This window comes from Pseudomonas sp. HOU2, assembly GCF_040729435.1.
Classification (GTDB): Bacteria; Pseudomonadota; Gammaproteobacteria; order Pseudomonadales; family Pseudomonadaceae; genus Aquipseudomonas.
The window spans coordinates 1,207,963-1,265,633 of record NZ_CP160398.1; the positions used below are offsets into that span (position 1 = coordinate 1,207,963).

General features: G+C 60.0%; 49 protein-coding genes (2 of these 49 only partly in view). 18 read left to right on the forward strand and 31 right to left on the reverse strand.

Annotated elements, in window-relative coordinates:
- Window positions 1-91: the 3' end of a mannose-1-phosphate guanylyltransferase gene (locus ABV589_RS05360; RefSeq protein WP_367085176.1), read on the forward strand. The gene continues 314 nt to the left of window position 1, outside the view; only the last 91 of its 405 coding nucleotides appear in the window; the start codon falls outside the window, past its left edge; its stop codon occupies window positions 89-91.
- A gap of 85 nt (window positions 92-176) precedes the next feature.
- Here the strand turns inward: ABV589_RS05360 and ABV589_RS05365 are convergent, their stop codons facing one another.
- The 8 genes from ABV589_RS05365 to ABV589_RS05400 all read right to left on the reverse strand — a co-directional run bounded on the left by ABV589_RS05365 (window position 177) and on the right by ABV589_RS05400 (window position 9,859).
- On the reverse strand, window positions 177-1,316 hold the full coding sequence (locus ABV589_RS05365; RefSeq protein WP_367085177.1) for a GDSL-type esterase/lipase family protein: 1,140 nt from the start codon (window positions 1,314-1,316) through the stop codon (window positions 177-179).
- 210 nt (window positions 1,317-1,526) lie between these two features.
- On the reverse strand, window positions 1,527-2,570 hold the full coding sequence (locus ABV589_RS05370) for an acyltransferase (protein WP_367085178.1): 1,044 nt from the start codon (window positions 2,568-2,570) through the stop codon (window positions 1,527-1,529).
- A gap of 11 nt (window positions 2,571-2,581) precedes the next feature.
- Window positions 2,582-3,685: a hypothetical protein gene (locus ABV589_RS05375; RefSeq protein ID WP_222018832.1), complete on the reverse strand. Its 1,104-nt coding sequence runs from the start codon at window positions 3,683-3,685 to the stop codon at window positions 2,582-2,584.
- Window positions 3,676-4,905 (reverse strand): polysaccharide biosynthesis C-terminal domain-containing protein, encoded by a 1,230-nt coding sequence (locus ABV589_RS05380; protein WP_367085179.1) that lies wholly within the window; start codon window positions 4,903-4,905, stop codon window positions 3,676-3,678. The genes ABV589_RS05375 and ABV589_RS05380 overlap by 10 nt, the downstream gene beginning before the upstream one ends.
- Entirely contained in the window at window positions 4,902-6,014 is a 1,113-nt protein-coding gene (locus ABV589_RS05385) for a polysaccharide pyruvyl transferase family protein (RefSeq protein ID WP_367085180.1), read from the reverse strand. The genes ABV589_RS05380 and ABV589_RS05385 overlap by 4 nt, the downstream gene beginning before the upstream one ends.
- A gap of 14 nt (window positions 6,015-6,028) precedes the next feature.
- Complete coding sequence (locus tag ABV589_RS05390; protein ID WP_367085181.1) at window positions 6,029-7,111, reverse strand: glycosyltransferase; 1,083 nt, start codon at window positions 7,109-7,111, stop codon at window positions 6,029-6,031.
- Window positions 7,112-7,151: 40 nt separating this feature from the next.
- Complete coding sequence (locus tag ABV589_RS05395) at window positions 7,152-9,380, reverse strand: polysaccharide biosynthesis tyrosine autokinase (RefSeq protein WP_367085182.1); 2,229 nt, start codon at window positions 9,378-9,380, stop codon at window positions 7,152-7,154.
- A 38-nt stretch (window positions 9,381-9,418) separates the two neighbouring features.
- Window positions 9,419-9,859 (reverse strand): low molecular weight protein-tyrosine-phosphatase, encoded by a 441-nt coding sequence (locus ABV589_RS05400; RefSeq protein ID WP_007968224.1) that lies wholly within the window; start codon window positions 9,857-9,859, stop codon window positions 9,419-9,421.
- Between the two features lie 291 nt (window positions 9,860-10,150).
- Here ABV589_RS05400 and ABV589_RS05405 point away from each other — a divergent pair, with 291 nt between their 5' ends.
- Window positions 10,151-11,101, forward strand: a complete 951-nt coding sequence (locus tag ABV589_RS05405) for a glycosyl hydrolase family 5 (protein WP_367085183.1) — start codon at window positions 10,151-10,153, stop codon at window positions 11,099-11,101.
- A 207-nt stretch (window positions 11,102-11,308) separates the two neighbouring features.
- Window positions 11,309-12,235, forward strand: a complete 927-nt coding sequence (tal, locus tag ABV589_RS05410; protein ID WP_007968220.1) for a transaldolase — start codon at window positions 11,309-11,311, stop codon at window positions 12,233-12,235.
- 239 nt (window positions 12,236-12,474) lie between these two features.
- On the opposite strand, the gene rssC is transcribed toward tal, so the two are convergent.
- Both rssC and rssB read right to left on the reverse strand, forming a co-directional pair.
- Entirely contained in the window at window positions 12,475-12,957 is a 483-nt protein-coding gene (gene rssC / locus ABV589_RS05415) for an anti-sigma factor antagonist RssC (RefSeq protein ID WP_003226553.1), read from the reverse strand.
- Window positions 12,954-14,138 (reverse strand): two-component system response regulator RssB, encoded by a 1,185-nt coding sequence (gene rssB / locus ABV589_RS05420; protein ID WP_258675357.1) that lies wholly within the window; start codon window positions 14,136-14,138, stop codon window positions 12,954-12,956. Before rssB ends, rssC begins: the two co-directional genes overlap by 4 nt.
- 274 nt (window positions 14,139-14,412) lie before the next feature.
- Between rssB and ABV589_RS05425 the strand changes: the two genes are divergently transcribed.
- Window positions 14,413-14,712 carry a PilZ domain-containing protein gene (locus tag ABV589_RS05425; RefSeq protein WP_007968216.1) on the forward strand — a complete coding sequence of 100 codons (300 nt, stop codon included), beginning with the start codon at window positions 14,413-14,415 and terminating at the stop codon, window positions 14,710-14,712.
- Between the two features lie 52 nt (window positions 14,713-14,764).
- Here the strand turns inward: ABV589_RS05425 and ABV589_RS05430 are convergent, their stop codons facing one another.
- Entirely contained in the window at window positions 14,765-15,454 is a 690-nt protein-coding gene (locus ABV589_RS05430; protein ID WP_367085184.1) for a VacJ family lipoprotein, read from the reverse strand.
- Between the two features lie 197 nt (window positions 15,455-15,651).
- Here ABV589_RS05430 and ABV589_RS05435 point away from each other — a divergent pair, with 197 nt between their 5' ends.
- Window positions 15,652-16,272: an HAD family phosphatase gene (locus ABV589_RS05435; RefSeq protein ID WP_367085185.1), complete on the forward strand. Its 621-nt coding sequence runs from the start codon at window positions 15,652-15,654 to the stop codon at window positions 16,270-16,272.
- Between the two features lie 109 nt (window positions 16,273-16,381).
- Window positions 16,382-16,645 carry a DUF4404 family protein gene (locus ABV589_RS05440; protein ID WP_367085186.1) on the forward strand — a complete coding sequence of 88 codons (264 nt, stop codon included), beginning with the start codon at window positions 16,382-16,384 and terminating at the stop codon, window positions 16,643-16,645.
- Window positions 16,646-16,741: 96 nt separating this feature from the next.
- Here ABV589_RS05440 and queF read toward each other — a convergent pair whose 3' ends face one another.
- Together queF and ABV589_RS05450 are read right to left on the reverse strand one after the other, a co-directional pair.
- Window positions 16,742-17,572 carry an NADPH-dependent 7-cyano-7-deazaguanine reductase QueF gene (gene queF, locus ABV589_RS05445; protein WP_367085187.1) on the reverse strand — a complete coding sequence of 277 codons (831 nt, stop codon included), beginning with the start codon at window positions 17,570-17,572 and terminating at the stop codon, window positions 16,742-16,744.
- Between the two features lie 61 nt (window positions 17,573-17,633).
- Window positions 17,634-18,167 (reverse strand): cupredoxin family protein, encoded by a 534-nt coding sequence (locus ABV589_RS05450; RefSeq protein ID WP_367085188.1) that lies wholly within the window; start codon window positions 18,165-18,167, stop codon window positions 17,634-17,636.
- Window positions 18,168-18,322: 155 nt separating this feature from the next.
- Between ABV589_RS05450 and ABV589_RS05455 the strand changes: the two genes are divergently transcribed.
- Complete coding sequence (locus ABV589_RS05455; RefSeq protein ID WP_367085189.1) at window positions 18,323-19,003, forward strand: heavy metal response regulator transcription factor; 681 nt, start codon at window positions 18,323-18,325, stop codon at window positions 19,001-19,003.
- Window positions 19,003-20,352, forward strand: a complete 1,350-nt coding sequence (locus tag ABV589_RS05460) for a heavy metal sensor histidine kinase (protein ID WP_367085190.1) — start codon at window positions 19,003-19,005, stop codon at window positions 20,350-20,352. Before ABV589_RS05455 ends, ABV589_RS05460 begins: the two co-directional genes overlap by 1 nt.
- A 123-nt stretch (window positions 20,353-20,475) precedes the next feature.
- Here the strand turns inward: ABV589_RS05460 and ABV589_RS05465 are convergent, their stop codons facing one another.
- The 3 genes from ABV589_RS05465 to ABV589_RS05475 all read right to left on the reverse strand — a co-directional run bounded on the left by ABV589_RS05465 (window position 20,476) and on the right by ABV589_RS05475 (window position 23,834).
- Window positions 20,476-21,720 carry a lipoprotein-releasing ABC transporter permease subunit gene (locus ABV589_RS05465; RefSeq protein ID WP_041068958.1) on the reverse strand — a complete coding sequence of 415 codons (1,245 nt, stop codon included), beginning with the start codon at window positions 21,718-21,720 and terminating at the stop codon, window positions 20,476-20,478.
- A 169-nt stretch (window positions 21,721-21,889) separates the two neighbouring features.
- Complete coding sequence (lolD, locus tag ABV589_RS05470) at window positions 21,890-22,576, reverse strand: lipoprotein-releasing ABC transporter ATP-binding protein LolD (protein ID WP_171061910.1); 687 nt, start codon at window positions 22,574-22,576, stop codon at window positions 21,890-21,892.
- Between the two features lie 7 nt (window positions 22,577-22,583).
- Window positions 22,584-23,834 (reverse strand): lipoprotein-releasing ABC transporter permease subunit, encoded by a 1,251-nt coding sequence (locus ABV589_RS05475; RefSeq protein ID WP_095140043.1) that lies wholly within the window; start codon window positions 23,832-23,834, stop codon window positions 22,584-22,586.
- Between the two features lie 94 nt (window positions 23,835-23,928).
- Here ABV589_RS05475 and ABV589_RS05480 point away from each other — a divergent pair, with 94 nt between their 5' ends.
- Window positions 23,929-24,510: a PilZ domain-containing protein gene (locus ABV589_RS05480; RefSeq protein ID WP_007968195.1), complete on the forward strand. Its 582-nt coding sequence runs from the start codon at window positions 23,929-23,931 to the stop codon at window positions 24,508-24,510.
- Between the two features lie 14 nt (window positions 24,511-24,524).
- Window positions 24,525-25,247, forward strand: a complete 723-nt coding sequence (locus tag ABV589_RS05485) for a glycerophosphodiester phosphodiesterase family protein (protein WP_064588424.1) — start codon at window positions 24,525-24,527, stop codon at window positions 25,245-25,247.
- 42 nt (window positions 25,248-25,289) lie between these two features.
- Here the strand turns inward: ABV589_RS05485 and sthA are convergent, their stop codons facing one another.
- Together sthA and ABV589_RS05495 are read right to left on the reverse strand one after the other, a co-directional pair.
- Window positions 25,290-26,684, reverse strand: a complete 1,395-nt coding sequence (gene sthA / locus ABV589_RS05490) for a Si-specific NAD(P)(+) transhydrogenase (protein ID WP_003226580.1) — start codon at window positions 26,682-26,684, stop codon at window positions 25,290-25,292.
- Window positions 26,685-26,881: 197 nt separating this feature from the next.
- Window positions 26,882-27,898, reverse strand: coding sequence for an FAD:protein FMN transferase (locus ABV589_RS05495; protein ID WP_367085191.1), 1,017 nt, complete (start codon window positions 27,896-27,898; stop codon window positions 26,882-26,884).
- Window positions 27,899-28,242: 344 nt separating this feature from the next.
- Here ABV589_RS05495 and ABV589_RS05500 point away from each other — a divergent pair, with 344 nt between their 5' ends.
- Entirely contained in the window at window positions 28,243-29,544 is a 1,302-nt protein-coding gene (locus ABV589_RS05500) for an MFS transporter (protein ID WP_367085192.1), read from the forward strand.
- A gap of 182 nt (window positions 29,545-29,726) precedes the next feature.
- On the opposite strand, the gene ABV589_RS05505 is transcribed toward ABV589_RS05500, so the two are convergent.
- Window positions 29,727-31,190: a glyceraldehyde-3-phosphate dehydrogenase gene (locus ABV589_RS05505; RefSeq protein ID WP_367085193.1), complete on the reverse strand. Its 1,464-nt coding sequence runs from the start codon at window positions 31,188-31,190 to the stop codon at window positions 29,727-29,729.
- Window positions 31,191-31,544: 354 nt separating this feature from the next.
- On the opposite strand from ABV589_RS05505, the gene mfd reads away from it, so the two are divergent.
- Genes mfd through ABV589_RS05520 form a run of 3 tightly spaced genes read left to right on the forward strand, consistent with a single transcriptional unit; the run spans window position 31,545 to window position 38,273 of the window.
- Entirely contained in the window at window positions 31,545-34,994 is a 3,450-nt protein-coding gene (mfd, locus tag ABV589_RS05510; protein WP_367085194.1) for a transcription-repair coupling factor, read from the forward strand.
- A 10-nt stretch (window positions 34,995-35,004) separates the two neighbouring features.
- Window positions 35,005-35,571, forward strand: a complete 567-nt coding sequence (locus tag ABV589_RS05515; RefSeq protein WP_367085195.1) for a CsiV family protein — start codon at window positions 35,005-35,007, stop codon at window positions 35,569-35,571.
- An 11-nt stretch (window positions 35,572-35,582) separates the two neighbouring features.
- Window positions 35,583-38,273: a DEAD/DEAH box helicase gene (locus tag ABV589_RS05520; protein WP_367085196.1), complete on the forward strand. Its 2,691-nt coding sequence runs from the start codon at window positions 35,583-35,585 to the stop codon at window positions 38,271-38,273.
- Window positions 38,274-38,421: 148 nt separating this feature from the next.
- On the opposite strand, the gene ABV589_RS05525 is transcribed toward ABV589_RS05520, so the two are convergent.
- The 4 genes from ABV589_RS05525 to ABV589_RS05540 all read right to left on the reverse strand — a co-directional run bounded on the left by ABV589_RS05525 (window position 38,422) and on the right by ABV589_RS05540 (window position 44,350).
- The gene (locus ABV589_RS05525; RefSeq protein WP_367085197.1) at window positions 38,422-41,715 is read right to left on the reverse strand and encodes a DEAD/DEAH box helicase; all 3,294 of its coding nucleotides are present in this window, start codon (window positions 41,713-41,715) and stop codon (window positions 38,422-38,424) included.
- A gap of 9 nt (window positions 41,716-41,724) precedes the next feature.
- Window positions 41,725-42,462, reverse strand: a complete 738-nt coding sequence (locus ABV589_RS05530) for an S-methyl-5'-thioinosine phosphorylase (RefSeq protein ID WP_367085198.1) — start codon at window positions 42,460-42,462, stop codon at window positions 41,725-41,727.
- A gap of 11 nt (window positions 42,463-42,473) precedes the next feature.
- Window positions 42,474-43,484, reverse strand: a complete 1,011-nt coding sequence (gene nagZ, locus ABV589_RS05535; RefSeq protein ID WP_367085199.1) for a beta-N-acetylhexosaminidase — start codon at window positions 43,482-43,484, stop codon at window positions 42,474-42,476.
- Between the two features lie 158 nt (window positions 43,485-43,642).
- Window positions 43,643-44,350 (reverse strand): TetR/AcrR family transcriptional regulator, encoded by a 708-nt coding sequence (locus tag ABV589_RS05540; protein ID WP_007961819.1) that lies wholly within the window; start codon window positions 44,348-44,350, stop codon window positions 43,643-43,645.
- Window positions 44,351-44,579: 229 nt separating this feature from the next.
- On the opposite strand from ABV589_RS05540, the gene lexA reads away from it, so the two are divergent.
- Together lexA and sulA are read left to right on the forward strand one after the other, a co-directional pair.
- Entirely contained in the window at window positions 44,580-45,188 is a 609-nt protein-coding gene (gene lexA / locus ABV589_RS05545; RefSeq protein ID WP_003226590.1) for a transcriptional repressor LexA, read from the forward strand.
- A 10-nt stretch (window positions 45,189-45,198) separates the two neighbouring features.
- On the forward strand, window positions 45,199-45,672 hold the full coding sequence (sulA, locus tag ABV589_RS05550) for an SOS-induced cell division inhibitor SulA (RefSeq protein WP_003226591.1): 474 nt from the start codon (window positions 45,199-45,201) through the stop codon (window positions 45,670-45,672).
- 97 nt (window positions 45,673-45,769) lie between these two features.
- Here sulA and ABV589_RS05555 read toward each other — a convergent pair whose 3' ends face one another.
- The 7 genes from ABV589_RS05555 to ABV589_RS05585 all read right to left on the reverse strand — a co-directional run bounded on the left by ABV589_RS05555 (window position 45,770) and on the right by ABV589_RS05585 (window position 54,176).
- Window positions 45,770-46,003 (reverse strand): hypothetical protein, encoded by a 234-nt coding sequence (locus tag ABV589_RS05555; RefSeq protein ID WP_003226592.1) that lies wholly within the window; start codon window positions 46,001-46,003, stop codon window positions 45,770-45,772.
- A gap of 106 nt (window positions 46,004-46,109) precedes the next feature.
- On the reverse strand, window positions 46,110-46,634 hold the full coding sequence (locus ABV589_RS05560) for a DUF6586 family protein (RefSeq protein WP_367085200.1): 525 nt from the start codon (window positions 46,632-46,634) through the stop codon (window positions 46,110-46,112).
- 143 nt (window positions 46,635-46,777) lie between these two features.
- The gene (gene topA, locus ABV589_RS05565) at window positions 46,778-49,408 is read right to left on the reverse strand and encodes a type I DNA topoisomerase (RefSeq protein WP_367085201.1); all 2,631 of its coding nucleotides are present in this window, start codon (window positions 49,406-49,408) and stop codon (window positions 46,778-46,780) included.
- A 114-nt stretch (window positions 49,409-49,522) separates the two neighbouring features.
- Window positions 49,523-49,759, reverse strand: a complete 237-nt coding sequence (locus ABV589_RS05570) for a DUF1653 domain-containing protein (RefSeq protein WP_007961814.1) — start codon at window positions 49,757-49,759, stop codon at window positions 49,523-49,525.
- Between the two features lie 99 nt (window positions 49,760-49,858).
- Complete coding sequence (fadA, locus tag ABV589_RS05575) at window positions 49,859-51,034, reverse strand: acetyl-CoA C-acyltransferase FadA (protein WP_003226599.1); 1,176 nt, start codon at window positions 51,032-51,034, stop codon at window positions 49,859-49,861.
- Window positions 51,035-51,063: 29 nt separating this feature from the next.
- Window positions 51,064-53,211: a fatty acid oxidation complex subunit alpha FadB gene (fadB, locus tag ABV589_RS05580; RefSeq protein WP_367085202.1), complete on the reverse strand. Its 2,148-nt coding sequence runs from the start codon at window positions 53,209-53,211 to the stop codon at window positions 51,064-51,066.
- Between the two features lie 527 nt (window positions 53,212-53,738).
- The gene (locus ABV589_RS05585; RefSeq protein ID WP_027611444.1) at window positions 53,739-54,176 is read right to left on the reverse strand and encodes a hypothetical protein; all 438 of its coding nucleotides are present in this window, start codon (window positions 54,174-54,176) and stop codon (window positions 53,739-53,741) included.
- A gap of 103 nt (window positions 54,177-54,279) precedes the next feature.
- Here ABV589_RS05585 and ABV589_RS05590 point away from each other — a divergent pair, with 103 nt between their 5' ends.
- Window positions 54,280-54,717, forward strand: coding sequence for a universal stress protein (locus ABV589_RS05590; protein WP_007961810.1), 438 nt, complete (start codon window positions 54,280-54,282; stop codon window positions 54,715-54,717).
- A gap of 180 nt (window positions 54,718-54,897) precedes the next feature.
- On the opposite strand, the gene ABV589_RS05595 is transcribed toward ABV589_RS05590, so the two are convergent.
- The gene (locus ABV589_RS05595) at window positions 54,898-56,820 is read right to left on the reverse strand and encodes an ATP-binding cassette domain-containing protein (protein WP_166497692.1); all 1,923 of its coding nucleotides are present in this window, start codon (window positions 56,818-56,820) and stop codon (window positions 54,898-54,900) included.
- A 214-nt stretch (window positions 56,821-57,034) separates the two neighbouring features.
- Here ABV589_RS05595 and ABV589_RS05600 point away from each other — a divergent pair, with 214 nt between their 5' ends.
- Window positions 57,035-57,671, forward strand: partial view of a transglycosylase SLT domain-containing protein gene (locus ABV589_RS05600; RefSeq protein WP_367085203.1) — the beginning only. Its footprint extends 1,292 nt past the window's final position; the window shows 637 of its 1,929 coding nt (coding positions 1-637); it begins with the start codon at window positions 57,035-57,037; its stop codon lies beyond the right edge, outside the window.

Genomic DNA, 57,671 nt, shown 5'->3' on the forward strand with positions numbered 1-57,671 from the left:
GATCATCATCAATGTCGAGACCCGGTGTGCCACGCAACTGATGCCGCAGAAGACTGCCGAGCTCCTGAGCCAGATCGAACAATTCGAATAGCACACTGCCCCCTGTAGGAGCTGCCGAAGGCTGCGATCTTTTGATTTTAAGAGCAAGATCAAAAGATCGCAGCGTGCCGCAGCTCCTACAGGGGTTTTGTGGTGTCGCAACTGGTTGTGTTGATGCCACTGACGATCCAGCGATAGAAGTAATCGGCAATCACCTTCCCGCCCGTGGCCGGCTGCGGATGAATCTTGTCCGGACCGATCATCGCCGCCGCATAGCGTTTGACGTCAGGGCCGAACGCGCATTGCAGATTGGCAAAGCCCAGCTGCTGCTCATGCGCCCACGGCTGCAGCACCTGCGCATACGCCGACATCGGATAGGCGCTGGAACGCGTGGTGTCCTGACGCATGATCAGGTTGATGCTCGCCGCCGGTTGGATCTCGCGGATCATCGCCACCAGGCCCTGAACGTTGTGCAGGTACTGCTCGGGTTTGACCCCGAAGCCCTGATCGTTGCCGCCGAGCATGATCAGGTAAACGTCGGCGGGGATCTTCGACACGGCGGCTTTCCATTGCACCTGCCATTGCGGATCCTGGTGATAAAAGTCAGCGGAGGCCGCTCCGGAGGCCGCCAGTTTCGAAACCCGCACGCCGTTCTGGTCGTTACTCAGCCACAGGCCGAACAAGGTCGGCGCGCCCTTCACCACTTCCAGTTTGAACGACCATTCTGCCGCTGAAGAGAGACCTGAAAGCGGTACTTCCTGAACGCCCGAACCCTTGAGCGTCAATGGCTGCCAGTCTTCCGAGGGTGTCCACCGGTAGCGCAGCTCACTGGCTTCGCCGTTGCCCAGGTAGAGCAATTTCGCCTGGGTGACTTGGGTGTCGATGGCCGGTGTCGGGCTGGCATCGATTTGCAACCAGGCACCGGGCGTGCCGGTCACCGTGCGGCTGTCGGGGCTGGCCTGGCCGAGACCGGACACCTGCCAGCCACCGTCGAAGTATTTTTCGCTGCTGCGGGTGTATTTGAAATGCGTGCCCCCCAGCGCCGCGCCGTGGTTGAAACCGACGTAACCGGGACCGGCAAAACCAACTTCGCCGGCCACGCGCTGTACCAGTTTGTTCAGGTAGAAATCCTGCCCGGCGCTGTAGCTGTCGCCGATCACCGAGACCGACAAGACCTTCCCGGCCTTGCCTTCGCGCCACTGCGCAAAGCGCTCGCGGGCATCGCCCACCTCCACCACCGACGCTGCGACCGGCTGAGCGTCATTGACTGCCAACATGCATTATTTCCTTCAGTCTGGAATGGCCCCTTCGCGAGCAGAGGTTGAGGTCATCCGCTAAATCCTTGTACACCCAAATCCTGTGGGAACTGGCTTGCCAGCGATGCGGTGGGTCAGGCGAATAAGCTTCATCTGATCGGTCCCCATCGCTGGCAAGCCAGCTCCCACAGGGATGATGTGAGTTCCGGAGATCCTTGCTCGCGAAGCTTTTCAGCTTCTGGCCGGCACCACTGGCGTAACGCTCGCCACCGGTTTTTTCTTCGGCGCACGCTCCCCGAGAAACAGCACCGAAGTGACATTGAAGCGACTGAAAATCATCGACAGCACCACCGGCCCCAACAGACCGAACAGCAGTCCACTGAGCACCAGAATGCTTTCGTCTTTCACCCCCAGCCGCCCCATGACAAACCGCGAAGTCGCCGCGAACAACACATGGAACAGAAAGATCGCGTAAGAGTAGCCGCCCAGCCAGGTCAGCCACTTCGAACGCATGTCACTCGACAGCAGAGCAATGCAGGACACACAGCCCACGGTCAGACCGATCAGGCTGCGGCGGTCGACGATCAACTCACGATCAATCGCCGCCACGTACAGCAGCGTCAACGAAATCAACACAAACACCGGCGGCCCGATCACCTTGAACCGTTGCTTCAACGCCTCGACATTTTCCTGACCGATCATCCCCGCCACAAAAAACGGCAGCAGGTAAATCGCCCCATTGATGCCGAACGCATCGAGCTTGAACGGCGGCAACAGAAACACTGCCGCGGCGAAGGCGAACAGCAGATACAAACGCGTCATCGAGCGCAGCATCCCGCGCCATTCCAGCAGGCCGACGAACATGAAAATGATGAACACCGCCTGCAGGAACCAGAAGTGGTTGACCGGCACCCAGAACGACAGCAACGCATCGATCACGCCGACGTCCTTGTTCACCCCCGGCCCCACCGCCTGCAACACCGAGAACGGCACGCCGACGCAAAACAGCGGCACGATCAGCCGTCGCACCTTGCCGCTGAAGAATGCGGAAAAGTCATTGCCGCGAATTTTGTAGATCGAATAGATGTAGCCGGAAATGAAGGTGAACAGCGGCATGCGCACATACACCATCGAGTCGGCGATCACCCGGAACGGCGAGCCGATATCGATCTTCAAGCCCCCGCCCAACGGGCCGATGACGTGATAGAGCACCAGCAGCAGGCACGCCAGACCCCGCAGGGTTTCGATCTCCAGCGATTTTTTCTTGCTCGACATAAACACCTGCCTCAATTCAGAACTCGTGATTCAACCCGCACCGGTTTGTTCGCGCGCAACATCAAGCCGAGGCCGACAAACAACACCGGCACCACCATGGAAAAGTGCCGGGCGAAGGAACCGAAATCCGGCTCGAACAAGCCTTGCACCAACAGGAACGCCAGCGGAATCGCGATCAGCTCCTTGGGTTTGGTTTCGATCGGCGCGCCTTTGTAATCGGTGGAGGTGATGACTTTGAACAGCAGCAGCGCGGTCATGATCATCAACGCGACGAAGATCACCTGGCCTGGCCCGGACAACAGAATCAGCTCCACCGGGAACGACAACCGGAAGAAAATGATCATCGAGTCCAGCGCCTGAGAGACGAAGTCGCTGCCGCTGAGCCACGACACGATCAGCGATTTCGAACCCTCCTCCCCCGCCGTGCGCAACTCGTTGTTGCTGGCGCGAATCGATGACACCGGAAAGCCCAGCGCCAGCTGGATCGCCATGGCCACGGCCAGATAAAACAGGAACAGCATCAGGAAGAAGGTGAAGCGCGACACGTACTTCTTCATCACGCAAACGCCGACCCACGACAGCGAAAACAGGATCCAGTAAGGGCGGATCAGTACGCCGTAGATCACCGCCGAGAGAAAAAAACCGCCGCGATATTTGCGCGTCAGCGAGCTGAACAAAATGCTCAGCACCGCCACCGAGACGATGATTTCCTTGGTCAGGTTTTCCAGAAAAAACGAACGCACAATCCCCCACAGACACAGGGTGCCGAAGATCGCCAACGGCATGCGCCGGAACACCACCACCGGAATCGCCGTGAGGAAGAAGTTGCAGAACATCCCGTAGGCCCAGGCGTTGGTCAAGTTGATCCCGGTGGGCCGCAGCAGGAACGCCGAACACTCGTAGGAGGAGCGATCCGGCGAGAACGGGTTCCAGAAATTGCAGTTGTCGGCCCGCGCATAGGACGACCACAACGTCATCGCATCCGGCCCCGGATCACGCGGGATCAGCAGCGGCATCGCCACCGACAGAAACAACCCGGTGAACAGAATCAGGAACGACAGCGAGGAGTCGAGTCTGCGGCCGCGAAACTCGATACACGGCAACTTCAACCCCATGCCAGCGCCCCTTTTGCGCGGGACGCTCGGGTCAACACGGCAATCACGCCAAGCTGCACGATGATCGCGAAGACATTGCCCCACGCCGCGCCATAAATCGAATAGTGCTTGATCAGCACATAGCTGACCGGCACCGACACCAGCAGGCAGATCGCCGCGCTGGCGAATGACACTCGACTGTTTTTCGAGGCGATCAGACCGCCCCAGACGATGTCGCCGATGGCCCGCAGGGCAAAGGAAAAGATCAGCACGCCGAGGATCGCGTTGTCCGGACGCGGCACGCTGCTGGCGACGTAATCGAGCACCACGTTGAAGAACAGATAGATCAACACGGCCACCGCCGCTGACACCACCAACGAGCGCATCACCCACTTGTTGACGAACAAGTGCCGGACGGTGAATGCCTGCTGATCCGCCTGAAACCGCTTGGCCAGCACTGGAATGCCGACCACCGCCACCACCGCGTAGGACAGCGCCTGCAAGGTGTTTGCCGCCGACCATGCGTACACGTATTTACCGAGGCTGGCGTAGGGTTCGAGGTCGGCAATCAGAAAGCGCTCGGCGTACTGACTCAGCGCGATCAAGCCCGTGCCGAAGTAGAACGGCAGGCCGGCCTTCCACACGGTCGCGGTAGTCAGTGCTTCGCTGACCCGGCCCTTGTGCACGTTCACCACGATCAGATAACCGGCGACGATCACCAGCACGTTGGCGGCGACCCACAACCACAGCACACTGGCGATGCCGGACACCCAGTCGAGCATCATCCCGCCCACCGCCAGCAACGCCCACAGGCCGGTCTTGATGAAAAACAGCAGCGCTCCCGCCGTGGCTTTCTGTGCGGAAAACACGAACGAATTGATCTCGAACGACAGGTGTTCGGTGAGCAGCACCAGCGTCACGCAGAGGATCAGTGCGGTGCTCGCCTCGACCTGCTGGAACAGCGAGTAAATCCCCACCGTTGCCAGCGACAGCAGCAGCCCCACCGCCAGGTACAGCAGCAGGACTTTGTCGACCACCCGCCGCGAGCTGCCGCCGACGCTGATCAACCGATTGATCTCGGAACTGAAACCAACGCTGTAGAACTTCGAAGCGATCAGCGACGCCGCGACCACCACCCCATAAAACCCCAGCGCTTCGTAGCCCAGGTAATGGGTGATGGCCAACACCAGCAAGAACTTCGCGCCCAAGGCTCCGCCGCGCAGCAGCAGGCGAAAGATCATCGAACGACGCCTTTGATGATCTCGTCCATCATCACCGTCTTGGCTTCGATTTCGCGGCAGGTATCGGTCAGGCGCTTGCCGAAGTTCGACAGGGCATTCGGCGCGTAAACGGTGTCGATGATGGTGTCGACATTGATGTCGCCGCCGTTGATCACCCAGTCTTCCACGCCCATGTCCTGATAGGCGCCAAAGCCTTTGCGCTCATAGCTGATGTGGTACGCCGGAACACCGGACAGCAGCGATTCGATGGCGCCGTGCAAACGCACGGAGATCACCAGGTCCGGCTGATACTTGGTAATCGTCGCCTTCAGCGACAGCAGCTCTTCGTTGATGCCCAGCTCGCGATAGAACGCACCGTCATCGTTGCCGCGAACGGCGCTCTGCACCGCGCAGACCACTTTGCTTTTGTTCTTCAGGCGCTGCAGCAGCACCTTCAGGTTGGCGACGTAGGCGACCTTCTTTTCCTTGCTCCACTCCGGCGGCTTGCGCAGCACCACGCACACGGTGGCCGGCGACGCGGCGCAACGGGTGAACTTCGGTTGCTGAAGGATCTTGCTGGCCAACGACTGCACCGCCAGATCCGGCGCACGGTAGACGTTTTCGCAGGCATCGAACATCGCCGAGGAACGGTTATCGCGCACGAACACCGCGTCGGCGCTGGCGTAGTGCTCGACAATCTTGCCGCTCTCGCCATGGAACGGGCCGATGCTTTGTGGCAGGTACACCGACGGCACTTTGCTGAGGATCGCCGTTTCCAGTTGCTTGGCGTGGCCGAGTTTCAGCTTGATGTGTTCGAAGGCGCTTTTCGAGCGCATATAGCCGCCACCGACACCGACGATCAGATCGGTCTTGCGCAACAGATCCGCCAGCCCGGCATACGACTGGTTGAGGAACACCGCCTGCTTGACCCGCCCCAGGCCTTTGGCCGCCATCACCGGCGCGTCGAAACGCGGGTGCGGCAGGTAATCGAAAGACTGCGGATCGGACGCGACGACATTGATCGCGGTGTCTTCGCCAAAGTTGCGCTGCACCAACGCGATGGCCAGATCGACGAGCAGGCCGTCACCGGAGTTGGACGCACTGTAGCCATGCAAAATCGTTACGTTCATAAGCTGAGTTCTACTTAATAAGTGGGAGCGCAATACACGTCGTAGGTCTGGCGGATCATCAGCGCGGCACTGAAGCGCTCGCGCACGATATTCCGGCCTTCGCTGCCGAGGTCGAGCAACCGCGGCTTCTGGATTCGCGCCAGCACATCGGCCAGCGCCTGGTGATCACCGGTGGGAAAGACGTAGCCGGACACTTCATGGGTGACCAGTTCGGGCAGTGACGTGCAGTTGCTGGCGATCACCGGCAAACCCATGGCCATGCCTTCCAGCGGCACCATGGCAAAACCTTCCCAGCGGCTCGGAACGATCAGCGCGTCGGCCTGTTGATACAGTGCCTGCACTTCGGCCGGCGTGACCCACGGCAGGTACTCGACCGCGTCCATCTCGGGGCACTCGACCGTGTCCTCGTTGACCGCACTGCCGACCACCGTCAGTTTCAGATCGCTGCGTTGCACCTTGGCAAACGCCTTGAGCAACACGTCGAAGCCCTTCTGGTAGTCGAGGCGACCGACAAACAGCAGATGAATCGGCGCGGGGCTCTCGGCCTTCGGCGCTTCGTCTCGCTGGTGGATGCCGTTGTAGATCAGCTTCATGCGCGAGCGCTGAATGCCGAACCGTGCGGCCTTGTCCATCTCGTAACGGCTGACGCAGATGATCACGTCGGTGACCCGCTGCAGGACCCGCTCGATCCATGCGTAGATCTTCTGCTTGGTCGGCGAGCTTTCCATCAGGAACGAAAAGGCGTGCGGGCAGTAGACGATTTTCGGCTTGCGCCACGGTCGCAGAAGCACACAGACCACACGGCCGATCACTCCGGAAAAGGTGCTGTGCAGATGCACCACGTCGGGTTTTTCCTTGAGCATCACCCGGGTCAGTTGCCAGGCAAAACGCAACAGCGAAAGCACATCCCGCCCGCTGCGTTCGAACGTGCGAATCTGCTGTGCATCGATGCCGTGCAGCTCTTGTTTCTGGTCGAGCGGCACCAGATAGACCAGCTCGTAATTTGAATCCTGGCCTTCGGGCGACGCCGAGATGGTGCGGATAACGGTGGCGACCCCACCTTTTATCGTTTCAGCCACGTGCAGTATTTTCTTCACAACCCACCCACTTTCATGCCTGTTGGAACGTCCCTGAATCTCAGGATTTGTCCGACGCGTATTCGTAGTTGTAATAGCCGTAGCTGCCATTGCCGTAATAGCTGGCCGCGCGCTTCTCGACGCCGTTGAACACCGCGCCCTTGAGCTCGATGCCGTTCTGCGCGAAGCGGCGAATGGTCGCTTCGATTTCCTTGGCCGGGTTCACCGCGAAACGCGTGACGATCAGGCTGATCCCGGCTTCACGCCCGACAATCGCTGCGTCGGTCACCGCCAGCAGTGGCGGCGTATCGATGATCACCACGTCGTAGCGCTGACTCAGCTCGGCGAGCAAATCGCGGAAGTTGGCGTGCATCAGCAGCTCGGAAGGATTCGGTGGAACCTGACCACGGCTGATGAAGTGCAGGTTGTCGATTTCCACCGTGTTGATCGCCTGCTCGATGCTGCAGCGCTTGACCAGCAGATCCGACAGGCCATTGGCGATCGGCACATTCAGCGTCTTGTGCAGGTGGCCCTTGCGCATGTCGGCGTCGATCAGCAACACGCGCTGACCGCTCTGCGCCATGACCGCGGCGAGGTTGGACGAGACAAACGTCTTGCCAACCTGCGGGCTGGGGCCGGAGATCATGATGCGGTTGTTGGTCGAATCCAGCGCGGCGAAATGCAGGCAGGTGCGCAGGCTGCGGATCGACTCGATGGACAGGTCGGTCGGGTTGCGCAGGGCCAGCAGATAGGCCGGCGTCTCGGCGGTGATTTTTGCTCGGCCCTTTTTCGTGTCCTCGTCACGCTGCAACGCGCTGTAAGGAATCGACGCGTACACCGGCAGCCCGAGCTGTTCGATGGCTTCCGGGCCTTCCAGACCTTTGCTCAACGATTTGCGCAACAGCACCAGGGCCACGCCGACAAAGGCGCCGAGGAACGTCGCGATCAGCACGATCAGGGCTTTTTTCGGTTTGACCGGGCTGCTCAGGTCGACATCTGCCGGATCGATCAGGCGCACATTGCCCACCGCCCCGGCGCGGACGATGTCCAGTTCCTGGGACTTGTTCAGCAACTGCGTGTAGATCTGCGAAGCCACTTCCACATCGCGGGTCAGGTTGAGCAGCTCCTGCTGCGTGGCCGGCAGATCACCGACCTTGCCTTCCAGCGACTTCTGCTGCTGGGTCAACTCACCGATCTGCGACATCAAGGCGCGATACGCCGGATGCTGCTTGGTGAACTTGCGATCCATTTCCGCCTGCTGCATTTTCAGCTCGGAAATCCGCGTTTCCAGCGCCACGGACTGACCGAGCACCGACTGGGTTTCCAGGGAAATGTTCACGGTCTTGCCGTGGGTCTGATACGCGTTGAGCGCATCGCTGGCCTTGGCCAGATCACGCTTGACCTGCGGCAACTGACTTTGCAGGAACGCCAGGCTTTGCGCCGCTTCCGCCGAGGTGCGGCGCACGTTCTGGTCCACGTAGAGCGCGGCGATCTTGTTGAGGATCTTCACCGCCTCGGCCGCATCGGCGCTGGCCAGCGCCAGACGGATAATCCCCGACTCTTTACCTTGCTCGGAGATATCCAGCGCATCCTGGTAACCCTGAATGGTCACGATCCGTGGATTGCGCACCACTTCAAAGCGAGTACCCGGGTTGGCTTGCAGGCGCTCGATCAAACCCTCGACGCCGTCCTGGGCGAAGGCTTCGCCGGCGACGCCCTCGACCAACAGGTTGTCGTTGTCATCGAGCAACTGAAAGTGCTGTTGTTCGCCAGCCACCAGGGTGAGCTTCTTGCCCAACAACTCTTTGGACAGATTGAGTCGAGTGAACTCCAGACGCTCGCCGCCCCAGGCGTAGCTGTTGAAGCCAAAACGCGGCGGCGCCACGCTGAACTCGGTTTCGCCGCGATAACGCCGGGCGAGAAAACCGCCGACCACCGGGAAGGTGTTGGGCGTGACGTCGATGTCCAGACGCAGGTCGTCGACGGTTTTGCCGATCACCGCGCGGGACTTGATGATGCCGATTTCGGTCACCGACGGCGATTGTCCGCCGAGCATGCTGCTGAGGTCGGAAAAGCCGAGCATGTCGTTCTTTTTCGGTTCGACCTGCACCAGCGCGTTCGCCAGGTACACCGGCGTCGCCAATACCGCATAGGCAACGCCGGCGGCCATGAATGCACCGGTGAATGCACCGATCAACCATTTCTGGTCGATCAAACTGCCGAATATGCCGAGAAGATCAATACTGTCTTGATCGTTATCACGGTTGGCGATTACTGACGGTAACTGCATAAGTCTTTCTTACCATTCACTGATCTGAAGAATATTCATCAATGTCCGAGGCGCTGCGCCCACGAGCTAACAGCATCTTCAATCAATGCATGGGCATGAATAAAAGCGGCCTTACCTTGACGATACGGATCCTGTATTTCTCTTTCGCTCTGCCACTTGCCGAGAAGAAACACTTTGCCTCGGGCGTGCGAGGCAATCTTCAGCACCTGATTCACATGTTGTTTTTCCATGACCAGAATCAGGTCTGATTCATTGACGATATCGGCGGTCAATTGCCGGGCCCGGAAACCCTCGGCGCTGTGCCCGTGGTCTTCCAGCACCTGGCGCGCCGAGGCTTCCATGCCTTCGCCGACCCGCGCAGAGAGACCTGCGGAAGTCACCGAAATGGTTGAGGGGGTCAGCGCATTACGCAGCAGAAGTTCTGCTGTCGGACTTCGGCAAATATTGCCAACGCACACGACGAGGATCTTTTTGAACAAGGTTTACATTCCTGTGTAATATCATTCTGCCAACATCTAGAGCGGATCTTAATGAACCCACTAGATCATTCTGCACTCAGAAATAGATTCGCCCTGTTAGTACCAGCGTATTAAGTACCACAGGGTCAAAAGCCGCCAAAACACAATTACCGGACTAAAAATAACTGTGATTTTCAGGTCTTGTTTTCCTGACAAAAAATAACATTGGCGCACTTAGTGCCATTGTCAGTTTCGAAACAGTTATCTCGAGATATCTTTTCGCCGTTGTCACTTCTCACCCGGAGAACCGACATGAAATCAGCCCATCTCAAACACCTGAGCGCCCTGACCCTGTTACTGCTGGCGGCAACCGGCCAGAGTCAGGCCAATGAACTGTTCCCGGCATTGCCCGCCAATAAAACCATCGGGGTTCAGGTCAAGGTCCAGACCTTCTCCGCTGCCGACGCCGAGCGCGTCAAAGCCACCGGCTTCAGTTTCGTGCGCTTTGGCGTATGGACTGACAGCCTGCCCAGCGCGGCCTACCAGAAGCAGATCAGCGATGCCTTCGCCGTGGCCCGCGCGGCCGGTCTGCCGGTGCTGATGACCCTGCGCGCGACCAAGCCGTTACCGGCCAATGATCTGGCGAACGCGGGGGTCGCGTATGCCAACGCGCTGAACAGCCTGGCAGCGACCTATGGCTCACAACTGGTGGCGATCGAGCTATGGAATGAGCCGGACCTCGGCACCTACTGGCCGACCGGCAATTTCGATACGACCTTCGTGCCGTTCATGAGCGCAGCGTGCAAGACCTTGCAAGACAAACCCCAGACTGTCCCGGTAATCGGTTTTGGTTTTGCCCGGCCACCGACTGCCGGCTCGGCGTCCACCGTGGCACTCAACCGAATCGTCAGCGAATACCCCAAATGTCTCAACGCGGTTTCCTACCATCCCTACGGCATGAGCGGCACGCAGATCAGCAACGCCCAAGCGTTTATCCAACAGAACTTCCATCTGCCGGGGGTGATCAGCGAATGGGGTATCTCGGCGCTCGCCTCCAACGGCGGGATTGAGGGTCAGGCCAGCAAAATCAGCGCGTTCGTTGCCGATATCAAGACCCGCAACATCGCCCTGACCTCGATCTACGAATGGAAGAACAGCGACACCGGCAGCAATGACCGCGAGAAGAATTTCGGTTTGTTGACCTCCGATGGCCAGCCGAAACCGGCGGAAACCGCAGTCAAAACCCAGCTGAGCCAGCAATAACCTCCATCAATGTGCCCAAGGGGCGCTGGCCGTCAGTTGCTTTGAACCTGCGGCCGATTTTGGCATCGTATTCATCGATACCGCGCCCCACCGTTCAAACAGCCGTTCTCAGGTTGTTGCCCCCGGGGAACCCATTGCGCCTCGACGCCCTTGAGTGGCCGTCAGCGCTCGGGTAATGTCGTCAAACCCACAGGACAGAGCACACCCATGACTTCCAAGCTGGAACAACTCAAACAGATGACCACCGTAGTTGCCGACACTGGCGACTTCGAAGCGATCGCCCGGGTCAAGCCGGTCGACGCCACCACCAACCCTTCCCTGCTGCTCAAGGCCGCCGCCATCCCGGGCTATGCCGAGTTGCTGAACGCCTGCGTCAGCGACTGCAAGGGCGACGTGGGTCTGGCCAGCGACCGTTTCGGCGTCGCTGTCGGCCAGGAAATCCTCAAGGTGATTCCGGGCCGCATTTCCACCGAGGTGGATGCGCGCCTGTCGTTCGACCAGGACGCCGTGCTCAAGCGTGCGCATCGCCTGATCGAACTGTACGACAAGGCCGGCGTCGGCCGTGACCGCGTACTGATCAAGATCGCTTCGACCTGGGAAGGCATCCGCGCTGCCGAGATCCTCGAGAAGGAAGGCATCCAGACCAACCTGACCCTGCTGTTCTCCTTCGCTCAGGCTGCCGCATGCGCTGACGCCGGGGTGTTCCTGATTTCGCCGTTCGTGGGCCGCATCTACGACTGGTACAAGAAGGCCAACGGCAACGACTACACCGGCGCCGATGATCCGGGCGTGCAGTCGGTGACCCGCATCTACAACTACTACAAGGCCAATGACTACAAGACTGTGGTCATGGGCGCCAGCTTCCGTAATCTGAGCCAGATCGAGCAATTGGCCGGCTGCGATCGCCTGACCATCAGCCCGGACCTGATCGACAAGCTCGCGGCAGACACCGGCAAACTGGAGCGCAAACTCGCCCCGGGCCACGCCGGCGAAGCGCGCCTGAGCCTCAACGAAGCGCAATTCCGCTGGTTGTCCAACGAAGACGCGATGGCCACCGAGAAACTGGCCGAGGGCATCCGTCAGTTTGCCCGTGACCAGGAGAAGCTTGAGGCGCTGTTGCAGGCCAAGCTGTGATCTGAGCGGTTGAAATGCAAAAAAGGGCGAACCCGATTGGGTTCGCCCTTTTTTGTTGGTGGTGTCCAGCGCAAATGATGGCTTATGGCAGGCGGTGTCCTTGTGGCGAGGGAGCTTGCTCCCGCTGGGCTGCGAAGCGGCCCAATTGGCTATCCGGTTTTTTCAGAAACACCGTGCCGGCAGGTTTTATGGCTGCTGCGCAGCCAAGCGGGAGCAAGCTCCCTCGCCACAGAGGCCACTCAGTGCCGCTCGAGGGCGTTCACCAGGTCATGGAAGGCTTCACGATTGGAGTCGTTCAGGCCCATGAGGATCTTGTGCGCTTCGAGCACCTTGATCCGCACCACTTCCTCGGACTGATCCTGGTCCGGCAGGTCGTCCAGGCACTCGGGGCACGGCACCGGGTGGTTGACGATGTTGAACACCTGCTCGAAGCCCATCGATTGCAGCAGACGGGTGATGTCTTCGTGGGTGGTGACGACGGTCGGCAGCAGGCCGACCTTCTGCCGCGACAGGATCGACAATTTGGCCAGCAGGCCGAGGGTGGTGCTGTCGATGCTACGGGTTTCGGTCAAATCGATCACGATCGCGTTGAAATTCAACGCGGTGAAGATTTTCTCAATAGTCGCATCCAACGCCGAACACAGGGTCAGGCGAACTTCACCGACGAACTTCAGGACGAAGGTGCCGTCCTGTTCGGCGAACTGGATTCTACCGGTACTCATTGAAGATTCCTGCTCAACACCAACAGGGCGATATCATCCGGCATCTCCCCTAGCGTGGCCAATTCAAACACTTGCCGCAGACCATCCAGGCTGCCGCCCGCCGCCTTCACCCGTTGAGGCAAGGCAGCTTCTTTTTCCTTGAGCGTCGGTTCTGGCAACAGATCCAGAATGCCGTCGGACATCAGCGTCAGGCTGAACGTCGGAGGCAGCTCAAGCACGTGATCTTCGTAGGTGGCCTCATTGAACAGGCCCACCGGCAAACCGCGGCCTTCGAGGTAACGAACACTGTCAGGCGTGTACAACACAGGCAACGGCAGATGGCCGCCGATGCTATAGGTCAACAAACCGGTCTCCTCGTCGATGACTCCACCGACCATTGTGACGTGTTTGCCCAGCTTACAACTGATCAGCCCCCGGTTGATATGTCCAAGGACTTCCGAAGGCTTGAATTCCGGCAACGTGCCGTTGCGCTTGGACTCGAACAACAGGCGCGTGGTCATGAACTTCAGCAGCACGGTGACGAACGCCGAAGAGGCGCCATGGCCCGATACGTCGGCCAGGTAGAACGCCACCCGACGCTCGTCGACGCGGAAGTAGTCGACAAAATCACCCGACAGGTACAGCGACGGGATGATCTGGTGGGCAAACTGGAACTCGTCGATGCGCCACGGGCTTTCCGGCAGCATGTTCATCTGCACCTGGCGACCGGCGTTCTGGTCTTCCTGGAGCAGGTTCAGGCTGGCTTCGAGCTCGCGGTTGGCCTTCTCCAGCTTCTCGCGGTAGCGCTGGTTCTCCAGCAGCAGGTGCGCACGATCAAGCGCACGACGCACCGAGTGCTCGAGCACGGCCAGGTCTTCGAGAGGCTTGATCAGGTAGTCCGCCGCGCCCAGGCGCAGCGCCTCAACCGCGTCGTTCATCACGCCGGCACCCGAAACGACGATCATCGGCGTTTGCGGTGAGCGCTCGGTGACCTGACGGATAAGTTCGAGACCACCCATCTGCGGCATGCGCAGATCGCAGATGACCAAGTCGGGCTTGTCTTGCTCGAATACCTGAAGACCCTGTTGGCCGTTGCTGGCCTGCAGGACGCTGAAACCACTGTCTTCCAAATAGGCCGCGAGGCTCGCGCGCACTACTTCGTCATCATCGATTATCAGCAGCGTGGCACTGGTTTTTGGCATGTGGGCAAACGGCGCCAGAATTAGGTTGGCGTAGCAGGCGGGGCATCGGCCCGGCTCAGACTACTGGATTCGCTTTCTAGCCTCTCTGCTGCACCGCTTTCGAGCACTGAGCCGGAACGCGATTGCACCAGAGGTGCCCTTCTAAGGCGCAGACGGTACTCCCATCCGCGGGGCGTTTCAAGCATGCGCCGATGGTCGCTTGACGACTTTACTTGTCAAATCACCGAGAGTTATAAGAACAGCTCAAACCGTAACCCAATGGAAGGTCGAAGCCATGAGTCAAACCGGTCGGGACTACAGCGAAAAGCGTGATTTCATCCGCATGCGGGTCGATGCCGATGTGGTGTTGATTCATGAAGGCGATGAGATCGCCGGCGTGTGCATCGACCTCTCCAGCAGCGGCATGCAGGTCGAAGCGCCGCGCCAGTTCGCGGTTGGCGACCGCTTGAGCGTACGCATCGATTCCGAGCATGCTGCATTGAGCGGGCTGGAAGCGGAAACCGAAGTGGTCTGGGTCAAAGCCCAGGACGGCGCCAGCCAGAAACTCGGTCTGACCATTCTGAAGATGAAATAAGCGCACACAAAAAAGGCGGCCTCACGGGCCGCCTTCTTGTCATCGGTCGAGATTAAAAATCGTCTTCAACCTGACCATCCTTGACCTTGAACTCGCGGTTCTGCAGGTAGGCATTGCGGATGAAGGTGTACTTGTCACCGCTGATCAGCTTCTCGCTCGACAGCAGGCTGGCGCGAGTGTCGACGATGTTCAGGCCGAACACCGAGTTACGGACAGGCACGTCGTTGATGTAGCGGTACGGGGCGGTGTAACTGTCGACGTACTTGGACGGTGCATCACGCAGGGTGCTCGGGCCGAGCAACGGCAGCATCACGTACGGGCCGCTGCTGACGCCCCAGTAACCGAGGGTCTGACCGAAGTCTTCATCGCTGCGCTGCAGGCCCATTTTGGTGCCGACGTCGAAGAAGCCCAGCAGGCCGAAGGTGGTGTTGAAAATGATCCGTGCGGTATCGACACCGGCGGCTGCAGGTTTGGCCTGCAGAATGTTGTTCGCCAGGTTGGTGACGTCACCGACGTTGCGGAACATGTTGTGGATGCCGTCTTCAAGGAACTGCGGCGTCACGAATTCATAGCCCTGCGCCAGCGGCTTGAGCGCGTAGGTGTCGACGAAGTCGTTGAACTGGAAGATCGGGCGGTTGACGCTTTCCCAAGGGTCTTCTTCCGTTGCGGCGTTGGCGGCGAACGGAACCAGCAAGACGCTGGCGCATACACATAGCTGAGCGAGAGGATTGCTCCAGCGCATAGAAAACTCCTTGGATTTTTACTGGCGCGGGCAACATAGGCCCAAGCGTTAAGAGCGCTAGTATAAGCGCAAATGCCGTTTTGGGCAGTCCACCCGTAAAGAGTCATGCAGGACGCTTCCTACACGCTCATTCACACACCTGTCATCCAACTGTCACTGATGTCCCCTAGCCTCATGCCTATTTCAGGGACGTTGCCATGACCCACGCTGAAGCCTTGCCTGTCGCCGCGCCCGGCCTGACCGCCGTGCTGTTCGGACTCAGTGGCTGTCTGGTGGATTTCGGTGCCCGCGCCCATCAACACGCCGGCGTGCTGCCCGAGCATGCCGACGCCACCCCCGGCGCCCTCGACAGCTTGCTCAGCCTGCAGCGCCAGCAGATTCCCTGTGCGTGGATCGATGAGCTGCCCCCTGCCCTCGCGCAATCTCTGGCGGCCTCGTTGCCGGGGTGGATCCAACCGACGCAATATTCAGCAACAATCAATCCGTGGCCGGCGCCGAACGCCTGTTGGCAAGCACTGATGGGGCTGAATGTCAGTCGTCTGGACGGCTGCGTGCTGGTCAGCGGCGAGCCGCGTCTGCTGCAATCGGGCCTCAACGCCGGGTTGTGGACCATTGGCCTGGCGTCCTGCGGTTCGCTGTGCGGCCTGTCGCCGAGCGAGTGGCAAGCCTTGAGCCAACAGGAACGCGAACAGCGCCGCGGCAAGGCGACCCTGCAGTTGTTTAACCTGGGCGTACATTCGGTGATCGATCATCTGGGCGAACTCGACACCTGTCTGGCCGACATCAACCTGCGCCGCCTCAAGGGCGAAAAGCCCTGACCGGGATCATGCAGGTTGCAGCAGAGTGGATTAATCTAAAGGTCAGCCATAGACCTTTGGCGCGCGGCTGCGGTCAATGCCAGTGCCTCTAGATAAAAGGAACCCCACCATGCCCGCCCAAGAACTGCAAAAACAACTCGACACCCTGCGCGAGCAACTGGAGCAGAATCCGCCGCTGTCTGAAGCTGAGCGTGATGATCTGCATGCGCTGATGGCGCAGATCGAAACTGAAATCAAACTGGAGAGCGCCACTCAGGACGCCAGCATCGCCGATGGCGTGAACCTGGCGGTGGACCGCTTCGAACTTGAACACCCGGCCATTGCCGGCACCCTGCGCAATATCGTCAATGCGCTGGGCAGTATGGGGATCTGATTCCCCGGTAACCCCAAAAAGCAAAAGATCGCAGCCTGCGGCAGCTCCTACAGGGAATCTCATGTAGGAGCTGCCGCAGGCTGCGATCTTTTGATCTTACTGACGGACCAGGCGCTGGTTCGGCAGTTGTACCGCTTCAGTGCTGCGATACGGATTGATATCCAGCCCGCCGCGACGCACATACCGCGCAAACACCGTGAGCTTCTCCGGCTTCAGCAAACGCTGCAGGTCGAGGAAGATCCGCTCCACGCACTGCTCATGGAAGTCCGAGTGCTGGCGGAAACTGACGATGTATTCCAGCAGACTGGCGTGATCCAGCGCCGCGCCACGATACTCCACCACTACGCTGCCCCAGTCCGGCTGGCTGGTCACCGGGCAGTTGGATTTGAGCAGATGGCTGTGCACGCTCTCTTCAACAATCTTCGAATCATCGCAACGCAGCAGCTCCGGGCGCGGATGCTCATAGTTGCTGACGCTGATGTCCAGATCGTCGATGCACACGCCCGGCAACGCCACGACGCCTTCGGCTTCGACGTCCTTCAGGTTGCGTACACGTACGCCGACCGGTTTGCCGGCAGCGGCCGACAGGTCCTTGACCAGCGTCGCTTCCAGGCTGGCGATGTCGGCGAACGGCGTCTGGTTCAGCGAGTTCAGGTACAGCTTGAACGACTTCGATTCGATGATGTTCGGCGAATCCGCAGGAATGCTGAATTCACCGATCGCCACCACCGGCTTGCCCGACGGCAACAGCCACGACAGTTCGAAGCAATTCCAGAAATCCACACCTTTATACGGCAGGGTTTCGGCGGTCAGGCCCAGCTCGGCCCATTTCGCGGTGCGCGGAATCGGGAACAGCAGGGACGGCGTGTACGTGGCGATGTATTCGCTGGATTTGCCCAGCGGCGAATGTTCGGCTGCGGGATGCATGGCGGAAACCTGACTGAAGAATCAGCGGATTCTATCAGCCTTTGCTCCCGCCTTTGAGTGCTTACTGACTGACAGTCAGTTTGCCGACCATGCCCGCCTGGTAGTGACCGGGAATATTGCAGGCGAATTCCAGGCTGGTGGCCTTGCTGAAGGTCCAGGTCAACTCGGCGGTCTTGCCCGGCTCGACCAGCACGCTGTTGGGGTCGTCGTGCTTCATGCCGTGGCCCATGCTGCCGTGATCCATGCCCGCCATATCGTGGGACATTTCTTTCATGCCGGTCGGCGTTAGCATGCCGCTTTGCTGCATTTGCAACATTTCCTGCTGGTGTCTGGCATGCATCGCGGCGTCACCGAGGTTGAATTCGTGCAGCAACTGGCCTTTATTCACCAGCACAAAGCGAACGGTCTCACCGGCCCTGACCTGAATCGCTTTGGGGTCGAACGACATGTCGTTCAGTACAACTTCAATGCTGCGAGTAGCCTTGGCCGCAGGGGCCGGTTGGCCGAAATCATACGTGTGCGCGGGAGCGGCCCAGACAGGTGAACTCAGCGCCAGCAAGCAGGCGGCGACGGCCAGAGGGTTGCGCAAAAACATAGTCATACTCCAACAAGATAAGGTTCAGCCTGTGGGAAACTCTAGCCCGCCTGCGCTGGCAGCGACCTGACAGGCAGATTACAACTTTGTCAGCTTGGCGCACGCCGTCTGTTCCCACGGTATAACGCTTTCGTTTCTATATATCCGAGTCGCCCATGAAACTGCTGATCGTCGAAGACCAACCGAAAACCGGCCACTACCTGCGCCTGGGCCTGACCGAGGCCGGGTTCAACACGGAACTGGTGGCGGACGGCCACAGCGGCCAGCAACTGGCGTTGAGCGGTGATTATGCGCTGCTGATTCTCGACGTGATGCTGCCCGGGCGCAGTGGCTGGCAGATTCTGCACGCGGTGCGCAGCGCCGGCCTCGACACGCCGGTACTGTTTCTCACCGCCAAGGATGCCGTGGAAGACCGGGTGCACGGTCTCGAACTCGGCGCCGACGACTATCTGGTCAAACCCTTCGCCTTCTCCGAGTTGCTGGCCCGGGTGCGCAGCCTGCTGCGTCGTGGCAGCGCCCTGCCCCAGGAAACCAGCCTGCAACTGGCCGACCTGCGTCTGGACCTGATTCGCCGCCGGGTCGAACGCAGCGGTCAGCGCATCGACCTGACCGCCAAAGAATTCGCCCTGCTGGAAATGCTCCTGCGCCGCCAGGGTGAAGTGTTGCCCAAATCGCTGATTGCCTCGCAGGTCTGGGACATGAACTTCGACAGCGACACCAACGTGATCGAAGTGGCGATCCGGCGTCTGCGCCTGAAGATCGACGATGACTTCCCCAACAAACTGATCCACACCGTGCGCGGCATGGGTTACGTGCTTGAAGAGCGTCCGGCCTGATGCGTCGTATGTCCCTGAGTTCTCGCCTGGCACTGCTGTTTGCCGCCTGCACCGCCGTGGTCTCGCTGTTCGCCGGGGTGCTGTTCAACCGCGCCAGCGAGGCGCACTTCATTGAGCTCGATCAGCAATTGCTCGATGGCAAGCTGATCGGTTTGCGCCGGGCCTTGCAGGATGTGCAACCCGCTCAGCGTGAGGCGCGGCTGGCGGATGAGCTGAGCCGTCAGGCCGATCTGGCGCTGCGTATTACTGGCAGTGACGGCCAGCGCTGGTACGACAGCTCGATCAATTTGCCGCAGGACTTGCCGCAACAGCCGGGCCTGTCGACCATCAGCCATGACGGCGCCGACTACCGCGTGCTCAACGCCCCGCTCCACCTGGATCAACCCGACTCGCCACAACTGACGCTGCTGCTGGACATCACTCATCACCAGCACTTCCTGCAGCGCATGCAACATCTGATCTGGCTGACCATCGGGTTGTCGGCCCTCGCTACCGCACTGCTCGGCGCCTGGGCCGCACGCAGCGGTTTGCGTCCGTTGCGCCGTATGAGCGCAGTCGCCCGTGGGATTTCTGCGCATTCGCTCAACGCCCGACTGCCGCAAGCGCAAATGCCGCCGGAGCTTGCTGAAATGGCCCACAGCTTCAACGCCATGCTCGGACGCCTCGATGACTCGTTTCAACGGCTGTCGGCGTTTTCTGCCGACATCGCCCATGAACTGCGCACACCGCTGTCGAACCTGCTGACCCATACCCAGGTCACCCTCACCCGCCCACGCCCGATCGAGGATTACCGCGAAGCCCTGCACAGCAACCTCGAAGAACTGCAATGGATGGCACAACTGGTCAACGACATGCTTTATCTGGCCAAGGCTGACCATGGTTTGCTGATGCCCAAGCGCGAGTCGCTGGAGCTGGCGGACGAGAGCGATGTATTGCTGGAGTTTTTCGCGCCACTGGCCGAGGACGCCGGGGTGACGCTGAGCCGCGAAGGTCATGCGCGTACGGAGGGTGATCGCAGCATGCTGCGCCGGGCCTTGTCGAATCTGCTGGATAACGCGCTGCGCTTTACCCCGGCGTCAGGCAGCGTGCGCCTGTCCATCGTCGATCAGGCGCACGCGGTGCAGGTGTCGGTGGAGAACAGTGGCGAAGGCATTTCAGCAGAATTGTTGCCGCGGCTGTTTGACCGGTTTTATCGAGCGGATCCGGCGCGGCAGGAAGGCAGCAGTGAACATGCGGGGTTGGGGCTGGCGATTACCCAGTCGATCGTCCGGGCGCATGGCGGGCAGATTCATTGCGAATCGGCTGCGGGGTGGACGCGGTTTGTGATCGAGTTGCCCAAGAAGGATTGAGGCCGACAGTTCCGGCCCCTTCGCGAGCAAGCTCGCTCCCACAGTGTTTTGCGTCGTTCACATAATGGTGACTCAACTCAGTACCTGTGGGAGCGGGCTTGCCCGCGATGGCGATTTCAGAGCTTACGAATATCTCAACGCGTGAGCCGGCTCAATCTTCGCCGCCCGCAACGCCGGGTACACCGTCGCCAGGAAGCTCAGAATAAAGCCCGCCGAGCAGATCAACAGCACATCCCCGCCCTGCAATTCCGAAGGCAGGTTGCTGACGAAATAAACGTCAGAGCTGAAGATATGCTGCCCGGTAACGCGCTCAACCCAGCCGACCATTTCACTGACGTTCAGCGCCGCGATCACGCCGAGCACGCCGCCAATCAAGGTGCCGACAATCCCGATCACCGTACCCTGCACCATGAAGATCGCCATGATCTGCCGTGGCGTGGCGCCGATGGTGCGCAGGATCGCGATGTCCGCGCCCTTGTCGTTCACCACCATGATCAGCGTGGCGATGATGTTGAACGCCGCCACCGCGACAATCATCAGCAACAACAGACCGATCATGGTTTTTTCCATTTTCATCGCGCTGAACAGGCTGCCCTGGGTGTGAGTCCAGTCGTCAGCCTTGAACTCGGCACCGAGGCCTGCGGCGATGTCCGAGGAGACTTTCGGCGCGGCGTACAGATCCTTCACCGCCAGGCGCACGCTCTGCACCTGATTCGGCTGCCAGTGCTGCATGGTGGCAGCATCGGCCACGTGGATCAGGCCCATCGAGCCGTCCAGCTCGGCGCCGACCTTGAACACGCCGACCACGTTCAGGCGCTGCATGCGCGGGGTGATGCCACCCGGTGCGGTGCTGACTTCCGGCACGATCAGGGTGATCTTGTCGCCGACATTGAGGCGGAAGCGGCGCGCGGTGATTTCACCGATCACCACACCGAACTCGCCCGGTTTCAGGTCATCGAGACGTCCCTGCACGATGTGCTGGGCAACGATCGACACCTTGCCTTCCTGGGCCGGATCGACACCGCTGATCTGGATCGGCTGCATCAAGCCCTTGTAGGACAGCATGCCTTCCATCTCGGTGAACGGCACGGCGGCGGTCACTTCGGGATTTTTCAGCGCGGCGGCGGCCACCGGCTGCCAGTCATCGATCGGCTTGACGCCAACGATGGTCGCGTGCGGCACCATACCGAGGATGCGCGAGCTCATTTCGCGCTGGAAGCCGTTCATCACCGACAGCACCACGATCATCGCCAGCACGCCGAGGGCGAGCCCGATCATCGAAGTCATCGAGATGAACGAAACAAAGCGATTGCGGCGCTTGGCGCGGGTATAGCGCGTGCCGATAAAGATCGATAACGGTCTGAACATTCGCTGGGGCACCGTATAAAAAATCAAGCTTAAAAAAGCGGCCAATCGCTTGAGAGCGTAGCGAGCGAAGGAAAGACAAGGCAAAAACAGGCGAGGAAGCGGAGTCTACTGGCTGTAAATGAGCATTCCGAGCCTGTTTTTAACGCAGTATTTCCGAGCGCAGTAGCTCTCAAGCGATTGGAGTCAGGCAACCTTCTTGCAACTGCAGGACGCGGTCCATCTGGCGGGCCAGGTTCATGTCGTGAGTCACCACCAGGAACGCCGTGCGCATCGAAGTGCTGAGTTCCAGCATCAAGTCCTGAATGCCTTCGGCGGTGTGCGAATCAAGGTTACCGGTTGGCTCGTCGAGCATCACCAGGCCCGGATTGTTCACCAGCGCCCGGGCGATGGCCACACGTTGGCGTTCGCCGCCGGACAGCTCCGCCGGTTTGTGCTCCAGACGATGGCCCAGACCGACACGCTCCAGCAACGCGGTAGCGCGCTGACGTGCTTCCGGGATCGCAGTCTTGCCGATCAGCAGCGGCATGCAGACGTTTTCCAGCGCGGTGAATTCCGGCAGCAAGTGGTGGAACTGGTACACGAACCCGAGGGCACGGTTACGCAGCAGGCCACGCTTCTTCTCGCTCAGCGCCGACAGCTCTTCGCCGTCGAGCCAGACGCTGCCCTCGGTTGGCGTGTCGAGACCGCCCAGCAGGTTGAGCAAGGTACTTTTGCCCGAACCGGACTTGCCGACGATCGCCACTCGCTCGCCCGGGTGCAACTCCAGTTGCAGACCGGCCAGCACTTGCACCGACTCCGGGCCTTCCTCGTAGGATTTGCCCAGGTTGCGGCAGCTCAAGATTGCTTTATCACTCATGCCCGACTCACTCATAACGTAGCGCCTCCGCCGGCTGGGTGCGCGCAGCACGCCAGGCGGGATACAGGGTGGCGAGGAAACTCAGGACCAACGCAGCGGCGCAGACCATGACCACGTCCTGGCTCTGCACCTGCGATGGCAGGTAATCGATGAAATACACGTCGGCGTTGAGGAACTTGTGGCCGATCAGCCCTTCGAGGGCGGAAATCGCCGCACTGACGTTGAGCGCAGCGAGAATACCGAGCACCGCACCAATCGCCGTACCGACCACGCCAATCACGGTGCCCTGCACCATGAACGTGCGCATGATCGTCCCCGGCGTGGCGCCGAGGGTGCGCAGAATGGCGATGTCGCTCTTCTTGTCATTCACCACCATCACCAGCGTGGAAATGATGTTGAACGCAGCCACCGCGACGATCAGCAGCAACAGCAGACCGATCATGGCCTTTTCCATGCGTATCGCCTGATACAGGTTGCCGTGGGTGCGGGTCCAGTCGCGAGCGTAGTAATGGTCTTCGCCCAGCTGCTGGGCGATGGTCCAGGCCACGCGCGGCGCCTGGAACAGATCATCGAACTTCAACCGGATGCCCTGCACCTGATCAGGCTTCCAGCGGTGCATCTTCGCCAGATCCTGCAGGTTGGTGACGCCCAGATAGCCGTCCAGCTCACCGGCGCCGACATGGAAGATGCCGACCACGGTAAAGCGCTTCATGCGCGGGAACATCCCGGCCGGGGTCACGCTGACCTCCGGCGCGACGAAGGTGACTTTGTCACCCAGGCCCACGCCGAGCTTGGTCGCGGCCTTGTCGCCGATGACGATGCCGAAGCTGCCCGGCGTCAAATCGTCGAGTTTGCCCTGCTTCATGAAGTTGTCGATGATCGAGACATTGCGCTCGAGCGCGGGGTCGATGGCGTTGAGCAACACCTTGGACACCTGACCGTTGTTGGTCAGCAAACCCTGCATCTGGGTGAACGGCGCAACGGCCGTCACCTGCGGATTCTGCTTGACCTTGGTCGCCAGGCTTTGCCAATCGTTGATCGGTTCGCCGGTTTCAAGAGTCGCGTGGGGCACCATGCCCAGCACGCGGGTGCGCATCTCATGATCGAAGCCGTTCATCACCGAGAGCACCACGATCATCACGACCACGCCAAGGGCGAGCCCGATCATCGAAGTCAGGGAAATGAATGACACAAAATGATTGCGACGCTTTGCACGGGTATAACGCGTGCCGATAAATACGAAGAGAGGTCTGAACATGTCGGGGCTTGTTCGGAGGGAAAAGGAACGTCCTTGTGGCGGGGGTCGATAACCAGCTTTACACTCAGACCACCGCCGCTACCATGGGTTCGCCATGTCGACATTAGATGAAGAAGATCGCCGCGAATACTACCGTATCGAGGACATGATCGCACTGGAAATTCGGCCCCTGTCCGCTCCCGAAGCCGCAGGCCAGGAAGTGTTGCAGGATGCTTCCCCGCTGTTCAACCTGCTCAGCGAACTGCACCTGAGCGAATTCGAGTCGCAGCACCTGTTGCGCCAGATCAGCGAGCGCGACCGGGCCATTGCCGCGTTCCTCAAATCGCAGAACAAACGCATCGACCTGCTCAGCCAGGTGGTCGCCCTGACCGTACTCGGCCATATCGGCGAGCCGCAGCCGGTGATCATCTCCGAAGGCGGGATCGACTTTCAGCACCCGACCCCGATTGCCACTGGCGCGCACCTGTCGGTAAAACTGGTGCTGATGCCCCAGGCGCTGGGCCTGCTGCTGCGCGCCCGCGTCACCCATTGCGACCGCAAGGGCGACGGTTACGACGTCGGCACCGAGTTCGAACACTTGACCGACGCCCAGCGCCAGTTGCTCGCCCGCTATATCCTGCAGAAACAGGCCCAGGAACGACGCCTGGCCCGTGAACAGAACGAATCAGGCATTTAAATTAAGGAAGCACCGTGACCCTCATCTACGGCCACCGCGGCGCCAAGGGCGAAGCACCGGAAAATACCCTGACCAGTTTTCAGGAATGTCTCAAGCACGGCGTACGCCGTTGCGAACTGGATCTGCACCTGTCCAAGGACGGCGAGCTGATGGTGATCCACGACCCGACCCTCAAGCGCACCACCGACCGGCGCGGCAAGGTGGTCGAGCACACCGCCGCCGAACTGGTGACCTACGACGCGCGCAAGGGCGGCCCGGGCTGGATCAAGCCGTGCCCGATTCCGACGCTGGAAGAACTGTTCGAGAAATGCGATTTCGAGCACTGGCAGCTCGAAGTCAAAAGTGCCTCGCGCACCCGTGCGGCGACCACCGTGCTGGCGATCCGCGAAATGGCCCAGCGTCATGGCCTGCTGGACAAGATCACGATTACTTCGAGTTCGCGGGAAGTGCTGAAAGCGGCGCTGGATCTGGTGCCGGACGTGTCGCGTGGACTGGTCGCCGAATACGCCTGGCTCGACCCATTGAAGGTCGCCGCCAGCTATGGCTGCGAGATTCTGGCTTTGAACTGGACGCTTTGTACGCCGGAACGCCTGCAGAAGGCGCAGCGTCAGGGGCTGCATGTGTCGGTGTGGACCGTCAACGAGCCCGCGCTGATGCGCAGACTCGCCGACTTCGGCGTTGACAGCCTGATTACAGACTTTCCCGGTTTGGCCACTGCCACCCTCGAGAATTGCTGAAATCGGTCTCCCCGGCCGGCTCAGGCCACCGGCCGGAGCCCGTCAAAAAAGCCGGTTGAGGCCGTCGTACGCCGCTACCCGATAGGCTTCGGCCATGGTCGGGTAGTTGAACGTGGTGTTGACGAAATACTTCAGTGTGTTCAACTCGCCCGGCTGGCTCATGATCGCCTGACCGATGTGCACGATCTCCGACGCCTGATAACCGAAGCAGTGAACGCCCAGCACTTCCAGGGTTTCACGGTGGAACAGGATCTTCAGCATGCCTTGCGGCTCGCCGGCGATCTGCGCACGCGCCATGCTCTTGAAGAACGCCTTGCCGACTTCGTACGGCACCTTGGCCTGGGTCAGCTCCTGCTCGTTCTTGCCGATCGAGCTGATCTCCGGAATGGTGTAGATGCCGGTCGGCACGTCATTCACAAAGCGCCAGCTACCGTTATCGACAATGCTGCCAGCCGCCGAACGACCCTGGTCGTGGGCGGCACTGGCCAGGCTCGGCCAGCCGATCACGTCACCGGCGCCGTAGATGTTTGGCACACAGGTGCGGTAAGCCTCGTCGACTTCGATCTGGCCACGGCTGTTGACCTTGACCCCGATGTTTTCCAGACCGAGCTGGTCGGTGTTGCCGGTACGGCCGTTGCACCAGAGCAAGGCGTCGGCCTTGATCTTCTTGCCGGATTTGAGGTGCAGGATCACACCGTTATCCACGCCTTCAACGCGATCGTAATCCTCGTTGTGACGCACGGTGATGTTGTTGTTGCTGAAGTGGTAGCTCAACGCCTGGGAGATTTCCGAGTCGAGGAAGCTCAGCAACTGACCACGGTTGTCCACCAGTTCAACCAATACACCCAGACCGCTGAAGATCGAAGCGTATTCGCAACCGATCACACCGGCGCCGTAAACGATCAGTTTGCGCGGGGTGTGGCCGAGGCTGAGGATGGTGTCGCTATCGTAGATGCGCGGGTGATTGAAATCGATGTCCGCCGGGCGATAAGGGCGCGAACCGGTGGCGATGATGATGTGCTTGGCCACCAGCTTCTCGACCACGCCGTTGGCGCAGACCACTTCGATGGTTTGCTCGTCGGCGAAGCTGCCGGTGCCGAAGAACACGTCGACGCGGTTACGGGCGTAGTAGCCGGTGCGCGAAGCGACTTGTTTGGAAATGACTTTCTCGGCGCTTTTCAACACGTCCGGGAAGGAGAACCAGCGTGGCTCACCGATCGCCCGGAACATCGGGTTGGTGTTGAACTGCATGATCTGCCGCACCGAGTGACGCAGGGCCTTGGACGGGATGGTTCCCAGGTGGGTGCAGTTACCGCCGACCTGGCGACGGCTGTCGACCATCGCCACCTTGCGCCCTGCTTTGGCGGCGTTCATTGCCGCGCCTTCTCCCGCCGGGCCGGAACCCAACACCACCACGTCGTAGTTGTAGACAGCCATGCGTACTCCTCAGAACAGGCCGCGGTGCCAGCAGCACCAGCGGCTAAATCACGCCGAATCGCGGCGCGAAGGAACAATTGGGGGTCAGTAAAGAACCCGGACACAGTCTATAGAAGCGTCAACGCCGCGCACATTAACCCTTGGTCGCGTCGTAGGCTACTTTTGCCTGCACTACAACGCCAGCTTTCGTACTGTTTTCAGTCAATCTTTGCGCCACTGAGGCGCTCGAAAGCCGCGCTGGTGCGAATGACGAAACCTGTATCGGCACGAATCACGAAGAATGCACCAATGTCGTGTTTTTCGGCATAGTCCCAAGCCCTTTCCGGCCCGAGAATCAGCAACAGCGTCGATAGTCCATCGGCCATCAACGCTGAAGGATGAATCACCGTGACTGACGCCAGGTTGTGCAGGACCGGCGCCCCGCTACGCGCATCGAAGGTGTGGGAATAGCGCCGGCCATCCTGCAGGAAATAGTTGCGGTAATCACCGGAGGTGGACACGCCGTAGCCATCGACATTGATGACGCGCTCAGCCACCTGCTGATCGTCACGCGGCTCCTCCAGCGCGATACGCCATGCCGAACCGTCGAGTTTTTTGCCCTTGGCTTTCAGCTCGCCCGTGGCTTCGGCGAGATAATCATGGATGCCCATGGCGTCGAGCCGGGCGGCGATGGTGTCGACGGCGTAACCGGCAGCGATGCTGTTGAAGTCGACTTCCACCGGTGCATCCTTGCACAAGCGGTCGCCGTCGACATGCAAATGGCGGTAGCCGACCCGTTGCAGGGTGGCGGCCAGCGCGGCGGGGTCGGGGACTTTCTCTTCACGCCCTTGCGGGCCGAACCCCCACAGATTCATCAGCGGTTCGACCGTGAGATCGTAGGAGCCTTCGCTTTGCTCCGACAGCTGTTCGCCAACTCGGACCAATTCGAGCACGGCGGCGGGCATGGTCTGACAGCTGTTCGCCGGCAAGGCATTGAAGCGCTCGATGTCGGAGTCACTGCGATAAGTCGACATGTGCCGGTCGACGTCGCCGAGGATTCTTTCCACTTCAAGCTGAACCTGCGCGGGCTCGGGAAGACCGGCGTGGCGCACGTACTTTATCGAATAGGTGCTGCCCATGGTCGGGCCGCCGAAGCTTTCCATGGAATCGCCGTTGCCGCAGCCGGACAAGGCACCCACCAGCAGCAAAACGCCAATCAGCCTCCCTTTAGACAAATCCCCTACTCCCCACACAAAGCTGAAGATTATGCGCCAGAACCTGTAGGAGCTGCCGAGTGAAACGAGGCTGCGATCTTTTGATTCTGGTCTTTTCAATCAAGATCAAAAGATCGCAGCGTTCCGCAGCTCCTACAGGTTTTTCATTCGTTTGATAGCCAGATGCTGGCCTTGGTAATGGCTATATCGTTTAAGCAGCGCCCTAACCAGTTGTTGCCTAACGATCTTTATACACATATGGTTACAAAACTGTTCACGGGTACTGCCTGAGTTTGCCGCGTGACGGCGAGGACGTGTCTAGTTCAGGGATTTCCAATAAGACAGCCAACAGAGAGTACGAACCAATGTCCTCCACCACGGGCAAAGGCAAAGCGATTTTTCGCGTTGTCAGCGGCAATTTTCTCGAGATGTTCGACTTTATGGTCTATGGCTTTTACGCCACGGCCATCGCCAAAACCTTCTTCCCGGCCGACAGCGCCTTCGCGTCTCTGATGCTCTCGCTCGCGACCTTCGGCGCCGGTTTCCTGATGCGTCCGCTGGGCGCGATCTTCCTTGGTGCCTACATTGACCGTCACGGTCGTCGCCAGGGTCTGATCATTACCTTGGCGCTGATGGCCGCCGGTACGATCCTGATCGCCTGCGTGCCGGGCTACGCCACCCTAGGTGTCGCCGCGCCGTCGATCGTGCTGTTCGGTCGCTTGCTGCAAGGCTTCTCGGCCGGCGTCGAGCTGGGCGGTGTTTCGGTGTATCTGGCGGAAATCGCCACGCCGGGCCGCAAGGGCTTTTTCGTCAGTTGGCAGTCTGCCAGCCAGCAGGCGGCGGTGGTGTTTGCCGGCCTGCTCGGAGTGGGTCTCAACCACTGGCTGAGCCCGGAACAGATGGGAGACTGGGGCTGGCGCGTGCCGTTCCTGATCGGCTGCATGATCGTTCCGGTGATCTTCATCATTCGTCGCTCGCTGGAGGAAACCCCCGAGTTCCAGGCGCGCAAACATCGCCCTACCCTGCGGGAAATCGTCCGTTCGATCGGTCAGAACTTTGGCATCGTCATCGCCGGCATGGCACTGGTGGTGATGACCACGGTTTCGTTCTACCTGATCACCGCCTACACCCCGACCTTCGGCAAGGCTGAACTGCATCTGTCGGATTTCGACGCACTGCTGGTGACCGTGTGCATCGGTCTGTCGAACTTCTTCTGGCTGCCGGTGATGGGCGCGGTGTCCGACAAGATCGGGCGTAAACCCCTACTGCTCGCGGCGACCATTCTGGCGATCCTGACCGCCTACCCGGCGCTGTCGTGGCTGGTGGCGAACCCGAGTTTCAGCCATTTGCTGATCGTCGAACTGTGGCTGTCGTTCCTGTACGGCTCGTACAACGGCGCGATGGTGGTGGCGCTGACCGAAATCATGCCGGTGGAAGTGCGTACCACCGGATTCTCGCTGGCGTATAGCCTGGCGACGGCAACCTTCGGCGGTTTTACACCGGCGGCGTGCACTTACCTGATTCACGTGCTCGACAACAAGGCGGCACCGGGGATCTGGCTCAGCGGTGCGGCGGTGCTGGGGCTGATTGCGACGTTGGTGCTGTTCCGGGGTAACAAGCATGAACTGCGGACTGCGCAAGCGGCTGTGGCAGGTGGCGCCCGATAGGACGCCATCGCTGGCAAGCCAGCTCCCACAGGGATTTCAGGATGTGACCGCAATCGTGCGACTTCCCCACAACCTGTGGGAGCTGGCTTGCCAGCGATAAGGCCGGTACAGGCAATTGAGATTCAGCAGGCATAAAAAAACGCCCCGACCTAAGTCGGGGCGTTTTCATTTGCAGCCAAGGCTTAGCGCGGGAACGCTGGCGGGTTTACACCGGCCATGTCTTCCATCACGCGAACCACCTGGCAGCTGTAGCCGAACTCGTTGTCGTACCAGACGTACAGAACAACGCGGTTGTCCTGAACGATGGTCGCTTCAGCGTCGACCACACCGGCGTGACGCGAACCCACGAAGTCGGTGGACACCACTTCCTGCGAGTTGACGAAGTCGATTTGCTTGTGCAGATCGGAGTGCAGCGCCATGTAGCGCAGGTACTCGTTCATCTCTTCACGGCTGGCGGCTTTCTCAAGGTTCAGGTTGAGAATGGCCATCGACACGTTTGGCGTCGGAACGCGGATCGCGTTACCGGTCAGCTTGCCGGCCAGCTCAGGCAGAGCCTTGGCAGCAGCGGTGGCAGCACCGGTCTCGGTGATCACCATGTTCAGCGCGGCGGAACGGCCACGGCGATCGCCCTTGTGGAAGTTGTCGATCAGGTTCTGGTCGTTGGTGTACGAGTGAACGGTTTCGACGTGACCGTTGATGATGCCGAACTTGTCATTCACAGCCTTCAGCACCGGCACGATGGCGTTGGTGGTGCAGGAAGCGGCGGACACGATCTTGTCGTCAGTGGTGATTTCGTTGTGGTTGATACCGTGAACGATGTTCTTCAGCTTGCCTTTGCCAGGCGCGGTCAGAACAACGCGAGCGACACCCGGGCATTGCAGGTGCTGACCCAGGCCATCGGCGTCACGCCATACACCGGTGTTGTCCACCAGCAGCGCGTCTTTGATGCCGTACTGGGTGTAATCCACCTCGGTCGGGTTCTTCGCGTAGATCACCTGGATCAGGTTACCGTTGGCGGTGATGGTGTTGTTTTCTTCGTCGATGACGATGGTGCCGTTGAACGGACCGTGTACCGAATCGCGACGCAGCAGGCTGGCGCGTTTGGTCAGATCGTTTTCGGCGCCTTTGCGCACGACGATGGCACGCAGACGCAGACCGTCGCCACCACCGGTTTTCTCGATCAGAATGCGCGCCAGCAGACGGCCGATACGACCGAAGCCGTACAGCACAACGTCAGTGCCTTTACGGGCCGAAGCGTTTTGCTGACCAACCACGTCAGCCAGTTCTTCACGCACGAACTGCTCGGCGCTGCGGCCATTGCCTTCGCTGCGGAATTTGAACGCCAACTTGCCCAGGTCTACCGAAGCCGCGCCGAGCTTGAGCTCGCTCATGGCTTTCAGCAGAGGGAATGTTTCGTGGACGGAGAGTTCGCTATCGTCGGAGGAACGGTGGCGAGCAAAGCGGTGCGCTTTGAGAATCGCGATGACAGACTGGTTGATCAGGCTGCGGCCATAGATCGAGCTCACCACGTTATTATTGCGGTAGAGCTGACCGATAAGCGGAATCATCGCTTCTGCGAGTGCTTCACGGTCGATCCATTCACCAAGACACTGGTCGGGCTTCTGAGTCACGGGAACCTTCCACATGTAGGGGCAGAAAAAAGGGGCTACATTATGCCGCCGAGAACCTCTTGTAGCAATGCGCGCTTGTCGCGCAATCGGTAACAAAATTCCGTTCAAAAAAATTACGCCCCGCGCCAGCCCAGTAAAACCGGGGCTTCCAGCGCAGTCAATTTTTCGACGACTGTTAGACGATGTCTGTAACCCTCCGTAACACCAGTCGATTTCGGCACTACATAACCCTGAAAAAAGTGCTCGTTTTTATGGTTACCACTACATTTTGCGCAAAGCGCGAAGATAGACGCAGTCTGCAACTGACAGCCGGCACCGGACGCCGTTACAATTACCGACTTTGTCGCAAAGCCTGGAGCTCAACCTTCCGTGCCCGTTCTGCGTCTACCGCTTCTCCCTGCCGCGGCAGGTAAACAGCATTGGGGCAACCTGCCCGGTGCTGCCCTCAGCCTCGCGATTGCCGAGGCTGCCAGCGCTGCCAAGCGCTTCACCCTGCTACTGACCGCCGACAGCCAGAGTGCCGAACGGCTGGAACAGGAGCTGAGTTTCTTCGCCCCGGATTTGCCCGTGCTGCATTTCCCCGACTGGGAAACCCTGCCGTACGATTTGTTCTCGCCGCACCAGGACATCATTTCCCAGCGCATCGCCAGTCTTTATAGGCTGCCGGAACTGGCGCACGGCGTGCTGGTGGTGCCAATCACCACCGCCCTGCACCGCCTGGCGCCGACCAAGTTCCTGCTCGGCAGCAGTCTGGTGCTGGATGTCGGACAGAAGCTCGATGTCGAACAGATGCGCTCGCGCTTGGAAGCCAGCGGTTATCGTTACGTCGACACCGTATACGAGCACGGCGAGTTCACCGTGCGCGGCGCACTGATCGACCTGTTCCCGATGGGCAGCAAATTGCCGTATCGCATCGACCTGTTCGACGACGAAATCGAAACCCTGCGCACCTTCGACCCGGAAAACCAGCGTTCCATCGACAAGGTCGATTCGGTCAAGCTGCTGCCGGCCCGAGAATTTCCGCTGCAGAAAGATGCGGTCACCCGCTTCAAGGCGCGGTTCCGCGAGCGTTTCGACGTCGACTTCCGACGCTGCCCGATCTTCCAGGACCTGAGCAGCGGCATCACCCCGGCCGGTATCGAGTACTACCTGCCGCTGTTCTTCGACGAAACCTCGACGTTGTTCGATTACCTGCCGCAGGACACTCAAGTGTTCTCGCTGCCGGGCATCGAACAGGCGGCAGAAAACTTCTGGAACGACGTGCGCAATCGCTACGAAGAGCGCCGCGTCGATCCATCGCGCCCTCTATTGCCGCCTGCGGAATTGTTCCTGCCGGTGGAAGACTGCTTCGCCCGCCTCAAGAGCTGGCCACGGGTCGTCGCCAGTCAGCAGGACGTCGAATCCGGCGCCGGTCGCGAGCGCTTCCCGGCGCAGGCACTGCCAAACCTGGCGATCGAAGCCAAGGCCACGCAACCGCTGGCGGCGCTCTCGGCGTTCCTCGATGAATTCCCCGGGCGCGTGCTGTTCACCGCCGAATCCGCGGGCCGGCGTGAAGTCCTGCTGGAGCTGCTGGAACGTCTGAAGCTGCGGCCGAGAACCGTCGACAGCTGGCCGGACTTTGTCAGCAGCAAGGATCGTCTGGCGATCACCATCGCCCCGCTCGACGAAGGCTTGATGCTCGATGACCCGGCGCTGGCGCTGGTGGCGGAGAGCCCGCTGTTCGGTCAGCGCGTCATGCAGCGCCGGCGCCGGGAAAAACGCGCCGACGCCAACAACGATGCAGTGATCAAAAACCTTACCGAACTGCGCGAAGGCGCGCCGGTGGTGCATATCGATCACGGGGTCGGGCGCTATCTGGGCCTGACGATTCTGGAAATCGATAATCAGGCGGCCGAATTTCTCACCCTGGAATATGCGGAGAACGCCAAGCTCTACGTGCCGGTGGCCAACCTGCATCTGATCGCCCGTTACACCGGCAGCGATGACTCACTGGCGCCGCTGCACCGCCTCGGCTCCGAGACCTGGCAGAAAGCCAAGCGCAAGGCTGCCGAACAGGTGCGCGATGTCGCTGCTGAATTGCTCGACATCTATGCCCGTCGTGCCGCGCGTGAAGGCTATGCATTTGCCGACCCGAAAGCCGATTACGCAACTTTCAGCGCCGGCTTCCCGTTCGAAGAAACCCCGGATCAGCAAGCCACCATCGAAGCCGTACGCGAAGACATGCTTGCGCCAAAACCGATGGACCGGCTGGTCTGCGGCGACGTCGGTTTCGGCAAGACCGAAGTGGCGATGCGTGCTGCGTTCATCGCCGTGCACGGCGGACGTCAGGTGGCGATTCTGGTGCCGACCACCCTGCTCGCCCAGCAACACTACAACAGCTTCCGCGACCGCTTCGCCGACTGGCCGGTGACCGTGGAAGTGATGAGCCGCTTCAAGTCGGCCAAGGAAGTCAACGCGGCGATTGCCGATCTGGCGGAAGGCAAGATCGACATCGTCATCGGCACGCACAAGCTGCTGTCCGACGATGTAAAAATCAAAAACCTTGGCCTTGTCATCATCGATGAAGAACACCGTTTTGGTGTGCGGCAAAAAGAACAGCTCAAGGCCCTGCGCAGCGAAGTCGACATTCTCACGCTGACCGCCACGCCGATTCCGCGCACGCTGAACATGGCGGTGTCGGGCATGCGCGATCTGTCGATCATCGCCACGCCTCCGGCTCGACGCCTGTCGGTGCGCACCTTCGTCATGGAGCAGAACAAGAGCACGGTCAAAGAGGCCCTGCTGCGTGAACTGCTGCGTGGCGGTCAGGTGTACTACCTGCACAACGACGTCAAAACCATCGAGAAATGCGCGGCGGATCTCGCCGAACTGGTGCCGGAAGCACGGATCGGCATCGGTCACGGGCAGATGCGTGAGCGCGAACTCGAACAGGTGATGAGCGACTTCTACCACAAGCGCTTCAACGTGCTGATCGCCTCGACCATCATCGAGACCGGCATCGACGTGCCGAGCGCCAACACCATCATCATCGAGCGCGCCGACAAGTTCGGTCTGGCGCAATTGCACCAGTTGCGCGGACGTGTCGGTCGCAGTCACCACCAGGCTTACGCCTACCTGTTGACGCCGCCGCGCCAGCAAATCACTTCCGATGCGGAAAAGCGTCTGGAAGCGATTGCCAACACTCAGGACCTCGGTGCCGGTTTCGTCCTGGCGACCAACGATCTGGAAATCCGTGGCGCCGGCGAACTGCTGGGCGACGGCCAGAGTGGGCAGATTCAGGCCGTAGGCTTCACGCTGTATATGGAAATGCTCGAGCGCGCAGTGAAGTCGATCCGCAAGGGCGAACAACCGAACCTTGACCAACCGCTCGGCGGTGGCCCGGAGGTCAATCTGCGCGTGCCGGCACTGATTCCGGAAGACTATCTGCCGGATGTTCACGCCCGCCTGATTCTGTACAAGCGCATCGCTTCGGCCACCGATGAGGAAGGCCTGAAGGATCTGCAAGTGGAGATGATCGACCGCTTCGGTCTGCTGCCGGAGCCAACCAAGAATCTGGTGCGCATCACTGCACTGAAGTTGCAGGCCGAGCAACTGGGCATCAAGAAAGTCGACGGAGGCCCGCAAGGTGGACGCATCGAGTTCGCCGCGCAGACGCCAGTCGACCCGATGACCTTGATCAAACTGATCCAGACTCAGCCAAAACGCTACAAATTCGAAGGCGCGACGATGTTCAAGTTCCAGGTGCCGATGGAACGCCCGGAAGAGCGCTTTAATACTGTAGAGGCGCTGTTCGAGCGACTCCTCCCGAAAACCGTTTGAAGGACGCCGCATGCGCCTGTTTCGCTCACTGACTTTGCTACTCACTTTCGTAGCACCGATGGCGTTTGCCGATGATCTGTATCAGGTCGAAATGATTCTGGTGCGCCAGAACGCCGTGCCGGCGATCGTCAGCCGTGCCGCCCCGGAAGACTGGGCCGCCGGCGCTCAACGCCTGGGTGATGACAGCCTGCGCACACCCGCGCTCGGCGACGTTGCCAGCAAACTCAGCGCCAGCGGTGATTACAGCGTGCTGATGCACAAGGCCTGGCAGCAGACCCTCGGCGAAGCGCCAACCAAGGTTGCCGTCAGCGACGGCAAGGAACAGTTCGGTCAGTTCCCGATCGAGGGCACCCTGGAAATGAAACTCGGGCGCTTCACCGACGTGAACGCCGACTTCTGGGTCAACCAGATCGACAGCAACGGCCTGGTCACCGCCAGTGAGCGCCTGAAGCAGGACAGCCACACCAAGAATGGCCAACTCAACTACCTCGACAACGGCCACCTGGCGCTGCTGATCAAGATCACTTCCCTGACGGCGCCCGCCCCACGGCAAGCCCCTGAAGCGATTCCGGACTGATCGAAGTCCTTATGTCCCCGCCCCTGAGTAAACCGTTGGCACCCTCCTGGGTCAGCCGATTCAAGGAACAGAGCCTGGAGCGTGGCCGCCGCTACGCCCTGGAGAACCGGGTACGCATCGCCCAGGTCGGCGATGCGACCATCACCGCCAGTTGCGAAGGCTCTGGCGGTAATGTCTACCGTCAGACCATTCACTTGCGCGAGTCAGCCAAAGGCACCCTGCTGCTGGTTGACGCTACCTGCACCTGCCCGGTGCGCAACAACTGCAAACACTGCGCAGCAGTACTCCTGCAAGTGCAGGAAACCCTCGAATACCCTGCCGCCGCAAAAGACGCCGAACTGCTGGAAAAACTCCAGGCTGTATTGGAGAACCGCAGCCCCAAGGCGCCGCCGCAAGTGCTGGTGGACAACGTGCAACCGCTGCCGCGCCTGTGGCTGGCGAGTGTCGAGTTCAGCGCGTTCGAGCCGCGCAATGGCAAGATGCAGCGCTACATCCAGCATCGGGCGGCGCTGTCGTTCAGCTATCTGGATGAGTACGTCAGCGGGCAGAAAAACAGCGACATTCTGATTCGCCAGGAAACCCAGACCCTGCGGATAAAACGCCATCCGGAAGTGGAACAGTCCTACCGCGAACAGTTAAGAATCCTCGGCTTCCGTATCGCCACGCGCCAGAGCAAAGCGCTGCCGGAAAGCGCCGGCGAGCTGTACGAGATGGTCAACGACAGCGCCTGGCTGACGTTTACCCTCAACGAACTGCCGAAGCTGCGCACCCAAGGCTGGGAATTGCAGATCGACGAGGAATTCGGTTTCGACCTGACCGCCGTCGACGACTGGTACGCCACCGTCGAACAGGCGCCGGAGCGCGACTGGTTCGATCTGGAACTGGGGATCATCGTCAATGGTGAACGCCTGAGCCTGCTGCCGATCCTGCTCAACCTGATGCGCTCGCACACGGAAATCCTCAACCCGGAACGCCTGGCGCGGCGCCGCGATGACGAGCTGATTCTGGTCAATGTGCCGCAACGCAGCAGTGAGCACGGGCCGCTGCAAGTGGCGCTGCCCCTTGGCCGACTAAAACCGGTACTGGCAACGCTGGGCGAGTTCTACTTGCAGGAGCCGGGCGAAACCACCCTGCGCCTGAGCAAGGCCGACGCCACGCGGCTCAACTCGCTGGAAGGCATTCCCCTGCTGTGGGAAGGTGGCGAACAGATTCGCAGTTTCGCCCAACGCCTGCGCGACATCCGCGACTACAGTGCACAAGCGCCGAAGGGCTTGAACGCGACGTTACGTCCTTATCAGCTCGAAGGCTTGAGCTGGATGCAGTCGCTGCGTCAGCTTGAGGTCGGCGGGATTCTGGCGGACGACATGGGTCTGGGTAAAACCCTACAGACCCTGGCGCATATTCTCAGTGAGAAAAACGCCGGGCGCCTGGATCGGCCATGCATGGTGGTGATGCCCACCAGCCTGATCCCGAACTGGCTCGACGAGGCCGCGCACTTCACGCCGCAGCTTAAAGTGGTCGCGCTGTACGGTGCCGGCCGCAAAAAGCATTTCGAGCATCTGGCCGACTTCGACCTGATCCTGACCACCTATGCACTGCTGCCCAAGGACGTCGAACGGCTGGCACAACAGCCGCTGCACGTTCTGGTGCTCGACGAAGCGCAGTACATCAAGAACCCTAACAGCAAGGCCGCGCAGGCCGCTCGCGAACTCAACGCGCGCCAGCGCCTGTGCCTGAGTGGCACACCGCTGGAAAACCACCTCGGCGAGTTGTGGTCGTTGTTCCACTTTTTGCTGCCGGGCTGGTTGGGCGATGTCAAAAGCTTCAATGCCGACTACCGCGTGCCGATCGAAAAGCGCGCCAGCGAAGTCAGGCTGCAGCACCTCAATGGACGGATAAAGCCGTTTCTGCTGCGCCGCACCAAGGAACAGGTGGCCACCGAACTGCCACCCAAGACCGAGATCATCCATTGGGTCGATCTCAACGAAGCCCAGCGCGACGTGTACGAAACCATGCGTCTGGCGATGGACAAGAAAGTCCGCGACGAAATCACTCGCAAAGGCGTGGCGCGTAGCCAGATCATCATTCTTGAAGCCTTGCTCAAGCTGCGTCAGGTTTGCTGCGACTTGCGTCTGGTCAACGACGCCACCCTGCCCGCCCGTGGCAGCAGCTCGGGCAAGCTCGACAGCCTGATGGAAATGCTTGAAGAGTTGTTCGAGGAAGGCCGGCGAATTCTGCTGTTCTCGCAGTTCACCTCGATGCTGTCACTGATCGAAGATGAACTGAAAAAACGCAATGTGGCCTACGCCTTGCTGACCGGTCAGACCCGCGATCGGCGCACGCCGGTGAAGGAATTCCAGAGCGGCAAGCGTCAGATCTTTCTGATCAGCCTGAAGGCTGGCGGCGTCGGCTTGAACCTGACCGAAGCGGATACGGTGATTCATTACGATCCGTGGTGGAACCCCGCCACCGAGAATCAGGCGACTGACCGTGCGTATCGAATCGGCCAGGAGAAACCGGTGTTCGTCTACAAGATGATTGCCCGGGGCACGGTGGAAGAGAAGATTCAGCACCTGCAGAAGGAAAAGTCTGACTTGGCAGCGGGCGTGCTGGATGGGCGCAAGGCCGGGGACTGGAAACTGCAGAGCGATGATATTGAAGCGCTGTTTGCGCCGTTGCCGGACAAGTTCGACAAGCGTTGAGATGTGTTTTTTCCGATAAATTGCCATCGCTGGCCAGCCAGCTCCCACGGTGCTTTGCGTTGAGCACTATTTTGTGAACATTACAAAACCTGTGGGAGCTGGCTTGCCAGCGATGGGGCCATCAGATATCGAGCTCTGACCTGGACAGTCAACCCCTGGAAACCGGCAGCGGCGCAAACAGCGCCTCGATGTCACTCTGCTCCAGCTTGAACCCACCTGTCGTACCGCCTTCCAGCACCGCCCCGGCCAGCGCAGCCTTCTCCTGCTGCAGCGCCTGGATTTTTTCCTCCACGGTACCTTTGGCAATCAACTTGTAAACAAACACCGGATTGTTCTGCCCGATACGATAAGCGCGATCAGTTGCCTGATTCTCCACCGCCGGGTTCCACCACGGGTCGAAGTGGATCACCGTGTCCGCAGCCGTCAGGTTCAGACCGGTACCGCCAGCCTTGAGGCTGATGAGGAACAACGGCACCTTGCCGCCCTGGAATTCCTTCACTGGCGTGCGCCGATCGGTTGTGTCGCCAGTCAGCAACGAATAACCGATGGCGCGATGCTGCAACTCCTGCTCGATCAGCGCCAGCATCGAGGTGAACTGGGAGAACAGCAGGATGCGCCGACCTTCGCCGAGCAACTCTTCGAGCATCTCCATCAGGCTGATCAGCTTGCCGCTGCCCGAGCGCAATGCCTTCGCCGTGAGCGGCATGTTGATCAAGCGCAGATCGCAGCAGACCTGCCGCAGCTTGAGCAAGGCATCAAGAATAATGATCTGACTGCGCGCCACACCACTGCGGGCAATTTCGTCGCGCACTTTTCTGTCCATCGCCACGCGCACCGTTTCATAGACGTCGCGCTGGCCGTCGCTGAGTTCAACCCAATGGATGATTTCGGTTTTCGGCGGCAGCTCAGTGGCGACCTGATCTTTCTTGCGACGCAGCAGAAACGGCTTGATGCGCGCCGTCAGGTGCTGCATGCGCTGGACATTGCCATGCTTCTCGATCGGTGTGCGGTAATCGCGGTTGAAGGATTTGCTGTCGCCCAGCCAGCCAGGCATGAGGAAATGAAACTGCGACCACAGCTCGCCCAGATGGTTTTCCAGTGGCGTGCCGCTCAGACACAAGCGCTGACGGGCCTGCAAGTCACGTGCGGCCTGCGCCGCTTTGCTCAGCGGGTTCTTGATGTTCTGCGCTTCGTCGAGAATCAGTACGCTCCACGACTGCGGCCGCAACGTTTCAAGATCCCTGGGCAGCAAGGCGTAAGTGGTCAGCACCAAGTCGTATTCGGCGAGATTGGCGAAGTCTTTTTGCCGCCCGGTCCCATGCAGCGCCAGGACCTTCAACTGAGGCGTGAAGCGCTGGGCCTCGTCGAGCCAGTTGGGAATCAGACTGGTCGGCATCACCGCCAGTGCCGGGCAATCGAGGCGCCCGGCGTGCTTTTCCGTGAGCAGATGCGCCAGGGTCTGCAGGGTTTTGCCCAAGCCCATGTCATCGCCAAGAATGCCGCCGACCTCCAGCTCCCGCAGAGTCTGCATCCAGCCAAGGCCTTCGAGCTGATATGGGCGCAGTTGCGCATTAAGGCCGGCCGGCGCAGCAATGTGGGTGTGACTGGAATTGTGCAGCCGCTTGGCAAAAGTGCGCAGGCGTTCGCCGCCCTGCCATTCCAGTGGCACGCCATCGAGCATACTCAGGCGCGCGGCGTCTGGAGCAGTCAAGCGCAGCGCATCGCCCTGATGTCCGCCCAGGTACAGCTCGCCCAGCGTCGCCATCAGCGGTTTGACCCGACTCAGCGGCAACGCCACCTTGGCGCCTGCCGGGTCGCCAAAACCGCTGGGCTTGAGTTCAATAAGGAGTTTTTCGTCGTCGCTGCGTTGCGCCAGATTCACCGGGTCGAGCAAACGTGGCTGGGTGCGCAACAGATGCAGAAGGATCGGCAACAAGCTGTAGCGCTCGCCATTGACAACGATGCCCAGTTGCAGATCAAACCATTGATGCCCGACCTCCTCTTCAACCTCCGCGTACCAGTGTTCAACCGGCTGCACATCGAAATGGAAGCCGGGACTGATTTCGATTTCCCAGTCCGCGGCGCGCAGTGTGGCAAGCCCTTCGTGCATGAATCCGAGCCAGGCGGAATCATCCGGCAAGGTGAACATCTCGCCGGGACGATCCATAGCGCTCTTGCGCGTGGCTTTTTTGAAGCCGTGCTTTTGCAGGCTCTGGCGCAGCTTCTTTTCCATTGCAGGCTGGCGTCGAATGCGCTGGGTTTCAGTGCCATTGAGGATCATCACTTCCGGATGACGATCCACCGCCGGATGACCGTTGTAGGTAAACACCAGAGCGGCGCGGTGTTCCAGAACGTATTCCCAGCGCGAACGCTCCCGGCCGCTGACCAAGGTCAGTTGCGGCTGCGGAAGCACGTCATCGATGATTCGTTCGGTGAGCTTGTGCGGCGGCGGGATTTTGGTCATCGCGCTCATGCGATGGCTGAACTGCATGGCCTGACGCGCGGGGATGTCTGGGGCGAGGGTCAAATGGCAGGCCAGTTTTTCTTCCAGCTCACTGAACAGAGGGCCAACCTGTCGCTGCTCACGATCGAGGTAATAAAGCGGCTCCAGCGCCAGCACGGTTTCCTGCGTAGCCTCGGCACTGCTCCACTGGGCGCGGAACCCACCGTCGGCCTGCTCGGCCCAAGAGAACAGACCCATGCGTTTCGCGCCCGGCGTCAGTGGCTGCAAGTTTTCGAAATCAAGGAACAGGCGCGAGGTGCGCAGAAGCATTTCCAGCAGTTCCGCGCCACTGCTGCCTTCCAGCGGATAGCCGCTGTAATAGGCATGATGGGAATGCATGGCGACCAACAGCCTGGCGACGCGCAGATCCAGTTCGGACAAATAACCGGGCTGACGCATGAGCATGTCCGAGAGCGAATACATCGGTTTTACTTCGCGTAACTCGCCGCTCTTGAGCTGATGGACCTTGAAAATATCGAGCAGCCACTTGCCGTTCGCAGACGTGGGTTTGAGCTTGTAAAACAAGCGCGTACCCGCGATTTGCGCCCTTTCGTCGACGGATTTGACCGGAACGGGGATAGTCGAAAGCCAATGCTCCAGCGCCCGCCCCATGGGGATCTGTGCGTCACTTTCGGACGTATCGTCGTCAATGCCCTGCAGGTGATAGAGCACCGCCGCGCAGTGCTTGCAATCAATCACGACGGGGCAGGTGCATAAGCAACGCAAATTAATCGATCCCAGGCGATCTTCGGACAGGTAGATGCTTTGTTCATATGCCTGACTTTCGGAACCGACGCAGAACGCCTCGATCTTCATGTCATTGATCTCGATGATCTCTACCCGATCATCGGCAGCATAAGCGCGGGCCTTGGCCAACGCCTTGCTACTGAATGCGTGAGTCCATGCCAGCCCTTTAAGCCGCTCGATGAAAATGCTCATGGACAGCCCTTAGCTGGCCAACACCCGCGCGAGCGTCGATTTCACCTTGCCCATCCCGTCATGCAGCGCCTGCTCGATCTCGGCCATGGTGATAACCGCCGTGGTCTTGCCCGCTGCCGGGTTCACCACCAGCGACAGACAGGCGTAATCCAGATCCAGCTCACGGGCCAGTGCCGCTTCCGGCATGCCGGTCATGCCGACGATGTCGCAGCCATCACGTTCCAGACGCACGATTTCGGCCACGGTTTCCAGGCGCGGGCCCTGGGTGCAGGCATACACGCCCTGATCGCTGTATTCGCAACCTTCGGCAGCCAGCGCGGCGATCAGTTGCTGACGCAGTGGCTCGCTGTAGGGGAAGCTGAAATCGATGTGGGTTACGTGCTCCAGATCATCGGCGAAAAACGTGTGCTCGCGACCGCTGGTGTAATCGACGATCTGGTGTGGCACGCAGAAATGCCCGGTGCCCATGGCCGGATGGATCCCGCCCACCGCGTTGACCGCGATGATCGCCTCGGCGCCGGCCTGCTTCAGTGCCCACAGGTTGGCGCGGTAGTTGACCTTGTGCGGCGGGAAACGGTGCGGATGGCCATGACGGGCGAGGAACAGCACTTCCTTGCCAGCGTATTCGCCGATCTGCACGTCGGCCGATGGCGCACCGTAGGGCGTGTCCACCGCCAGCGACTGGCGAATGGTCAACCCTTCGAGTTGAGTCAGACCGGTGCCACCGATGATTGCGTAAACCGTCATAGCAGAAATCCTTAATCGATCAGTTGAGCGTCTTTTAGCGCGCCGATGGCGGTGAGCCAGCGCGGGTCCTGGCGGTAGTCGGTGCTGGCGAACGCCTGCCCGCGCATGCGGGCGATGCGCGCGGACGGCTTGACCTTCATCCGTTGCGCAGCGCTCAAGGCCAGTTCCGCCGCTGCCCGGTCGTTGCACACCAGGCCCATGTCGCAACCGGCGCTGAGCGCAGCTTCAATACGACTGGCGGCGTCGCCGACCACATGGGCGCCGGCCATCGACAGGTCGTCACTGAAGATCACGCCGTCGAACTGCAATTCGCCGCGCAGGATGTCCTGCAACCAGCGGCGGGAGAACCCGGCAGGCTGTGAATCGACTTGCGGGTAGATGACGTGGGCGGGCATCACTGCGGCCAGTTGTTTGCTGAGTCTGGCGAAGGGTACGAGGTCGTTGGCGCGGATCTCGTCGAGGCTGCGCTCGTCGTTCGGGATCGCCACATGGGAGTCCGCCTCGGCCCAGCCGTGACCGGGGAAATGCTTGCCGGTAGCGGCCATGCCCGCGCTGTTCATGCCACGGATGAAGGCGCCGGCGAGTAATGCGGCGCGCTCGGGATCGCCCTCGAACGAACGGGTGCCAACCACGGCGCTGCGCTGGTAATCAAGATCCAGTACCGGGGCGAAACTCAGGTCGAGGCCGACCGCCAGCACTTCGGTGGCCATGATCCAGCCGCATTGTTCGGCGAGGAATTCGGCGTTCGGGTTGTCGGCAATGGCGCGCATCGCCGGCAAGCGCACGAAGCCCTGACGCAGGCGTTGCACGCGACCGCCCTCCTGGTCCACCGCCAGCAGCAGATCCGGGCGAATGGCGCGGATCGCCGCACTGAGCTCACGCACCTGGCGTGGATGCTCGATGTTGCGCGCGAAAATGATCAGGCCGCCCACTTCGGGCTGACGCAACAATTGGCGATCTTCGGCCGTCAGCCAGGTACCGGCGACGTCCACCATCAACGAGCCTTGCAGGCCAGCAGTCATAGAGATTCCTTGAAAACGAAAAACCCGATCCGCCAGAAATCGCTACCGTGAGCAGTGCTCGGCAGGTCAGTAATTTCTATGAAGATCGGGTTCAGAACGAGAGTCGGCATGGGCGGCTAGCTTAGCGGATACAAGCAGCCGCGCCCACCCGTGCGCGGCTAAACCTTGGCGGCGACCGGGGTCGATTTGCTGCGCGGGCGAAGCTGCGCAGTGGCCATCGCCGGGTCGGTGACACCGGTTTCGGCACGCATGCCAGCAGCAAGGAACGGCACCATCAGACGCATCACCTGTTCGATCGAGGTGTTGACGCCGAAATCGGTCTCGGCAATCGCGCGCAAGGCCTTGATCCCGGACATGCTGAACGCCGCCGCGCCAAGCATGAAGTGCACGCGCCAGAACAGCTCGATGGGAGGAATGCGTGGAGCCGCTTCGTTGACCAGCAGCATATAGCGGCGGAACACCTTACCGTACATGTCTTCCAGATAACGACGCAGGTGGCCCTGGCTCTGACTGAACGCGAGGCCGAGCAAGCGCATGAAGATCGACAGGTCGTTGCCGCTGCGCGGCTGCACCACCAGCGCCTGCTCAACGAGGATCTCCAGCAGTTCCTCAAGCGTCGGCTTGTTTTCAGGCTTGGCCTGCCGCCGCTCCAGCTCCTTGTCGAGGCTGATGCAGAACGGCCCGAGGAAGCGCGAAAAAACCGCCTGGATCAGCGCCTTCTTGGAGCCGAAATGATAGTTCACCGCCGCCAGGTTTACCCCGGCCTTGCTGGTGATCAAACGCAATGAGGTTTCGGCGAAACCTTTCTCCGCGAACAACTGCTCGGCAGCATCAAGAATGCGTTCAACGGTTTCCGACTGGGCCATGGCTACTCCGCCTGACAAACACTTGTTTGAAACATACGTTTCAGCCTGTGCCTTGTCAAGCCTGCCGGTTCGCTTTGGGAATGGTCGGTCAGCTATTTAACCACACTCGCCCGCTTCATTAATCAGCAAGGCCGCCGACCGTCCGGCGGCCTGTAAAAAAACGGGCATTGCCAAGACCGCTTCACTGTATATAATCCCAGTCACTGTATAAAAAGACAGAGCGATCAATATGCTAAAGCTGACGCCACGCCAAGCCGAGATTCTGGCCTTTATCAAACGCTGCCTCGAAGACAACGGCTATCCGCCAACCCGCGCGGAAATCGCTCAGGAGTTGGGCTTCAAGTCGCCGAATGCGGCCGAGGAACACCTCAAAGCCCTCGCCCGCAAAGGCGCTATCGAGATGACCCCGGGCGCCTCCCGCGGCATTCGCATCCCCGGCTTCGAAGCCAAGGCTGACGACTCCACCCTGCCGATCATTGGCCGGGTCGCCGCCGGCGCGCCAATCCTCGCCCAGCAACACATCGAAGAGTCCTGCAACATCAACCCGGCCTTCTTTCATCCCCGCGCCGACTACCTGTTGCGCGTGCATGGCATGAGCATGAAGGACATCGGCATTTTCGACGGTGATCTGCTGGCGGTGCATACCACCCGCGAAGCACGCAATGGCCAGGTGGTCGTCGCACGTATCGGCGATGAAGTGACCGTCAAGCGCTTCAAGCGCGAAGGCAGCAAGGTCTGGCTGATCGCCGAAAACCCCGAGTTCGCCCCTATCGAAGTCGACCTGAAAGATCAGGAACTGGTGATTGAAGGCTTGAGTGTCGGCGTCATCCGCCGCTAAAGGAGGCTTTATGCAGTTCCCACACACACCTCAGCAAACACAACTGCCTTTATTCGAAGCGTTTCTGGCACAACCGATGGCGCCGATCCTGAAAGATGTGGTCGAGCGCCCGTGGATTGCCGAACCGGAAGTATTCAGTGAGCTGTCACTGCGCGGCGCGGCCGGGAACTGCCTGAACCTGCTGGCCCCGATCCTTCGGGAACTGAGCGAGGATCAGGATGCGCGCTGGCTGACGCTGATCGCCCCTCCAGCCAGCCTGACACAAATCTGGCTGCGAGAGGCCGGCCTGAACCGTGAACGCATTCTGCTGCTGCAACCACGCGGCGCGCAAAGCGCTCAGCAACTGGCCTGTGAAGCGCTGCGCCTGGGTCGTAGCCACACGGTGGTAACCTGGCTCAATCCGCTGAACACCAGTTCACGGCAACAGCTGATCAGCGCTGCCCGCACGGGCGACGCTCAGAGCCTGAACATTCGATTGGGTTGATTCGCGTGTAACACGCGCTGTGTGAAGCGCAGGGCTTCTCCAGGGACAGAGAAGCCAACTTGGTGCAGTAACGGCAGACACCAAAAAGCAGCGGGGATCAGTGAAGAACCCGCGGCCCTTCTTCCTTATCAAATTCGCCTTCGACCATACGACCGGCCATCTGTACGCCGACGCTCAACATCGCCTTGGCGATTTCCACGTGCTGGCCTTGCAGGAACGCCTTGGCATCCTCGGAGAAATCCAGCGTCACCAGAGAACCCTCGTCCTCAGCCCTGCGCAGTTCGATTCGGCCGTCTGGTAACTCGACAATTTCTAGAAAGGACGTTGGCATATAGGTCTGTTCTCCACGAAAGGCAGGGATTATATAGACATCATTCAGGCTTCGCTCGGGATCTTGACCAGCAGCATGCTTCAGATTGCCACTGTGTCAATTGTCCTCAGCACTCGTTCAAGCCTTCGCGAAAGCGGATGGCCAAGCCTTTGAGATGCTGCCGCCAGCTCTCCAGCTCTTCCCGACTCAACTCCTGCGGCGACTCTTCTTCATCCAGATTAACGGCCTGAATCAATGGCTGCGTCACATCGCCCTTGGGCTTGTGTGGCACCCGTGGCGGCTGGAACAACGCCGAGTGCGCCGCCAGCAGTTTCGCCAGCCAGGTTTCAGGGTTACCGGCCAGCTCCACCATCTCGGCCAGCTCAGGGATCGCAATCGACTCCAGAACATCACGAGTCAACAGCGCTTCGGCCCGCGACGCATTGGCCTGAGGCAGACGATAGAAACCGGCGATCTCATGACACAGCCCCAACAGCGCACCGTAGAGGTGAAACAACGCCGACTCACGTCCAGCTTGAATCAGCGCCAACGAATTCATCGCCCGCCCCTCTTCGGCGCGAGCCAGAGCCTCCAGCGACAGGCCGGCGAAATAGATCTTCTGATTGGTGCGGGTATAGAGTTCGTGCGCCATGCCGATAGTCTCCACAGCGAAATAATTGCGTCACACAGACCCGACAGTGTCGTGGATCAACGGATCCGACCGCAAGCACAAAACAAAAAGGCCGCATGAAACCCGAGGGTCATCATGCGGCCTTTTGTGTATCAGGCTAACGCTTACTCAGCCTTGGCTTTCGTGCGCTTGTCTTCAACAGTCCACTTGCCACCGTCGTAGTACGCCTTCCAGCCGGTAGGCTTGCCGTCGACCTCGGTCTGCACGTATTGCTCCTTGGTCTTGCGGCTGTAACGGATTACTGCCGGCAGACCATCAGGGTCCTTCTGCGGCGCTTCGCAAAGGAAGTGGTATTTCGGATCGATCTCATCTTTGTGCGGCAGAATCTCGATCACCAGCGGAGCACGGGTCTCGCGGTTTTTCGGGAACTGGCTGGCCGCCAGGAACAGACCGGAAGCACCGTCGCGCAGGATGTAGGTGTCGTTGACCTTTTCGCATTTCAGCTCAGGCATCTTCACCGGGTCCATCTTCGGCGGCGCCGCGTCACCGCTCTTCAGCAGTTTGCGGGTGTTCTTGCAGGTCGGGTTGGTGCAACCGAAGAACTTGCCAAAACGGCCGGTCTTGAGTTGCATCTCGCTGCCACACTTGTCGCACTCCAGGCTCGGACCTTCGTAGCCCTTGATGCGGTAGTTGCCCTCTTCGATTTCGTAGCCGGCGCAATCCGGGTTGTTACCGCAGATGTGCAGCTTGCGCTTCTCGTCGAGCAGGTAGGCGTCCATCGCCGTGCTGCAGATCGGGCAGCGATGCTTGCCGCGCAGCACCAGCGACTCCGACTCGCCCTCGTCGTCCGCAGCGATCTCGTCGCCCGGCACCAGGTTGACGGTGGCCTTGCAGCGCTCTTTTGGCGGCAGGCTGTAGCCGGAGCAACCGAGGAACACGCCGGTCGATGCAGTACGGATCTGCATCGGACGACCGCACGTGGTGCACGGAATATCAGTCATGACCGGCTGGTTGGCACGCATGCCGCTTTCCGGGTTCTCGGCCACTTCGAGCTTCTTCTTGAAGTCGCCGTAGAACTCGTCCAGCACGTTTTTCCAGTCGCGCTCGCCCTGAGCCACATCATCGAGGTTCTCTTCCATGCCGGCGGTGAAGCCGTAGTCCATGAGGTTCGAGAAGCTCTCCGACAGACGCTCGGTGACGATGTCGCCCATCTTTTCCGAGTAGAAACGACGGTTGTGCAGGGTCACGTAGCCGCGATCCTGAATGGTCGAAATGATCGCTGCATAGGTCGAAGGACGACCGATGCCGCGTTTTTCCATTTCCTTCACCAGGCTCGCTTCGGAGTAACGGGCCGGCGGCTTGGTGAAGTGCTGCGACGGATCGAGCTTGATCAGCTTCATCGCGTCGCCCTGCGCCATGTCCGGCAGAACATCGTCATCGCCAGGCTTGGCGATCTGCGGCATGACGCGGGTGTAACCGTCGAACTTGAGGATACGGCCCTTGGCGCGCAGCTCGAAGTCGCCAGCTCCTACGCTGACGGTAGTCGACAGGTATTGCGCCGGGAGCATCTGGCAAGCGAGGAACTGGCGCCAGATCAGTTCGTAGAGGCGCTCCGCATCACGCTCCATGCCCGCCAGCTTGCTTGGCGTGGTGTTGGCGTCAGACGGACGAATCGCTTCGTGAGCCTCTTGTGCGCCTTCCTTGCTGCTGTAGACGTTCGGCGTTTCCGGCAGGTACTTCTTGCCGAACTCGTCTTCGATGTAGGTGCGCGCCATCGCCACGGCATCAACCGAGAGGTTGGTCGAGTCGGTACGCATATAAGTGATGTAGCCGGCTTCGTACAGACGCTGGGCCATCATCATGGTTTTCTTCACGCCGAAGCCCAGGCGGTTGCTCGCGGCCTGCTGCAGGGTGGACGTGATGAACGGCGCCGACGGCTTGCTGCTGGTCGGTTTGTCTTCGCGCTTGACGATGCTGTAGCTGGAAGACTTGAGCTTCTCCAGCGCGGCCATGGCCTGGGCTTCGTTGAGCGGTTTGAAGGCTTCACCCTTCTCGCGCGCCACTTCGAAACGTACGGTCGAACCCTTGGCGGTGCCAAGATCAGCGTGCACTTCCCAGTACTCTTCCGGGTTGAACGCACGAATCTCGCGCTCACGCTCGACCACCAGCTTCACGGCAACCGATTGCACGCGACCGGCCGACAGGCCACGGGCGATTTTCGCCCACAGCAACGGCGAGACCATGTAACCCACGACGCGGTCGAGGAAACGACGCGCCTGCTGGGCGTTCACACGATCGATGTCCAGCTCGCCCGGCTCGGAGAAGGCTTCCTGAATCGCCTTCTTGGTGATTTCGTTGAACACCACGCGCTTGTAGCGGCTGTCGTCACCACCGATGGCTTCGCGCAGGTGCCAGGCAATGGCTTCCCCCTCGCGATCCAAGTCGGTTGCGAGATAGATGGTGTCAGCATCCTTGGCGAGCCGGCGCAGCTCTTCGATGACCTTCTCTTTGCCCGGGAGGATCTCGTACTGGGCTTTCCAGCCATGCTCGGGATCGACCCCCATGCGCGAGACCAGTTGCTTGCGCGCTTTCTCTTTCGGCGTGAGCACCGGCCCCTCGCCCGCGGCAGCCTTGCCGCGCTTGGCGGCTGGCTCTTTGCTGGCGCTAGCCGAACCGCTGGTGGGCAGGTCTCGGATATGGCCGATACTCGACTTCACCACGTATTGGTTGCCCAGATACTTGTTGATGGTCTTGGCCTTAGCCGGGGATTCCACAATGACCAGCGATTTGCCCATGGATCAGAAAATTCCTGAATTCTAGAAGTGAAAGGCGGTTGGCGCCTGACGCGGCACCGCTATATATAGTTGATACAAGGTGAGGTCAAGCACAGGGTTCTGTGCGCACTCGCCTCATGCCTTGGAAAAAAGGCTCGGTTCGGCTTGCACCAAAGCAAAGCGTGGCACCTGCTCGCCGTCAACCTCGACCGACTCGACGAACATGCTCAAAGGGCGTACCCAAAAGCCGTAATCCCCATACAGGGCTTGGTAAAACACCACTTCCTCTTCGGTCTCGGAATGCCGCGCAACACTGAATACGCGGTACTGCGGACCTTTGTAATGTTGGTAGAGCCCAGGTTGTATCGGCATGTTTTGGCCCTCACTCAAATTTTTTCAAAATAAATACAAAAATAAATCCACAAAAACAAAAACCGGGGCACTTGGCCCCGGCTTCCATCGACGAGACGCTTAAACGCGTTCGAAGACGGTGGAGATGCCTTGGCCGAGACCAATGCACATGGTGGCCACCCCGAAGGTGCCGCCATTCTGCTTCATCACGTTCAGCAAGGTGCCGGAAATACGGGCACCGGAGCAACCGAACGGGTGACCCAGGGCGATCGCGCCGCCGTGCAGGTTAACCTTCTCGTTCATCTTGTCGAGTACTTTCAGATCTTTCAGCACTGGCAGCGCCTGTGCAGCGAAAGCTTCGTTGAGTTCGAAGAAGTCGATATCGTTGATGCCAAGGCCCGCACGCTTCAGGGCTTTTTGTGTCGCCGGCACTGGACCATAGCCCATGATCGCCGGATCCACACCCGCCACTGCCATCGAACGGATCACCGCCATCGGCTGGATCCCCAGGTCCTGCGCACGTTGCGCCGACATTACGATCATGCACGAAGCACCATCGGTGATCTGCGACGAAGTACCGGCAGTCACGGTGCCGCCCTTTGGATTGAAGGCAGGCTTGAGGGCCGCCAGACTTTCCAGAGTGGTTTCCGGACGAATGGTTTCGTCGTAGTCGTACAGCTTCAGGAAGCCGTTTTCGTCGTAGCCCTGCATCGGGATGATTTCGTCTTTGAACTTGCCTTCCACAGTTGCCTTGTGGGCCAACTGGTGGGAGCGCACGCCAAAGGCGTCCTGCTGCTCACGGGTGATGCCGTGCATCTTGCCGAGCATTTCTGCGGTCAGACCCATCATGCCCGAGGCTTTCGCTGCGTACAGCGACATGTGCGGGTTCGGATCGACACCGTGCATCATGCTCACGTGACCCATATGCTCGACGCCGCCAACCACGAACACGTCACCGTTACCGGTCATGATCGCTTGCGCCGCAGTGTGCAGAGCGCTCATCGACGAGCCACACAGACGGCTGACGGTCTGGCCGGCCGAGGTGTGCGGAATCTGGGTCATCAGCGACGCCATGCGCGCGATGTTCCAGCCTTGTTCCAGGGTCTGGTTCACACAGCCCCAGATCACGTCCTCGACTTCAGCAGGATCGACCTTGGCGTTGCGCTCCAGCAGTTTGCTGATCAGGTGCGCCGACATGTCTTCGGCGCGGGTGTTGCGGTGCATGCCGCCCTTGGAGCGGCCCATCGGAGTACGACCGAAGTCGACAATCACGACGTCTCTAGGATTCAAGCTCATAAGTTCACTCTCACTCTAGTTGGGGGCGCTTAACCGAAGAAGCTCTGGCCGTTTTTGGCCATTTCGCGCAGCTTCGCGGTCGGGTGGTACAGCGCGCCCAAATCAGCGTACTGGTCAGCCAGGGCAACGAACTCGGCAACACCGATCGAATCGATGTAGCGCAGCGCACCGCCACGGAATGGAGGGAAACCGATACCGTAGACCAGACCCATGTCGGCTTCGGCGGCGGTTTCAACGATGCCGTCTTCCAGGCAACGCACGGTTTCCAGGCACAGCGGGATCATCATCCAGTTGATGATGTCTTCGTCAGTGACTTCGCGCTGCTCGTAAACGATCGGCTTGAGCACTTCCAGCACCGACGGGTCGGCAACCTTCTTCTGCTTGCCTTTCTTGTCGGCCTCGTAGGCGTAGAAGCCCTTGCCGTTCTTCTGACCCAGACGCTTGGCTTCGTACAGCACGTCGATGGCCGAACGACGGTCATCCTTCATGCGATCAGGGAAACCTTCACCCATCACGTCACGACCGTGGTGGCCGGTGTCGATACCGACCACGTCCATCAGGTACGCCGGGCCCATTGGCCAGCCGAATTTTTCCATGACCTTGTCGATGCGGACGAAGTCCACGCCGGCGCTGACCAGCTTGGCGAAACCGCCGAAGTACGGGAACAGAACGCGGTTGACCAGGAAGCCCGGACAGTCGTTGACGACGATCGGGTTCTTGCCCATTTTCTTGGCGTAGGCAACGGTAGTGGCAATTGCCAGCTCGCTGGACTTCTCGCCACGGATCACTTCCACCAGCGGCATCATGTGCACCGGGTTGAAGAAGTGCATGCCGACGAAATTTTCCGGACGCTTGAGGGCTTTGGCCAGCAGGCTGATGGAAATGGTCGAGGTGTTGGACGCGAGGATGGTGTCCTCTTTGACCTTGTCTTCGACTTCAGCCAGCACGGCTTGCTTGACCTTCGGGTTCTCGACAACCGCTTCGACAACCAGATCCACGTGACCGAAATCACCGTAGGACAGGGTCGGACGAATGCCGTTGAGCACTTCAGCCATTTTCGCAGCAGTCATGCGACCTTTATCAACGCGGCCAACCAGCAGTTTGGCGGCTTCGGCCAGACCCTGCTCGATACCGTGCTCGTTGATGTCTTTCATCAGGATCGGCGTACCTTTGGAGGCCGACTGGTAGGCGATACCGCCACCCATGATGCCGGCGCCGAGTACGGCTGCCTGCTTCACGTCCTTGGCGATTTCGTCGTAGGCCTTGGCCTTTTTCTTCAGTTCCTGATCGTTCAGGAACAGGCCGATCAGGCTCTGCGCGGCAGAGGTCTTGGCCAGCTTGACGAAACCCGCAGCTTCGACTTCCAGCGCCTTGTCACGACCGAAGTTCGCGGCTTTCTGAATGGTCTTGATCGCTTCGACCGGCGCCGGGTAATTCGGGCCGGCTTGACCTGCCACGAAACCTTTGGCGGTTTCGAAGGCCATCATTTGCTCAATGGCGTTCAACTTGAGTTTTTCAAGTTTTGGCTGACGCTTGGCTTTGAAGTCGAACTCGCCGGAAATGGCGCGCTTGATCAGTTCAAGGGCTGCTTCCTGCAGCTTCTCGGGGGCCACCACGGCGTCGACGGCGCTGACTTTCAGAGCGTCTTCAGGACGGTTTTCCTTGCCGGCGGCAATCCACTCGATGGCGTTATCGACGCCAATCAGGCGCGGCAGACGCACGGTGCCGCCGAAGCCTGGGTAGATGCCCAGTTTGACTTCCGGCAGACCGATCTTGGCCTTGGTCGACATGACGCGGTAGTCCGCCGCCAGGCACATTTCCAGACCGCCACCCAGGGCGATGCCGTTGATCGCGGCCACGGTCGGAACGTTGAGGTCTTCGAAATCGCTGAAGATCTTGTTGGCTTCGAGATTGCCAGCAACCAGCTCGGCATCCGGCAGCTTGAAGTTGTCGACAAATTCGGTGATGTCGGCGCCGACGATGAACACGTCCTTGCCACTGCTGACGATCACGCCCTTGATCGAAGCATCTGCCTTGATGATGTCCACGGCCTGACGCAGTTCGTTCAGGGTAAGACGGTTGAACTTGTTGACGGACTCACCCTTGAGGTCGAATTTCAATTCGACGATGCCACTTTCAAGAGCTTTAACCGTGATGGCTTTACCTTCGTAAATCATCAACTGATCTCCACGATATGGAAGCTGAACAGTACACGTCGGACGCAGGTAAATGGCTCGGCAGGACGTTTTTTCGTCGATGCTGACGCCAATCCACCCGGCACACCCGCCAACGCGATAGTCGGGATTCTGTAGGAGCAGTCTGTAAGACAAACGCTCAATTCATACGCCCGTTTGATTTGGGTACGTCACCTTCACGGAATTTCCAACAATTGTCAATCGCCCAAAATACGGGTTGAAATGCGACTTTGTGGTCATTTCCGTTGCACACAGATCCGCAACACGCAGCTGCATGCAAAGCCATTCATAGAATCAATAGTTAGAAAAGTCGCCCTAATTCCCGGCGAGCCTTGTTTAACAGGCTACGCTGGCTGGACTACAGGGAGAATCGCTGACCGCGAAAAGCCAAGTCAGCGATAAAAAAAGTTACCGGCCTGCCTGGCCACCCCGCCCGATGAATCATGTCGGGCTTTTTATTGCTCGTCTGCCGGACGCTCCCCACCCTTGCAGTGGGAAAAGTCCGCGAGTCAGGCCAGCGCTTTCAGAGTCGCGTCGATATCCTGCAAAACCGTGGCTTCGCCCTTCTCGCCCCAGTACAGCGCGATCATCTGCTTGTCGGCCTCGACCTTGAACACGTTGCCCGGCAACTTTTCGAAATGATCGAGCAGCAGGCGGTCCTCGCAGACCTCCTGCCACTGATTGACCCACACACCCGGCGATTTCTGCCAGTAGGTCCAGCACGCCGGCTGGGTGCCACGCCGTGGCCGATGATATTGCGCGCATGGGCTGGGCGGCTCCTGAGACAGCCAGTGTGGCCACTCCTGAGGCGCCAGTTGCATGGCCAGCCCGATGCGTCGCGCCTCCATGCGAAGGGCCATCCGGCCGCTCTGCACACGCGATGGGCGCAACCATGCCAGTGGACTCAAAACCACCAGCAGGATTGACACCACCAACCAGACCGTCATATCTCTACTCCCGACTTAAGGTGAGCGCATTGTGTCACTTTGGAACCAATGCGCTTGAAACCAGCCATACTTAACAATATTGAACCGTCACGAGGAGCACCTCATGCCCTACAACCATATCCTGGTCGCCGTAGACCTGACCGAAGAGTGCGACCCTGTGATTCACCGCGCCCGAGAGCTGTCGGCGAGCAATGGCGCCAAGCTGTCGCTGGTGCATATCGTCGAACCGATGGCGATGGCGTTTGGCGGCGACGTGCCGATGGATCTGTCACAACTGCAACAGCAGCAGTTCGATCAGGCCAAGGAGCGACTTGAGCGCTTGAAAGCCAAATACGCCGAACTCGAGGGCGCCAATTGCCACCTGACCTATGGTCAGCCACGTCAGGAAATCCATCATTTCGCCAAGGAAAACCAGTGCGACCTGATCGTGGTCGGCAGCCACGGCCGCCACGGTCTGGCGCTGCTGCTCGGGTCCACGGCCAACGACGTACTGCACGGCGCACCTTGCGACGTGCTGGCGGTGCACCTGATCAAACGCTGAAACACAAAACCCTGTGGGAGCGAGCTTGCTCGCGAAGGCGTCGGCACATCAACATTGATGCTACCTGACATACCGCTTTCGCGAGCAAGCTCGCTCCCACATTGGAATCTTCACCTATATCCGCATATGAAAAGCCCGGCGTTCATCACTGAGCGCCGGGCTTTTTTGTTACCGGATCAATCAGGCATCCAGCTCGGCCCAACGCTCGACCAGCGCATCCAGCTCAGCCTGCAACTGCTCCAGCGAAGCAATCACCTTGGCCGTTTCTGCCGGCGGACGCTGATAGAAACCAGCTTCAGCCATCTCGGCCTCGACCGCAGCGATCTGCTGCTCCTTGGCATCAATGTCACCCGGCAACGCTTCCAGTTCGCGCTGCAGCTTGTAGCTCAATTTTTTCTTTGCAGCCGGCGCGGCAGCGACAGGTGCGGCCACCACGGCGGGCTCAGCGGTGACCACCGCCGAATTCAGGTCAGCCTTGCCCGACTTGCTCTCGGTCACGCCCAACAGGCGCGGGGACCCGCCCTGACGGATCCAGTCCTGATAGCCGCCGACGTATTCACGCACCTTGCCTTCACCTTCGAAGACCAGGGTGCTGGTGACCACGTTGTCGAGGAATGCCCGGTCGTGACTGACCATCAGCACAGTGCCGTTGAAGGTCAGCAGCACCTCTTCGAGCAGCTCGAGAGTTTCCACGTCGAGGTCGTTGGTCGGTTCGTCGAGGACCAGCAGGTTCGCCGGTTTGCTGAACAGTTTGGCCAGCAGCAAACGCGCACGTTCGCCACCGGACAGCGCCTTGACCGGCGTACGCGCACGCTGCGGACTGAACAGGAAGTCGCCGAGGTAGCTGAGGACGTGGCGGCTCTGGCCGTCGATATCGATGAAGTCGCGACCTTCGGCGACGTTGTCGATCACGGTCTTTTCCAGATCCAACTGATGGCGCAACTGGTCGAAGTAGGCCACGTCAATCCGGGTGCCCTCTTCCACTTTGCCGCTGGTCGGTTGCAGACCATTGAGCATCAGCTTCAGCAGGGTGGTCTTGCCGGTACCGTTGGCACCGAGCAGGCCGATACGGTCGCCGCGCTGCAGGACCATCGAGAAGTCCTTGATCAGGTACGGACCGTCCGGGTGATGGAAGCTGACATTTTCCAGCACCATCACTTGCTTGCCGGACTTGTCGGCGGTTTCCAGCTGGATATTCGCCTTGCCGGTACGCTCGCGACGCTCGCTGCGCTCAACACGCAGGGCTTTAAGGGCTCGGACGCGACCTTCGTTACGGGTCCGACGGGCCTTGATGCCCTGACGGATCCACACTTCTTCCTGGGCCAGACGCTTGTCGAACAGCGCGTTGGCAGTTTCTTCAGCGGCCAGCGCGGCTTCTTTGTGCACCAGGAAGCTGGCGTAGTCGCCGTTCCAGTCGATCAGGCCGCCGCGATCCAGTTCGAGGATGCGCGTAGCCAGGTTCTGCAGGAAAGAACGGTCGTGCGTGATGAACAGCACGGCGCCCTGGAAATCCTTCAGGGCTTCTTCGAGCCAGGCAATCGCACCGATGTCCAGGTGGTTGGTCGGTTCGTCGAGCAGCAGCAGATCCGGTTCGGACACCAGCGCCTGCGCCAGCAGCACGCGACGACGCCAGCCGCCGGACAACTCGGCAAGGGTCTTGTCGGCCGGCAGTTGCAGGCGGCTCAAAGTGCTGTCGACAAGGGTCTGCAAGCGCCAGCCGTCACGGGCTTCGAGGTCGTGCTGGACGTGCATCAGCTTGTCCAGGTCGGCGTCGGTGACGATGTTCTGGCTCAGGTGATGGTATTCGGCGAGCAAGGCGCCAACGCCGTCGAGGCCCTCGGCAACCACGTCGAAAACGGTCCGCCCGTCGGCCACCGGCAATTCTTGCGGCAATTCGCCGATTTTCAGACCGGGGGCACGCCACACCGAGCCGTCATCGGGCTTCTGGTCGCCCTTGACCAGTTTCATCATGCTGGATTTGCCAGTGCCGTTGCGGCCGATGATGCACACCCGCTCACCACGGGCGATCTGCCAGGACACCTTGTCCAACAACGGCATCGCGCCGAATGCAAGGGACACATCGCTGAATTTGAGCAGGGTCATGAGCTTCTCCAAAAACCGGGCGCGCATTCTACCTGATTCAGGCCCTCAGCAGGCCGGCAATTTGTCTGCCGAAGCACTCTGCACAACATTTGTTGCGAACTTGTGCTGCGAGACCGGCAAAGCTTTCGCCCGTTGCTGGCAAAAGGCTAAGCTACAGACAATTCAGTGCTGGCCACGGCCAGTGCTTGTCATGATTTCTCTGCCCGGATGTCTCATGCGCAGTCGCCTTTTCAGTGTCTTGTCCTGTTTGCTACTTACCGCCGCTGCCGCTCAATCCGCCCAGGCGGTGGACCTGTCCACCCAACGCCAGTATTACGATGAAGCCAAGCGCGCGCTGGCCAAGGGCGATACCGGCCCGTACTTCCGTTACAGCCAGGCGCTTGCCGATTATCCGCTGGAACCGTACCTGGCTTACGACGAACTGACCGCGCGCCTGAAGACCGCGAGCAACGAGGAAATCGAGAAATTCCTCGCCGAGCACGGCGACCTGCCCCAGGCCAACTGGATGAAACTGCGCTGGTTGCGCTGGCTCGCCGACCGTGGCGACTGGGCCACCTTCACCAAATATTACGACCCGAAACTCAACTTCACCGAACTGGACTGCCTCAATGCGCAGTTCCAGATCAGTAGCGGCCACAAGGCCGAGGGCTATGCCAACGCCGACAAACTGTGGCTGACCGGCAAATCGCAACCGGCCGCCTGTGACGGACTGTTCGGGATCTGGGCCGCCGACGGTCAGTTGACCGAACAGAAACGCTGGGAACGCACCAAACTCGCCGCCCAGGCGCGCAACTATCCATTGGCCAACAGCCTGGTCAACGGCCTGACCACCCTCGCCCCGCGCGGTCGGC

What these genes read in the sequence shown, in the direction of transcription:
- ABV589_RS05380 (WP_367085179.1), bottom strand. Translation starts at nt 4,905, where the DNA reads ATGATCTTTCGCCTGCTGCTGCGCGGCGGAGCCTTGGGCGCGAAGTTC.
- sthA (WP_003226580.1), bottom strand. Translation starts at nt 26,684, where the DNA reads ATGGCTGTCTACAACTACGACGTGGTGGTGTTGGGTTCCGGCCCGGCG.
- sulA (WP_003226591.1), top strand. Translation starts at nt 45,199, where the DNA reads ATGCAGTTCCCACACACACCTCAGCAAACACAACTGCCTTTATTCGAA.
- ABV589_RS05430 (WP_367085184.1), bottom strand. Translation starts at nt 15,454, where the DNA reads ATGCGCTGGAGCAATCCTCTCGCTCAGCTATGTGTATGCGCCAGCGTC.
- ABV589_RS05540 (WP_007961819.1), bottom strand. Translation starts at nt 44,350, where the DNA reads ATGGCCCAGTCGGAAACCGTTGAACGCATTCTTGATGCTGCCGAGCAG.
- ABV589_RS05585 (WP_027611444.1), bottom strand. Translation starts at nt 54,176, where the DNA reads ATGACGGTCTGGTTGGTGGTGTCAATCCTGCTGGTGGTTTTGAGTCCA.
- lolD (WP_171061910.1), bottom strand. Translation starts at nt 22,576, where the DNA reads ATGAGTGATAAAGCAATCTTGAGCTGCCGCAACCTGGGCAAATCCTAC.
- lexA (WP_003226590.1), top strand. Translation starts at nt 44,580, where the DNA reads ATGCTAAAGCTGACGCCACGCCAAGCCGAGATTCTGGCCTTTATCAAA.
- ABV589_RS05375 (WP_222018832.1), bottom strand. Translation starts at nt 3,685, where the DNA reads ATGGGGTTGAAGTTGCCGTGTATCGAGTTTCGCGGCCGCAGACTCGAC.
- ABV589_RS05425 (WP_007968216.1), top strand. Translation starts at nt 14,413, where the DNA reads ATGAGTCAAACCGGTCGGGACTACAGCGAAAAGCGTGATTTCATCCGC.
- nagZ (WP_367085199.1), bottom strand. Translation starts at nt 43,484, where the DNA reads ATGACTGCTGGCCTGCAAGGCTCGTTGATGGTGGACGTCGCCGGTACC.
- ABV589_RS05590 (WP_007961810.1), top strand. Translation starts at nt 54,280, where the DNA reads ATGCCCTACAACCATATCCTGGTCGCCGTAGACCTGACCGAAGAGTGC.
- ABV589_RS05500 (WP_367085192.1), top strand. Translation starts at nt 28,243, where the DNA reads ATGTCCTCCACCACGGGCAAAGGCAAAGCGATTTTTCGCGTTGTCAGC.
- ABV589_RS05385 (WP_367085180.1), bottom strand. Translation starts at nt 6,014, where the DNA reads ATGAACGTAACGATTTTGCATGGCTACAGTGCGTCCAACTCCGGTGAC.
- ABV589_RS05395 (WP_367085182.1), bottom strand. Translation starts at nt 9,380, where the DNA reads ATGCAGTTACCGTCAGTAATCGCCAACCGTGATAACGATCAAGACAGT.
- ABV589_RS05505 (WP_367085193.1), bottom strand. Translation starts at nt 31,190, where the DNA reads ATGTGGAAGGTTCCCGTGACTCAGAAGCCCGACCAGTGTCTTGGTGAA.
- rssB (WP_258675357.1), bottom strand. Translation starts at nt 14,138, where the DNA reads ATGCCAAAAACCAGTGCCACGCTGCTGATAATCGATGATGACGAAGTA.
- ABV589_RS05440 (WP_367085186.1), top strand. Translation starts at nt 16,382, where the DNA reads ATGCCCGCCCAAGAACTGCAAAAACAACTCGACACCCTGCGCGAGCAA.
- ABV589_RS05365 (WP_367085177.1), bottom strand. Translation starts at nt 1,316, where the DNA reads ATGTTGGCAGTCAATGACGCTCAGCCGGTCGCAGCGTCGGTGGTGGAG.
- ABV589_RS05595 (WP_166497692.1), bottom strand. Translation starts at nt 56,820, where the DNA reads ATGACCCTGCTCAAATTCAGCGATGTGTCCCTTGCATTCGGCGCGATG.
- ABV589_RS05475 (WP_095140043.1), bottom strand. Translation starts at nt 23,834, where the DNA reads ATGTTCAGACCTCTCTTCGTATTTATCGGCACGCGTTATACCCGTGCA.
- ABV589_RS05450 (WP_367085188.1), bottom strand. Translation starts at nt 18,167, where the DNA reads ATGTTTTTGCGCAACCCTCTGGCCGTCGCCGCCTGCTTGCTGGCGCTG.
- ABV589_RS05370 (WP_367085178.1), bottom strand. Translation starts at nt 2,570, where the DNA reads ATGTCGAGCAAGAAAAAATCGCTGGAGATCGAAACCCTGCGGGGTCTG.
- ABV589_RS05405 (WP_367085183.1), top strand. Translation starts at nt 10,151, where the DNA reads ATGAAATCAGCCCATCTCAAACACCTGAGCGCCCTGACCCTGTTACTG.
- ABV589_RS05465 (WP_041068958.1), bottom strand. Translation starts at nt 21,720, where the DNA reads ATGTTCAGACCGTTATCGATCTTTATCGGCACGCGCTATACCCGCGCC.
- queF (WP_367085187.1), bottom strand. Translation starts at nt 17,572, where the DNA reads ATGCATCCCGCAGCCGAACATTCGCCGCTGGGCAAATCCAGCGAATAC.
- ABV589_RS05555 (WP_003226592.1), bottom strand. Translation starts at nt 46,003, where the DNA reads ATGCCAACGTCCTTTCTAGAAATTGTCGAGTTACCAGACGGCCGAATC.
- ABV589_RS05515 (WP_367085195.1), top strand. Translation starts at nt 35,005, where the DNA reads ATGCGCCTGTTTCGCTCACTGACTTTGCTACTCACTTTCGTAGCACCG.
- ABV589_RS05520 (WP_367085196.1), top strand. Translation starts at nt 35,583, where the DNA reads ATGTCCCCGCCCCTGAGTAAACCGTTGGCACCCTCCTGGGTCAGCCGA.
- ABV589_RS05435 (WP_367085185.1), top strand. Translation starts at nt 15,652, where the DNA reads ATGACCCACGCTGAAGCCTTGCCTGTCGCCGCGCCCGGCCTGACCGCC.
- fadB (WP_367085202.1), bottom strand. Translation starts at nt 53,211, where the DNA reads ATGATTTACGAAGGTAAAGCCATCACGGTTAAAGCTCTTGAAAGTGGC.
- ABV589_RS05460 (WP_367085190.1), top strand. Translation starts at nt 19,003, where the DNA reads ATGCGTCGTATGTCCCTGAGTTCTCGCCTGGCACTGCTGTTTGCCGCC.
- fadA (WP_003226599.1), bottom strand. Translation starts at nt 51,034, where the DNA reads ATGAGCTTGAATCCTAGAGACGTCGTGATTGTCGACTTCGGTCGTACT.
- ABV589_RS05480 (WP_007968195.1), top strand. Translation starts at nt 23,929, where the DNA reads ATGTCGACATTAGATGAAGAAGATCGCCGCGAATACTACCGTATCGAG.
- topA (WP_367085201.1), bottom strand. Translation starts at nt 49,408, where the DNA reads ATGGGCAAATCGCTGGTCATTGTGGAATCCCCGGCTAAGGCCAAGACC.
- ABV589_RS05570 (WP_007961814.1), bottom strand. Translation starts at nt 49,759, where the DNA reads ATGCCGATACAACCTGGGCTCTACCAACATTACAAAGGTCCGCAGTAC.
- ABV589_RS05560 (WP_367085200.1), bottom strand. Translation starts at nt 46,634, where the DNA reads ATGGCGCACGAACTCTATACCCGCACCAATCAGAAGATCTATTTCGCC.
- ABV589_RS05455 (WP_367085189.1), top strand. Translation starts at nt 18,323, where the DNA reads ATGAAACTGCTGATCGTCGAAGACCAACCGAAAACCGGCCACTACCTG.
- tal (WP_007968220.1), top strand. Translation starts at nt 11,309, where the DNA reads ATGACTTCCAAGCTGGAACAACTCAAACAGATGACCACCGTAGTTGCC.
- ABV589_RS05530 (WP_367085198.1), bottom strand. Translation starts at nt 42,462, where the DNA reads ATGACGGTTTACGCAATCATCGGTGGCACCGGTCTGACTCAACTCGAA.
- rssC (WP_003226553.1), bottom strand. Translation starts at nt 12,957, where the DNA reads ATGAGTACCGGTAGAATCCAGTTCGCCGAACAGGACGGCACCTTCGTC.
- ABV589_RS05525 (WP_367085197.1), bottom strand. Translation starts at nt 41,715, where the DNA reads ATGAGCATTTTCATCGAGCGGCTTAAAGGGCTGGCATGGACTCACGCA.